This is a genomic window from Pantoea sp. sgz302252, assembly GCF_047713085.1.
Taxonomy (GTDB): Bacteria; Pseudomonadota; Gammaproteobacteria; order Enterobacterales; family Enterobacteriaceae; genus Scandinavium.
In genome coordinates this window covers 1-57,671 of the sequence record NZ_JBLFJW010000017.1, presented here as the reverse complement: position 1 = coordinate 57,671, position 57,671 = coordinate 1, and the positions used below count along the sequence as shown (strand labels likewise).

The 57,671-nt window shown below is 53.5% G+C and carries 55 protein-coding genes and 3 tRNA genes (1 of these 58 running past the window's edge); 42 read left to right on the top strand and 16 right to left on the bottom strand.

The window, feature by feature from the left end:
• Together tcyN and sdiA are read left to right on the top strand one after the other, a co-directional pair.
• A protein-coding gene (tcyN, locus tag ACLW56_RS14160) for an L-cystine ABC transporter ATP-binding protein TcyN (RefSeq protein ID WP_330984407.1) crosses the window boundary here: on the top strand, positions 1–649 show its 3' portion. 104 nt of this gene lie to the left of the window's left edge; the window shows 649 of its 753 coding nt (coding positions 105–753); its start codon lies off the left edge, out of view; it ends in the stop codon at positions 647–649.
• Positions 650–926: 277 nt separating this feature from the next.
• The gene (sdiA, locus tag ACLW56_RS14155) at positions 927–1,649 is read left to right on the top strand and encodes a transcriptional regulator SdiA (RefSeq protein ID WP_330984406.1); all 723 of its coding nucleotides are present in this window, start codon (positions 927–929) and stop codon (positions 1,647–1,649) included.
• Between the two features lie 61 nt (positions 1,650–1,710).
• Here sdiA and ACLW56_RS14150 read toward each other — a convergent pair whose 3' ends face one another.
• A complete protein-coding gene (locus tag ACLW56_RS14150; RefSeq protein WP_330984405.1) occupies positions 1,711–1,935 on the bottom strand; it encodes a DUF2594 family protein in 225 nt (74 codons plus the stop codon).
• A 459-nt stretch (positions 1,936–2,394) separates the two neighbouring features.
• Here ACLW56_RS14150 and uvrY point away from each other — a divergent pair, with 459 nt between their 5' ends.
• From uvrY to ACLW56_RS14115, 7 genes are all read left to right on the top strand, one after another.
• The gene (gene uvrY, locus ACLW56_RS14145; protein WP_330984404.1) at positions 2,395–3,051 is read left to right on the top strand and encodes a UvrY/SirA/GacA family response regulator transcription factor; all 657 of its coding nucleotides are present in this window, start codon (positions 2,395–2,397) and stop codon (positions 3,049–3,051) included.
• Positions 3,048–4,880: an excinuclease ABC subunit UvrC gene (gene uvrC / locus ACLW56_RS14140; protein WP_330984403.1), complete on the top strand. Its 1,833-nt coding sequence runs from the start codon at positions 3,048–3,050 to the stop codon at positions 4,878–4,880. Before uvrY ends, uvrC begins: the two co-directional genes overlap by 4 nt.
• A gap of 55 nt (positions 4,881–4,935) precedes the next feature.
• Positions 4,936–5,484: a CDP-diacylglycerol--glycerol-3-phosphate 3-phosphatidyltransferase gene (gene pgsA, locus ACLW56_RS14135; RefSeq protein ID WP_330984402.1), complete on the top strand. Its 549-nt coding sequence runs from the start codon at positions 4,936–4,938 to the stop codon at positions 5,482–5,484.
• A 148-nt stretch (positions 5,485–5,632) separates the two neighbouring features.
• Positions 5,633–5,708: transfer RNA gene (locus tag ACLW56_RS14130), tRNA-Gly, on the top strand.
• Between the two features lie 38 nt (positions 5,709–5,746).
• Positions 5,747–5,820 (top strand) — tRNA-Cys (locus ACLW56_RS14125).
• A 13-nt stretch (positions 5,821–5,833) separates the two neighbouring features.
• A tRNA-Leu gene (locus ACLW56_RS14120) sits at positions 5,834–5,920 on the top strand.
• A 125-nt stretch (positions 5,921–6,045) separates the two neighbouring features.
• Positions 6,046–6,711 carry a YecA family protein gene (locus tag ACLW56_RS14115; RefSeq protein WP_330984401.1) on the top strand — a complete coding sequence of 222 codons (666 nt, stop codon included), beginning with the start codon at positions 6,046–6,048 and terminating at the stop codon, positions 6,709–6,711.
• Positions 6,712–6,866: 155 nt separating this feature from the next.
• Here ACLW56_RS14115 and ACLW56_RS14110 read toward each other — a convergent pair whose 3' ends face one another.
• From ACLW56_RS14110 to ACLW56_RS14085, 6 genes are all read right to left on the bottom strand, one after another.
• The gene (locus ACLW56_RS14110) at positions 6,867–7,226 is read right to left on the bottom strand and encodes a DUF4156 domain-containing protein (protein ID WP_330984400.1); all 360 of its coding nucleotides are present in this window, start codon (positions 7,224–7,226) and stop codon (positions 6,867–6,869) included.
• A 219-nt stretch (positions 7,227–7,445) separates the two neighbouring features.
• A complete protein-coding gene (tyrP, locus tag ACLW56_RS14105; protein ID WP_330984399.1) occupies positions 7,446–8,657 on the bottom strand; it encodes a tyrosine transporter TyrP in 1,212 nt (403 codons plus the stop codon).
• 159 nt (positions 8,658–8,816) lie between these two features.
• Positions 8,817–9,314, bottom strand: a complete 498-nt coding sequence (gene ftnA / locus ACLW56_RS14100) for a non-heme ferritin (protein ID WP_330984398.1) — start codon at positions 9,312–9,314, stop codon at positions 8,817–8,819.
• Between the two features lie 191 nt (positions 9,315–9,505).
• Complete coding sequence (yecR, locus tag ACLW56_RS14095; protein ID WP_330984397.1) at positions 9,506–9,844, bottom strand: YecR family lipoprotein; 339 nt, start codon at positions 9,842–9,844, stop codon at positions 9,506–9,508.
• 105 nt (positions 9,845–9,949) lie between these two features.
• Complete coding sequence (locus ACLW56_RS14090; RefSeq protein WP_415377836.1) at positions 9,950–10,120, bottom strand: hypothetical protein; 171 nt, start codon at positions 10,118–10,120, stop codon at positions 9,950–9,952.
• Positions 10,121–10,145: 25 nt separating this feature from the next.
• Positions 10,146–10,532: a hypothetical protein gene (locus ACLW56_RS14085; RefSeq protein ID WP_330984396.1), complete on the bottom strand. Its 387-nt coding sequence runs from the start codon at positions 10,530–10,532 to the stop codon at positions 10,146–10,148.
• Between the two features lie 294 nt (positions 10,533–10,826).
• Between ACLW56_RS14085 and ACLW56_RS14080 the strand changes: the two genes are divergently transcribed.
• Positions 10,827–11,465, top strand: coding sequence for an RpiB/LacA/LacB family sugar-phosphate isomerase (locus ACLW56_RS14080; protein WP_330984395.1), 639 nt, complete (start codon positions 10,827–10,829; stop codon positions 11,463–11,465).
• A 37-nt stretch (positions 11,466–11,502) separates the two neighbouring features.
• Here ACLW56_RS14080 and ACLW56_RS14075 read toward each other — a convergent pair whose 3' ends face one another.
• A complete protein-coding gene (locus ACLW56_RS14075) occupies positions 11,503–12,924 on the bottom strand; it encodes an MFS transporter (RefSeq protein WP_330984394.1) in 1,422 nt (473 codons plus the stop codon).
• Positions 12,925–13,055: 131 nt separating this feature from the next.
• Between ACLW56_RS14075 and ACLW56_RS14070 the strand changes: the two genes are divergently transcribed.
• Complete coding sequence (locus tag ACLW56_RS14070) at positions 13,056–13,304, top strand: DUF2766 family protein (RefSeq protein WP_330984393.1); 249 nt, start codon at positions 13,056–13,058, stop codon at positions 13,302–13,304.
• 41 nt (positions 13,305–13,345) lie between these two features.
• Here the strand turns inward: ACLW56_RS14070 and ACLW56_RS14065 are convergent, their stop codons facing one another.
• Both ACLW56_RS14065 and ACLW56_RS14060 read right to left on the bottom strand, forming a co-directional pair.
• Positions 13,346–14,689, bottom strand: coding sequence for an anaerobic C4-dicarboxylate transporter (locus ACLW56_RS14065; RefSeq protein ID WP_330984392.1), 1,344 nt, complete (start codon positions 14,687–14,689; stop codon positions 13,346–13,348).
• Positions 14,690–14,843: 154 nt separating this feature from the next.
• Positions 14,844–15,347 (bottom strand): non-heme ferritin-like protein, encoded by a 504-nt coding sequence (locus tag ACLW56_RS14060; RefSeq protein ID WP_330984391.1) that lies wholly within the window; start codon positions 15,345–15,347, stop codon positions 14,844–14,846.
• Between the two features lie 469 nt (positions 15,348–15,816).
• Between ACLW56_RS14060 and ACLW56_RS14055 the strand changes: the two genes are divergently transcribed.
• The 6 genes from ACLW56_RS14055 to otsA all read left to right on the top strand — a co-directional run bounded on the left by ACLW56_RS14055 (position 15,817) and on the right by otsA (position 22,652).
• Positions 15,817–16,374 (top strand): DJ-1/PfpI family protein, encoded by a 558-nt coding sequence (locus tag ACLW56_RS14055; protein WP_330984390.1) that lies wholly within the window; start codon positions 15,817–15,819, stop codon positions 16,372–16,374.
• Between the two features lie 284 nt (positions 16,375–16,658).
• Positions 16,659–17,639: an arabinose ABC transporter substrate-binding protein gene (locus ACLW56_RS14050; protein ID WP_330984389.1), complete on the top strand. Its 981-nt coding sequence runs from the start codon at positions 16,659–16,661 to the stop codon at positions 17,637–17,639.
• Positions 17,640–17,776: 137 nt separating this feature from the next.
• A complete protein-coding gene (gene araG, locus ACLW56_RS14045) occupies positions 17,777–19,291 on the top strand; it encodes an L-arabinose ABC transporter ATP-binding protein AraG (protein WP_330984388.1) in 1,515 nt (504 codons plus the stop codon).
• A gap of 21 nt (positions 19,292–19,312) precedes the next feature.
• Positions 19,313–20,293, top strand: coding sequence for an L-arabinose ABC transporter permease AraH (gene araH, locus ACLW56_RS14040; RefSeq protein ID WP_330984387.1), 981 nt, complete (start codon positions 19,313–19,315; stop codon positions 20,291–20,293).
• Positions 20,294–20,455: 162 nt separating this feature from the next.
• Positions 20,456–21,253, top strand: a complete 798-nt coding sequence (otsB, locus tag ACLW56_RS14035; RefSeq protein ID WP_330984386.1) for a trehalose-phosphatase — start codon at positions 20,456–20,458, stop codon at positions 21,251–21,253.
• Positions 21,228–22,652, top strand: coding sequence for an alpha,alpha-trehalose-phosphate synthase (otsA, locus tag ACLW56_RS14030; protein WP_330984385.1), 1,425 nt, complete (start codon positions 21,228–21,230; stop codon positions 22,650–22,652). Before otsB ends, otsA begins: the two co-directional genes overlap by 26 nt.
• A 49-nt stretch (positions 22,653–22,701) precedes the next feature.
• On the opposite strand, the gene uspC is transcribed toward otsA, so the two are convergent.
• Entirely contained in the window at positions 22,702–23,130 is a 429-nt protein-coding gene (gene uspC, locus ACLW56_RS14025; protein WP_330984384.1) for a universal stress protein UspC, read from the bottom strand.
• Between the two features lie 799 nt (positions 23,131–23,929).
• On the opposite strand from uspC, the gene flhD reads away from it, so the two are divergent.
• The 17 genes from flhD (at position 23,930) to cheZ (ending at position 41,283) form a co-directional block, all read left to right on the top strand.
• Positions 23,930–24,280, top strand: coding sequence for a flagellar transcriptional regulator FlhD (flhD, locus tag ACLW56_RS14020; protein ID WP_217992672.1), 351 nt, complete (start codon positions 23,930–23,932; stop codon positions 24,278–24,280).
• Entirely contained in the window at positions 24,277–24,861 is a 585-nt protein-coding gene (gene flhC, locus ACLW56_RS14015) for a flagellar transcriptional regulator FlhC (RefSeq protein WP_330984459.1), read from the top strand. The genes flhD and flhC overlap by 4 nt, the downstream gene beginning before the upstream one ends.
• 125 nt (positions 24,862–24,986) lie before the next feature.
• Positions 24,987–25,877 (top strand): flagellar motor stator protein MotA, encoded by an 891-nt coding sequence (gene motA / locus ACLW56_RS14010; protein ID WP_330984383.1) that lies wholly within the window; start codon positions 24,987–24,989, stop codon positions 25,875–25,877.
• Entirely contained in the window at positions 25,874–26,803 is a 930-nt protein-coding gene (gene motB, locus ACLW56_RS14005; RefSeq protein ID WP_330984382.1) for a flagellar motor protein MotB, read from the top strand. Before motA ends, motB begins: the two co-directional genes overlap by 4 nt.
• 10 nt (positions 26,804–26,813) lie before the next feature.
• Positions 26,814–28,823: a chemotaxis protein CheA gene (cheA, locus tag ACLW56_RS14000; RefSeq protein ID WP_330984458.1), complete on the top strand. Its 2,010-nt coding sequence runs from the start codon at positions 26,814–26,816 to the stop codon at positions 28,821–28,823.
• A gap of 21 nt (positions 28,824–28,844) precedes the next feature.
• Positions 28,845–29,348: a chemotaxis protein CheW gene (cheW, locus tag ACLW56_RS13995; protein WP_330984381.1), complete on the top strand. Its 504-nt coding sequence runs from the start codon at positions 28,845–28,847 to the stop codon at positions 29,346–29,348.
• Positions 29,349–29,691: 343 nt separating this feature from the next.
• The gene (locus ACLW56_RS13990; protein ID WP_330984380.1) at positions 29,692–30,261 is read left to right on the top strand and encodes a spore coat U domain-containing protein; all 570 of its coding nucleotides are present in this window, start codon (positions 29,692–29,694) and stop codon (positions 30,259–30,261) included.
• An 8-nt stretch (positions 30,262–30,269) separates the two neighbouring features.
• Positions 30,270–30,818 (top strand): spore coat U domain-containing protein, encoded by a 549-nt coding sequence (locus tag ACLW56_RS13985; protein WP_330984379.1) that lies wholly within the window; start codon positions 30,270–30,272, stop codon positions 30,816–30,818.
• A 16-nt stretch (positions 30,819–30,834) separates the two neighbouring features.
• On the top strand, positions 30,835–31,584 hold the full coding sequence (locus ACLW56_RS13980) for a molecular chaperone (RefSeq protein ID WP_330984378.1): 750 nt from the start codon (positions 30,835–30,837) through the stop codon (positions 31,582–31,584).
• The gene (locus ACLW56_RS13975) at positions 31,560–33,947 is read left to right on the top strand and encodes a fimbria/pilus outer membrane usher protein (RefSeq protein ID WP_330984377.1); all 2,388 of its coding nucleotides are present in this window, start codon (positions 31,560–31,562) and stop codon (positions 33,945–33,947) included. The genes ACLW56_RS13980 and ACLW56_RS13975 overlap by 25 nt, the downstream gene beginning before the upstream one ends.
• Before the next feature lie 2 nt (positions 33,948–33,949).
• A complete protein-coding gene (locus tag ACLW56_RS13970) occupies positions 33,950–34,918 on the top strand; it encodes a spore coat U domain-containing protein (RefSeq protein WP_415377853.1) in 969 nt (322 codons plus the stop codon).
• 76 nt (positions 34,919–34,994) lie between these two features.
• Complete coding sequence (tar, locus tag ACLW56_RS13965) at positions 34,995–36,656, top strand: methyl-accepting chemotaxis protein II (RefSeq protein ID WP_330984375.1); 1,662 nt, start codon at positions 34,995–34,997, stop codon at positions 36,654–36,656.
• A 36-nt stretch (positions 36,657–36,692) separates the two neighbouring features.
• Positions 36,693–38,294, top strand: coding sequence for a methyl-accepting chemotaxis protein (locus ACLW56_RS13960; protein ID WP_330984374.1), 1,602 nt, complete (start codon positions 36,693–36,695; stop codon positions 38,292–38,294).
• An 18-nt stretch (positions 38,295–38,312) separates the two neighbouring features.
• Entirely contained in the window at positions 38,313–39,179 is an 867-nt protein-coding gene (gene cheR / locus ACLW56_RS13955; RefSeq protein ID WP_330984373.1) for a protein-glutamate O-methyltransferase CheR, read from the top strand.
• Entirely contained in the window at positions 39,176–40,225 is a 1,050-nt protein-coding gene (locus ACLW56_RS13950; protein ID WP_330984372.1) for a chemotaxis response regulator protein-glutamate methylesterase, read from the top strand. The genes cheR and ACLW56_RS13950 overlap by 4 nt, the downstream gene beginning before the upstream one ends.
• 13 nt (positions 40,226–40,238) lie before the next feature.
• A complete protein-coding gene (cheY, locus tag ACLW56_RS13945; RefSeq protein ID WP_330984371.1) occupies positions 40,239–40,628 on the top strand; it encodes a chemotaxis response regulator CheY in 390 nt (129 codons plus the stop codon).
• A 10-nt stretch (positions 40,629–40,638) separates the two neighbouring features.
• Entirely contained in the window at positions 40,639–41,283 is a 645-nt protein-coding gene (cheZ, locus tag ACLW56_RS13940; protein ID WP_330984370.1) for a protein phosphatase CheZ, read from the top strand.
• Between the two features lie 38 nt (positions 41,284–41,321).
• Here the strand turns inward: cheZ and ACLW56_RS13935 are convergent, their stop codons facing one another.
• The 4 genes from ACLW56_RS13935 to ACLW56_RS13920 form a co-directional block, all read right to left on the bottom strand.
• Positions 41,322–42,461 carry a fimbrial protein gene (locus ACLW56_RS13935; protein WP_330984369.1) on the bottom strand — a complete coding sequence of 380 codons (1,140 nt, stop codon included), beginning with the start codon at positions 42,459–42,461 and terminating at the stop codon, positions 41,322–41,324.
• Positions 42,461–45,001 carry a fimbria/pilus outer membrane usher protein gene (locus ACLW56_RS13930; RefSeq protein WP_330984368.1) on the bottom strand — a complete coding sequence of 847 codons (2,541 nt, stop codon included), beginning with the start codon at positions 44,999–45,001 and terminating at the stop codon, positions 42,461–42,463. The genes ACLW56_RS13935 and ACLW56_RS13930 overlap by 1 nt, the downstream gene beginning before the upstream one ends.
• Positions 45,001–45,711, bottom strand: coding sequence for a molecular chaperone (locus ACLW56_RS13925; protein ID WP_330984367.1), 711 nt, complete (start codon positions 45,709–45,711; stop codon positions 45,001–45,003). The genes ACLW56_RS13930 and ACLW56_RS13925 overlap by 1 nt, the downstream gene beginning before the upstream one ends.
• 123 nt (positions 45,712–45,834) lie before the next feature.
• Positions 45,835–46,413: a fimbrial protein gene (locus ACLW56_RS13920; protein ID WP_330984366.1), complete on the bottom strand. Its 579-nt coding sequence runs from the start codon at positions 46,411–46,413 to the stop codon at positions 45,835–45,837.
• A 472-nt stretch (positions 46,414–46,885) separates the two neighbouring features.
• Between ACLW56_RS13920 and flhB the strand changes: the two genes are divergently transcribed.
• The 5 genes from flhB (at position 46,886) to ACLW56_RS13895 (ending at position 53,486) form a co-directional block, all read left to right on the top strand.
• A complete protein-coding gene (gene flhB, locus ACLW56_RS13915) occupies positions 46,886–48,040 on the top strand; it encodes a flagellar biosynthesis protein FlhB (RefSeq protein ID WP_330984365.1) in 1,155 nt (384 codons plus the stop codon).
• Entirely contained in the window at positions 48,033–50,111 is a 2,079-nt protein-coding gene (gene flhA, locus ACLW56_RS13910; protein ID WP_330984364.1) for a flagellar biosynthesis protein FlhA, read from the top strand. The genes flhB and flhA overlap by 8 nt, the downstream gene beginning before the upstream one ends.
• Positions 50,111–50,503 carry a flagellar protein FlhE gene (flhE, locus tag ACLW56_RS13905; protein WP_330984363.1) on the top strand — a complete coding sequence of 131 codons (393 nt, stop codon included), beginning with the start codon at positions 50,111–50,113 and terminating at the stop codon, positions 50,501–50,503. The genes flhA and flhE overlap by 1 nt, the downstream gene beginning before the upstream one ends.
• A gap of 255 nt (positions 50,504–50,758) precedes the next feature.
• Entirely contained in the window at positions 50,759–52,342 is a 1,584-nt protein-coding gene (locus ACLW56_RS13900) for an MFS transporter (RefSeq protein ID WP_330984362.1), read from the top strand.
• Between the two features lie 4 nt (positions 52,343–52,346).
• Positions 52,347–53,486: a glycoside hydrolase family 105 protein gene (locus tag ACLW56_RS13895; protein ID WP_330984361.1), complete on the top strand. Its 1,140-nt coding sequence runs from the start codon at positions 52,347–52,349 to the stop codon at positions 53,484–53,486.
• A 99-nt stretch (positions 53,487–53,585) separates the two neighbouring features.
• Here the strand turns inward: ACLW56_RS13895 and argS are convergent, their stop codons facing one another.
• The gene (gene argS, locus ACLW56_RS13890) at positions 53,586–55,319 is read right to left on the bottom strand and encodes an arginine--tRNA ligase (RefSeq protein ID WP_330984360.1); all 1,734 of its coding nucleotides are present in this window, start codon (positions 55,317–55,319) and stop codon (positions 53,586–53,588) included.
• Between the two features lie 180 nt (positions 55,320–55,499).
• Between argS and ACLW56_RS13885 the strand changes: the two genes are divergently transcribed.
• The 3 genes from ACLW56_RS13885 to tnpA all read left to right on the top strand — a co-directional run bounded on the left by ACLW56_RS13885 (position 55,500) and on the right by tnpA (position 57,563).
• Positions 55,500–56,072 (top strand): VOC family protein, encoded by a 573-nt coding sequence (locus tag ACLW56_RS13885; RefSeq protein ID WP_330984359.1) that lies wholly within the window; start codon positions 55,500–55,502, stop codon positions 56,070–56,072.
• A gap of 66 nt (positions 56,073–56,138) precedes the next feature.
• Positions 56,139–56,882, top strand: a complete 744-nt coding sequence (gene cutC / locus ACLW56_RS13880) for a copper homeostasis protein CutC (RefSeq protein ID WP_330984358.1) — start codon at positions 56,139–56,141, stop codon at positions 56,880–56,882.
• A gap of 222 nt (positions 56,883–57,104) precedes the next feature.
• Positions 57,105–57,563, top strand: a complete 459-nt coding sequence (tnpA, locus tag ACLW56_RS13875; RefSeq protein WP_330981770.1) for an IS200/IS605 family transposase — start codon at positions 57,105–57,107, stop codon at positions 57,561–57,563.
• Positions 57,564–57,671 lie beyond the last annotated feature (108 nt).

The following is a 57,671-nucleotide window of genomic DNA, read 5'->3' as shown; positions in this document are numbered from 1 at the left end:
CGGGCCAAGCGGCTCGGGGAAAACCACGCTTTTACGTAGCATTAACCTGCTGGAACAACCTGAAAGCGGCACGATTCGGGTAGGCGATATCACCATTGATACCGCTCGTCCGCTGAGTCAGCAAAAGGGGCTGATCCGTACGCTTCGTCAACACGTGGGCTTTGTGTTCCAGAACTTCAACTTGTTCCCGCATCGTACGGTGCTGGAGAACATCATTGAAGGGCCGGTGATCGTCAAAGGCGAGAACAAAACCGAAGCAACGACACGAGCGCGTGAGCTACTGGCGAAAGTAGGGCTGTCGGGCAAAGAGACCAGCTATCCTCGCCGTCTTTCCGGCGGGCAGCAGCAACGTGTGGCGATAGCTCGTGCGTTAGCGATGCGCCCGGATGTTATTTTATTCGACGAACCTACCTCGGCGCTGGATCCTGAGCTGGTGGGCGAAGTGCTCAACACTATTCGCCAACTGGCGCAAGAGAAGCGCACCATGGTGATTGTGACCCATGAAATGAGCTTCGCCCGCGATGTGGCCGATCGGGCCATTTTCATGGACCAGGGGCGTATTGTTGAACAAGGCGAGGCCAAATCGCTGTTCGCCAATCCTCAACAACCGCGCACGCGTCAGTTCCTCGAAAAATTCCTCATGCAGTAAAACTCTCCCTATGCAGCAAAACCTGGCGGTCTGATTATCAGGCCGCTTTCATCCTGAATCATTCAATTTGATTTAAGGAATGAGATAGCCTTTATAACAGTGGGCTTATTGCTCAGGCCGCATCGCACAACGGTTTTATCCACGAGTTTGTTTGGGGTCAGACAATCATTTCAGATTATTTTTCACGACTGCGATATTTTATACATATAAATAATGATTATATGTTAGCCTTATGTATTCATAATAATGATTATTAATCAGGGGTTTTCTCGTTGGTATGAGGGACATCGATTTTTTCCAGTGGCGGAAGGATATCTCGCAGCAATTTCAGATTGCCGCGACAAACGAACAGGTCTATACGATATTGCAGCAGCAGGCACACGCGCTGGAATATGACTGGTTCGCACTTTGTGTACGACATCCTGTGCCTTTTACTCGCCCCAAACTTTCGCTGCAAACGACCTATCCCAAAGACTGGATGGCGCATTATCACGCCGAAAACTATTTTGCCATCGACCCGGTATTAAAAGCGGAGAATTACCAGAATGGGCATTTGCCGTGGAACGACCGCTTATTCCGCGACGCGCCGGATTTATGGGATGCAGCTCGCGACCATGGCCTGCGCAAGGGGATGACTCAGTCATTAATGCTACCTAATCGTGCGCTGGGTTTTTTATCGGTTTCGCGGGAAAGCAACCAGGAAAATCCCTATTCGGATGCGGAGACAGAGCTGCGTCTGCAGGCGTTAATGGCGATGAGCCTTGGGGCGTTGGTGCGTCAGGAAGATACGACGGTGATGGCGCCGGAAATGAAATTCAGCAAGCGTGAACTGGAAATTTTGAAGTGGACTGCCGAAGGGAAAACGTCAGCGGAAATCTCAATCATCCTGTCGATTTCTGAGAATACCGTGAACTTTCATCAAAAGAATATGCAGAAGAAATTTAACGCGCCGAACAAAACCCAGATTGCCTGCTATGCTGCGGCGATCGGCATCATCTGATCGCCACCGACGTTCTGCGTGCCAGACGCAGAACCGGCTGCCCTGAGCAGCCGGTGCACCATTACTGACGGTAAGCTTGTTTAATTTGCTTAACGGTGCTGGAAAATACGGCCGCCTGTGCTTCATCTTCCATCTGCGCGATTTGCTTCTCCATCTTAATAATCACACGCCCGGCGTCTGCCTGGCCCATCGCCTGCAGCATCAGCGTCAGCAACGCTTTCATGCAGGAGACTTCCTGGGACAGTTGTTGATTATTTTCAGCAGTGGAAAAATCAGGAGTGCTCATCTATTTCCTCGTTGGATTTCTGCGCGTTTACGCGGGATGTAACGGTAAAGGGCGCGCAGTATACCACAGGCTTTGCATAAAGCGGGAGTGCTTGAGTTTTGTTCTCTGATCAGAGGTGTTTACACACAATATTTTGATGGTTACGCAGCGGGAATGGGCTTATTTGTAGAAATCAGGTTCCTGTCCGGTTAATTATTGTTACATATTTCTCATCGTATTTATCATCTATGCAAAATGTTGCGTTTTCAGAAAATTTTTGAAGAAAAGTGTTTAAAAAAAATGATGGTTGTATCTCTCTGTTTTGTGGTCGTTTCCAGTCTTTGTACCGTCTAATTTCCAGAAAGATGAGTCAAATCCTAAATGGAACATTTTTTTGCGTTTCCCCCGCAGGTTAAAACCCGTTAATATGGTGACGAATTTAGAAACAGTAGCGTTATCCCTATTCTGGAGATTATTCCTTTGATCAACGTCCTTCTTGTTGATGACCACGAGCTAGTGCGCGCAGGGATACGACGCATTCTGGAAGATATAAAGGGTATTAAAGTTGTCGGTGAAGTTAACTGTGGTGAAGATGCGGTGAAATGGTGCCGTAGCAACCCGGTTGATGTGGTGTTAATGGATATGAACATGCCCGGCATCGGTGGGCTTGAAGCGACGCGTAAAATCGCACGCTCCACGGCCGATACTCGAGTCATCATGCTAACCGTTCATACGGAAAACCCGCTCCCGGCGAAAGTCATGCAGGCAGGAGCCGCTGGCTATCTGAGCAAAGGCGCAGCACCACAAGAAGTGGTGAATGCAATTCGTTCAGTGTTTGCCGGTCAGCGTTACATCGCGTCTGACATTGCTCAGCAAATGGCGCTTAGCCAGATTGAGCCTGAAAAAACAGAATCGCCGTTCGCCAGTTTGTCTGAACGTGAATTGCAGATTATGCTGATGATCACCAAAGGCCAGAAGGTCAATGAGATCTCAGAACAGCTGAATCTCAGCCCTAAAACGGTGAACAGTTATCGCTATCGTATGTTTAGCAAATTAAACATTCATGGCGATGTCGAACTGACGCACCTGGCAATTCGCCATGGTCTGTGCAATGCGGAGTCGTTAGCAAGTCAGTGAGTGATGTTTTTGATTCAAAAGCCTTTCTGAAAACCGTGACCAGTCAGCCTGGCGTCTATCGTATGTACGATGCCGGCGGCACGGTTATTTATGTGGGTAAAGCCAAAGATCTGAAAAAACGCCTGTCCAGCTACTTCCGCAGCAATCTTGCCTCGCGCAAAACGGAAGCTCTGGTGGCGCAGATTGCCCAGATAGACGTCACTGTCACCCACACCGAAACTGAAGCGCTGCTGCTTGAACATAACTACATCAAGCTGTATCAGCCGCGCTATAACGTGTTGTTGCGTGACGACAAATCCTATCCGTTTATTTTCCTGAGCGGTGATACCCACCCGCGGCTGGCGATGCACCGTGGCGCCAAACACGCCAAAGGTGAATATTTCGGCCCGTTCCCGAATGGCTACGCTGTGCGTGAAACGCTTGCGCTGCTGCAAAAAATCTTCCCCATTCGCCAGTGCGAGAACAGCGTCTATCGCAACCGCTCGCGCCCCTGCCTGCAATATCAGATTGGCCGCTGCCTGGGGCCGTGCGTTGCTGGGTTGGTGAGCGAAGAAGAGTACGCGCAGCAGGTGGACTACGTGCGCTTATTCCTTGCGGGTAAAGATGAGCAAGTGGTGAATCAGCTGGTGGCGCGTATGGAAAAGGCCAGCCAGGCGTTAGCGTTCGAAGAAGCAGCGCGAATTCGTGACCAGATCCAGGCGGTGCGTCGGGTAACCGAAAAACAATTCGTCTCGAATGAAGGTGATGATCTCGACGTTATCGGCGTGGCCTTTAATGGCGGAATGGCCTGTGTCCACGTGCTCTTTATCCGTCAGGGGAAAGTGCTGGGTAGCCGCAGCTACTTCCCGAAAGTGCCGGGCGGAACCGAACCAGCGGAAGTGGTTGAAACTTTCGTGGGGCAATTCTATTTGCAAGGTAGCCAGGCACGTACGCTGCCGAGCGAGATCCTGCTCGACTTTAATTTAGGCGATAAAACGCTGCTGGCGGATTCCCTGACGGAACTTGCCGGGAGACGCATCAATATTCAAACCAAGCCGCGTGGCGATCGTGCTCGTTATCTGAAACTGGCACGGACGAATGCCGCCACGGCGTTGGTGACTAAACTTGCGCAACAGTCCACGATCACTCAACGCTTGCAGGCGCTGGCAACAACCCTGAAGCTGCCGGAAGTGAAGCGTATGGAATGCTTTGATATCAGCCATACAATGGGCGAACAAACGGTCGCCTCCTGCGTGGTCTTTGACAGTAATGGCCCGCTGCGGGCTGAATACCGGCGCTATAACATCACCGGGATAACGCCGGGCGATGATTACGCGGCGATGAATCAGGTGTTGCGTCGTCGTTATGGCAAAGCCATTGAAGAAAGCAAAATTCCCGACGTGATTCTGATTGATGGCGGCAAAGGTCAGTTGGGGCAAGCGAAGCAGGTTTTCGCGGAGCTGGACGTGACCTGGGATAAGCATCATCCGCTGTTGTTAGGCGTGGCGAAGGGCAGTGACCGTAAAGCGGGGCTGGAAACGCTGTTCTTCGAGCCGGAAGGTGAGGGCTTCAATTTGCCGTCTGACTCCCCGGCGCTGCATGTTATCCAGCATATCCGGGATGAGTCGCACGATCATGCCATCAGCGGACACCGTAAAAAACGGGCGAAAGTGAAAAGCACCAGTTCGCTTGAGACGATTGAAGGCGTGGGGCCGAAGCGCCGCCAGATGTTGTTGAAATATATGGGCGGGCTGCAAGGTTTACAAAATGCGAGCGTCGAAGATATTGCCAAAGTGCCGGGCATTTCGCACGGTCTGGCAGAAAAGATCTTCTACTCGTTGAAACATTAGGGGCTCTGTAGCAACATAGGGCTAATTTTACTGACAACAGATAGTTACCGTCGCCATGCAATTTAATATCCCTACGTTGCTCACCCTGTTCCGTGTTGTGCTGATCCCATTTTTTGTGTTGGCGTTCTATCTGCCTTTCACCTGGGCTCCTTTCCTGTGCGCACTGATTTTCTTCGTTGCCGCTATCACCGACTGGTTTGACGGCTACCTGGCTCGTCGCTGGAATCAGAGTACCCGTTTTGGCGCGTTTCTTGATCCGGTGGCGGACAAGGTGATGGTTGCCATTGCGATGGTGCTGGTGGCGGAGCATTACCACGCATGGTGGGTCACATTGCCCGCCGCGACCATGATCGCCCGTGAAATCATCATTTCTGCTCTGCGCGAATGGATGGCGGAATTGGGTAAGCGTAGCAACGTGGCGGTATCGTGGATTGGCAAAGTGAAAACGACTGCTCAAATGGCTGCGCTGGTGTGGATGTTGTGGCGTCCGAATGAGTGGGTAGAGTGGGCGGGGATAGGCCTGTTTATGGTCGCTGCGGTCCTGACGCTGTGGTCGATGTTCCAGTATCTGAATGCCGCGCGTGGGGATTTGCTTGATCAGTGATCGTTTCGACGTAAATTTCAGCAAACGATCCGGTGCGTTGAAAAATATCGTTGACTCATTGCGTCATGTCAGTAGAATGCAACGCATCGAACGGCAGCACAGCTTGCCAGACGGTAACAAAATCAAATGATTAACTTCGGTTGATTCTGCGGGAATAGCTCAGTTGGTAGAGCACGACCTTGCCAAGGTCGGGGTCGCGAGTTCGAGTCTCGTTTCCCGCTCCAGTTTAAAAACATCGGCAGTTGCGGGTGTTAGCACTATCGGCGCGTTAGCAAAGCGGTTATGTAGCGGATTGCAAATCCGTCTAGTCCGGTTCGACTCCGGAACGCGCCTCCACTTTATTTCCCGAGGCCGGATGGTGGAATCGGTAGACACAAGGGATTTAAAATCCCTCGGCGTTCGCGCTGTGTGGGTTCAAGTCCCACTCCGGCTACCATGGGAAAGACAAGAATAAAATCAATGATAAGCAGTGTCGTGAAACCACCTTCGGGTGGTTTTTTTGTATTTGCGATTCTGATGTTTTATCTTCCTTCTTAAACGTTTCCCAGTGAGAGCTCAGTAATGAAAACCGGACCGCTAAACGAAAGCGAACTTGAATGGCTGGACGATGTTCTGGCCCGTTATGGCAATGAACATGCGGTAATGGACGTCTCTGAGCTCGACGGTATGCTGACGGCTATTCTGTCTGCTCCTGTGGAGATTGAACCCGCAGAGTGGATGCTGGCGGTGTGGGGCGGGGCGGATTATGTGCCGCGCTGGGCTAACGACCGTGAGCGCGATCGTTTTGTGAATCTGACTCTGCAGCATAGGGATGATGTCGCCGAACGTTTAGGCGATTATCCGGACCAGTATGAGCCACTGTTTGGCACACGTGATGAAGAAGGTCAGGAAATCACCATTGTTGAAGAGTGGTGTTTTGGCTATCTGCGTGGGGTGAGTTTAAGCGATTGGTCTGCGCTGCCTGCTGAATTACAGCCGCATTTCGATACCATCGCGCTGCACGGTAAAGAAGAGAATTTCGAACGTCTCGATACGCTTTCTGCTGAAGAATATGTGGCAAGCGTGGATGCCATCAAACCGGCTGCTTTAGCGTTGTGCCATTATTGGCTGGAGAACCCTCAGTCCGCGCCAGTGAAGCAGCCTGTTAAGAATGAAAATAAAACGGGTCGCAACGATCCTTGCCCATGTGGTAGTGGCGAAAAATATAAAAACTGCTGCATGAAATAACCTGTGAAAAAGGCCCTTAACGGTAACGCCGTTCACTTAAGCCAATGAATTAGGGGAAACACCGGGATTTGGTTCCCGGAGGGAGGCCAAACCCGGTGGTCGCCCCGGATATCTCGGTCTTAAACTAACGGTGTTATCCTTAACGGGCCTTTTTGTTATTCAGGGCAACGATAGACATTGCCTGTGAGCGTGACGTTGGTCTGCTCTAACCCACCTGAACCATAATATGAACTGCCCGTCTGGCCTGCGCGTTGGGTGATAATGGATACCACATTTCCCCCCATGTTGGCCGCCTGGTTTTTCAGGTCATTGCGGGCGCCAGTTTCCAGATTGCTGTTCGACGTCCAGCCGCCGGTGAAGAAATTCCCCTGGCTACCCGTAATATCACCCAGGAATTTACACTCTTTGCCCGGTTCATTGTTGGTCACTCGAACATGGTTGGCATTGGTATTAACGCTGGTCGCACTGCAACCGGCGAGCGTCATCATTACTAAAATAAGAGAGAGCTTTTTCATATATAACTTTTTGTCTGGTGGAAAAAACAGCGCAAGGTTACGTCAGATAAAAACAGGCTGTACAGGAAAAGTCTTAATACGCGGCAGCGAATGAGGGAGTGATTCGGGAATCGTTTAGGTATGTTGAAAACATTCACCAAATCAATGGTTTATTGTGATGTGTTTGTTAATTTTTAGAGGGTAATCCAGTGCAGCTACGCCAGATTACCCTTACAGGGTTTAGCCCACTGACGGCAGCAGACCCGTCGCGATCAGAGCCTGAACCAGAATCACTGCGATGCCGCAAGCGAATACCAGCCACAAAGCGGGCATGCCTCCAGCAACGCGGTATGGCGCATCTGGATGCTGCTGACGGCTTTTCATTGTCAGCAGTGAAGGGATGATCAGCGCCAGCACTGCAAGCGCCACACCGGCGTAGCCCAGCGCCATGACAAAGCCTTTTGGATAAAACAGCGCAAAAGCTAACGGTGGCACGAAGGTGATCACGCCGGTTTGCAGACGTCCGCCGGTGGTATTTTTGCGTTGGAACAGATCCGCCAGATAGTCAAACAAGCCAAGTGCAACGCCAAGGAAAGAGGTCGCCAGAGCCAGATCGGCAAACAGATGTACAGCCAACTCTACATGCGGTGAGGCGACCACTTCGCGAATGGCCTGCAGCAATCCGTTCAGCCCTGCGTGGTTAGCCAGCAGCGCGCTAAATACCGGGGATTCAATGCTGCCAAGCGTCGCCAGCTGCCAGAAGATATAGGCCACCAGCGGAATGAAGCTGCCGATAATGAAGATGCGGCGCAGCTTACGCACATCACCTTGCATGTAGCTGACAATGCTCGGCACGCTGCCATGAAAACCAAACGACGTGAAGATTACCGGGATCGCGGAAAGCGCCAGGCCCTGCTGCAGCGGGAGCGTCAGCAGGTTGATCTGGTGAATATGTGGCATCAGCAGCGCCAGCATGATAACCAAAAAGATGATTTTGGCGCTGAACAGGAAGCGGTTAAAGAGATCGACCAGCGCGGTGCCGACACAAATGACGCCGCCACCAACAAGGGTAAACAGCAGCACGCCAGCAGAAGGCGGCAGATCGAGGTTAAACCAATCGCTGAAGCTCGATGCAAGAAGTTCTCCCGCGCCACTGATATAAGCCGCTGTCAGGGCATACATCAAGAACAGCATGCTGAATCCTGTCACCCATTGGCCGTAGCGGCCAAGATAGCGCAGCGCTAATGAGCCCAGACCGGTATCGGCAGGAACGTGCTGATACACCTCCAGCAGCAGTAAAGCGGTGTAGCACATCAGCGCCCACAGGCTCAGCAGTAACACCAGTGTGATGCCAAAGCCCACACCCGCAGACGCCAGCGGCATCGCCAGCATTCCTGCGCCGATAGTGGTGCCAGCGACGATTAAAATACTCCCTACGGTGCGGTTCTTCACGCTTTCCTCTGCTATTCAGGATTCATACGGCAAAATATGCCGCGCAGGGTAGGGGAAAAGCGTCAGCTCGTCAAATCTGAATTACAGCGGGTGTAACGTGATGTTTACGGCATGCAAGGCAGGAGAGAAGGGCAGCGAGAGCCGCTGCCCTTTGAGGGATTAATTCTGTGCGTCGAGCGTGGCCAGTTCTTTATCAACAAAGTACAGACCTTCACCGCTTTTACCGACCAGAGACAGTTTATCGATAACGGATTTAAACAGTTTCTCTTCTTCGTGCTGTTCAGCCACATACCATTGCAGGAAATTAAAGGTTGGATAATCCTGATTGGTCATGGCCGCGTGAGCCAGCTCATTTATTTTCTGGGTGATCAGTTGCTCATGTTCGTAAGTGGAACGGAACAGTTCATCCAGTGAGTTATATTCGGCGAACGGTGATTCAATGGTATTAATGCGCGGCAGGCTTCCTGTATCGGTCAGATAATCGAACAGGCGCTGCATGTGAGTCATCTCTTCCTGAGCGTGGCGGCGCAGAAACGCGGCGGCCCCTTCAAAGCTGTGGTAGCTGCACCAGGCACTCATCTGCTGATAGAGCAGAGAGGAGTACAGTTCCAGATTCATTTGCTCATTCAGTTTGTCGATCATTTCCGTTTTCAGCATGGTTTGCTCCGTGATATTAAGCTCAGGTGACGATGCGGAAAGTCTAAGTTGTAATTAAACTATTTGCAAAAGGTAAAATAAAAAATATTTATTGTTAAATGCAAATGGGAATAACACGCATTGCGGCTATTAAATAATAGAATGAGAATAATTATTCTTACCGCCGGATGTTTCCGGCGGAATAAAAAGCATTACCAATAATTTGCGTTTGGGGTAGAGGAAACGGCAATACCACGACATTGATATTGCAACGTCACGCTGGAGTTGATGCAGAGTGAGCCGCTGGTCACGGTACAGGTTGTCACCGGTTGGCCAAAAGGCACCGCTGTAGCATAGCCCATTTGCTGGCACTGTTTTGTCGCGTTGCCGTTCGCCACAGAGTTGTCGGTGATCGCCGACTGCAACATTGCCTGACCATAGGTAAGACGCACGATGCCGCTGGTGGCATCCACGTCGGTGACGTTAGCCTGACGATGAACCGTACAGGCGGAAAGCACTATCGCCGCAGCGACAGGGATGAGTTTCTTCATAGCTCACTCTGCGTAAATGTCCGATCGCGTTATCTTATCGGCTCAGCAAACCCGCAATGCGCTGAATAACCCACAGATCCCGCTTTAGTTTTCGCCACCGTCCGTTTAGTCAGCCCGGTTGTCATAGATGGCCTGGAATTTGGGGTGCAGTTGTCTGAAGCGATGAATCAGTTCCGGATCGAAATGTTTTCCGGCCCCGGCGAAAATCAGCGAACAGGCGTGCTCGTGTGTGTAGCTGGGCTTATAAACTCGCTTTTGGCGCAAAGCATCGTACACATCCGCGAGAGCCAGGATACGCGCTTCAATCTAAATCGCCGAGGATAAAATCAATTTTGCGCTGTTCAATGGCGCTTACCAGGGCTTCGACAGAACTTGCGGGCATGATGGCAACATCATCACCAAAACGCTGATGCAGGTAGAGTGCTGAAAACGAGCCTTTAATAATGCCCACGCGCTTATAGCGAACCTGTTCTTCATCCCATAAAAACGGCTGTTCACTGCGATTGTAATAGGCATTATGCCAGGAGAGCGCCGGGCCAATAATCCCTTCAGCCTGCGACTCATCCCGACTTTCGACGATATTCACCAGACGAACAGGCCAGTTCTCCTGGCGCAAATGGCTGATGTAATCCTCGGTGTATTTCACATCGATGTTGACATGCAGCAGGTCGCGCATGTCATTGATCATATCCAGCACGCTGCCGTGATTAACCTGAAGGTGAGTGGCGTCGTCGCGACGGAAAATAACGCGGGTATCGTTCAGATCTTCGGGTACCGATGCCGTCCGGCTGAGGCTTGCGGCAAGTATTGATTTTGTGAATAGTCATGCATTTTACTGATGACCCGTAAAAATTGTGAACTCATCGGTGATTAATGAAACAATATTTCATTAAGTTTGAAAATGCGTTTAATGAGCGCTAAGGTGATACTCACATATCGGTTCACTGCGGAGCTTTCCGCGTAGATCTCAGGAGAGGCATGAATGAAAATTGCACTGATGATGGAAAACAGCCAGGCGGCGAAAAACGCCATTATTCATCGTGAGCTAAAAGCGGTCGCGGATGAGAAAGGGTATCCGGTTTACAACGTAGGCATGAGCGATGAGCAAGATCATCACCTGACCTATATCCATCTCGGGATCATGGCCAGCATTCTGCTGAATGCCAAAGCGGTGGATTTTGTGATCACCGGCTGCGGCACCGGGCAGGGCGCGCTGATGTCACTGAACATTCACCCGGGCGTGGTGTGCGGATATTGCATCGACCCGGCGGATGCTTTCCTGTTCGCGCAAATCAACAACGGCAACGCGCTTTCACTGCCGTTTGCCAAAGGCTTTGGCTGGGGCGCAGAGCTGAATGTGCGTTTCATCTTTGAGAAAGCCTTCACCGGGCGTAATGGCGAAGGGTATCCGCCAGAACGTAAAGAGCCGCAGGTGCGCAACGCGGGCATTCTGAACCAGGTGAAAGCGGCGGTGGTGAAAGAGAACTATCTCGATACCTTACGCGCCATCGATCCTGAACTGGTTAAAACAGCCGTTTCCGGTCAGCGTTTCCAGCAGTGCTTCTTCGAAAACTGCCAGGATAAAGAGATTGAAGCGTTTGTTCGTCAGCTGATTGCGTAATCAGTCTGGTCTCCGGCGGCGTTCTGCCGCCGGAACACTATCCTTTCTTTTTCGACACCGAACTGCCTGCATCTCGCGTCAGTTGTAGCGTATCAACCATCCCGACCAGGCAAATCAGCGCAATAAACACGAAAGCTAAGCGGAAACTGACGCCCGGCAGCGTCGTCATATCGAGCCAGATACTGACTTTTTCCCCAAGCCGAATGCCTATAGCACCAAGCGTGATGCCAAGCCCAACGGCCAGCTGCGTGGCAGTACTGAACAGCGTGTTGGCGTAACTCATTTGCGCGGAAGGCACGTCGGCAAAGGCCAGCGTGCTGACACCAGTGAACTGAATCGAGCGGAACACGCCGCCAAGATACAGAATCAACAGCGTGACCCACAGCGGCGTCTGTGGCGTGAGAAAGGCGCAGGCCAGCAGCGCCAGCACGTTTAGCGCACCGTTGATCAGCAGTAAATTGCGAAAACCTAAATGACGAATCAGCGGAGTGGTGACGGGTTTGATGGTCAGGTTACCAACAAAGACCGCCAGCACCAGTAAACCGGCATGGAAGGGATCCATCCCGAATCCGACCTGAAACAGCAACGGCAGCAGGAATGGCACCGCGCTTATCGAGGCACGGAACAGCGAGCCACCGTACATTGTCACCCGGAATGTCGGCACCTGAAGCGCATCCAGGCGGATCATCGGCCACTCGACTCGTTTAAAATGACGCAGGGCGAAGATAAACGTAGCAGCACCCGCGGCAAGTAAAGCGAAAGGTAACCAGCCGCGACCGTGTTCTGCGCCGAAGGCTTCCATGGCATAAACCAGGCTGACCATGGCGACGGCGGTGGCGATAAATCCGGGCATATCGAAGGGGCGACGCCCGTCATCACGGATATCCGGAATAATGCGCAACGCGAGAACAATCGCCAGGATGCCCAGCGGCACATTGATAAAGAAAATCCAGCGCCAACTGGCAAAGTTGGTAATGAATCCGCCCAACGGCGGGCCGATAATTGGCGCGACAAGTGCCGGCCATGTCAGCGTCGCAATGGCGGTAATCAGTTGATGTTTGGGCGTTGTTCTCAGTACCGCTAGCCGTCCAACCGGCACCATCAACGCACCGCCAACGCCTTGCAAAATACGCATCGCAACAAAGCTGTTAACGCTGGTGGCTAAGCCGCAAAAAACGGAAGCCAAAGTAAAAATGGCTAACGCCAGCGCGAAGACTTTACGCGCACCAAAGCGATCGGCAATCCAGCCGCTGGCAGGGATAAGCACCGCTAAGGTGATGAGATAAGCGCTGATGCCAATGTTGAGGGCGACGGCTTCGACATCAAAGCTCTTTGCCATGTCTGGCAATGCAGTCGCAATGACGGTGCCGTCCAGAAACTCCATAAAAAACGCGCCTGCTACCAATAACGCGGCGGGCGAAAGACCACGGCTCTCCTTTGCGGAGATGTTTTCACTCATGATAAGGCTGCCATTTCCCAATTCGTTCACTGAACGCACATCGCCTGATAGTAACGGGAAAAGCGCGGGATTGTTTTCTGTTTATGGCCCTAAATCAGGTACTATTGCGGCCTGGAAAACAGGAGTAAATCATGTCCCAAAATCTGACTGAAAACGATGAGCTGGTCTCCGACGTTGTCGCTTGCCAGCTCGTTATTAAGCAAATCCTTGATGTTATTGATGTTATCGCCCCGGTTGAAGTCCGTGAAAAAATGGCGAATCAACTGCGTGCTATCGATTTCAGCGCCGCGGGTGCCGATCCGGTGACCATGCGTGCAGTGCAAAAAGCCATCGCGCTGATTGAACTGAAGTTCACTCCGCAGGAAGGCGGTACACATTAATAAAAAACGGCGCATTTAGCGCCGTTTTGCATTTCATGGATTCAGAAGAACGCTTCAACCAGCAGATAGCTGGCGACACAGGCGCAGCTCACGCCAATCAACCCAGGAATAATAAAGCTGTGGTTGATGATGAATTTGCCGATACGCGTGGTGCCGGAGCGATCAAAGCCAATGCACGCTAAATCGCTGGGGTAGGTTGGCAACACAAAATAGCCATAAGCCGCAGGGAAGAAGGCTATCAGCATCTTCGGCTCTACGCCCAACATCAGGCCCATCGGCGCAACGGCGGTGAGCGCAGCGGCCTGGCTGTTGACCAGCTTTGAAACCAAAAACAGCACAATGGCATACGTCCACGGATGGCTTTTTACCACGCCTTCCAGTGCCATTTTGAGCTCAGGCAAGTGCGACTGGAAAAAGGTATCGCTCATCCACGCCACGCCGAACACAGAGAAGATAGCCACCATCCCGGCTTTAAACACCGCACCACTGGAAATGCTGGCGGCATTGACCTTACAGGCGACCAGCATCACTGCCCCGGCAATCAGCATCATCATCTGAATCACCAGGTTCATCGAAAGCGGCGCGAGTTTGCCTTTCACCTCAAAGGCCGGGCGTAACCCCGGGAAGGCGCCCAGCACCACCACGAATAAGATCCCGGCGAAGAAAATCCAGGTCGACCAATACGCTTCTTTATTAAAACGCTGGTCGAGCAGGGTTTCGCTGCTGCCGTAGATAAATTCCTTCTGCTTAGGGTCACTGATTTTTGCCTGAAACTCCGGGTCATCCGCCAGATCTTTACCGCGACGTAAACTCCACAGTGCGGCAATGGCAACACCAAACAATGAAGCGGGCACGGAAATGGCGAGGATCTCCAGAATGCTCCACGCGTGTCCGATGCCATGCTGAGCACCCAAAATCGACACCAGCGACACCACCGCAACGGAAACAGGCGAAGCGGTAATCGCCATTTGAGAAGCAATGGAAGCCACGGCCATCGGGCGTTCCGGGCGAATGCCTTTTTTCAGCGCGATATCGGCGATGATCGGAAACATGGTGTACACCACATGCCCGGTGCCGCACAGAAACGTCAGCGTCCAGGTGGTAAAAGGGGCGAGCAGCGTGATGTGCTGAGGATGTTTGCGCAGCAGTTTTTCAGCACATTGCATCATCACGTTCAGGCCACCGGCTGTTTGCAGCGTGGCCGCACAGCCGATCACCGCCAGAATGGTCAGCATGACGTCTACCGGCGGTTTTCCGGGCTCCAGCCCGAAAACAAAACAGAGAATAAATAAACCGATACCGCTGATAAGCCCAAGACCCATCCCGCCAAACCGGGTTCCTGCCAGCAGGCACAAAATAATGACAACAAACTCAAGCGTAATCATGACTCACCTGTCTCATCCATACAGAAAGGCAAATCATTACATTTAGTAACGATATTCACTGAGAGGCAGATCGGATTTACAAAAAGCTGTAAAAACAATCTGTTGTGTACATTTTTTTAACAATTTGACGGCGACGCTCGCCGCCCTGAGGAGGTTAGTGCTGTTGCTGGTTAATGACGTTGAACAGATGCTGATCGGTCTGATGCATACACAGCCCGGCTTTATGGGCGCTGCGGACTTCATCAAGGATGGTTTGCAGCAGAATGCCGTCCTGCAGTTGCTCTTTTTCCAGGGCGTTTAAAAAATGCAGGGTCGTGTCGTCCTGCATCGCTTTCGCTTCGAGGGTTAATGCCGAAAGGGTACTGCTGCGCTGGTGATGTTCTTCCAGCGTTTGCAGAAACAGATCTTCAAGGGTGGCGCAGCGTTCATCATTCGGCTGCGAGGCTTTTACCACCGGATAAGCCCCTGCTTTTTTCATGAAATCAAACATGCGCATCATATGGGTGACGTTAGCTTGCGCCTGGGCGCGCAGAAACGTGGCGGTCCCCGTCAGTTTATGTTCGGAACACCACTCGCTCAGACGCAGGTACAAATTGGAGGCACAGAACTCAAGATTCATCTGGGTGTTGAGCTTTTGAACCATTCCTAGAACGGTCATAGTCATATCCTTATATCCTGAAGAAACGAACTCTGCTGATTACCGCAGAACAGCCGTTCACACGACGACAGAAGCTTGCGCTATTCAGCATTCACACTTATGGAGGGTCACTACGATATTCACTGTCCTGACCGTTTCAAGAATACGCCTGGATTTTCTATAAGAAAACGCCTGGCTGTTATTATTTACGGTTCGTTACATGAAAGCTGAATTAACTCGAATTTAGGGAAGGTTTCACCAGGAAAAACCGTTTCAACAGTATGATGTTTAAGTGAATTGCATTACTCTTTGATGGGTGAAAGTGAGATCTGGCTAACATTCAATAATGTTCAGACATGAAAGGTTTATTTATCGATAGTATCAATGCTATTACCGGTAACGTTAATTTTTACTGAACTTGTTGTGGATCATATTCATCGTAATACCCTGAAAAGGGTATGCACAAAAAATTGATATTAAGGAGTCATAAATGAAAAAGGTCGCGGTGCTGTTGGCACCTGGATTTGAAGAAGGGGAAGCCATTGTCACTATCGACATTCTGCGCCGCCTGAATCTGGAAGTGGAGACGCTCTCCTGCGCGGATTCGCGTGGTGTCACCAGCTATCACAATATTCCCATGGTAGCGGATTGCACCCTCGCGGAACGCCGCGGCGCACTGTATGACGCAGTTGTCCTGCCCGGCGGACCACAAGGCAGCGTCAATCTTGCTGCTGATCCCGCAGTCATCGATTTTATTGCTACCCACGATGCTGCGGGAAAATTGATTTGTCCTATCTGTTCTGCTGCTGCACGCGTATTGGGCGGCAATGATTTGCTGAAAGGACGCCGTTATGTCTGCTCAGGCGATCTCTGGCAGGACGTTCGCAATGGTGAGTATGTGGATGCGCCGGTCGTTGAAGATGGCAATTTGATCAGCGGTAAAGGGTTTGGTCATGTGTTTGATTTCGCCTTCACCGTTGCCGCAAGATTGCTGGGTGATGAAGCTCCAGTGAGTGAACACGCTGACCATATTTATTATCGCTGGTGAGATAAGGATTCACTGGCTGTTGATATAGAGTATTCTGCTAACCCCTGGGCGAATTGTCTGACAATTCGCCCTTTCTTTATGTCATTTCCCGCTAAATATATGCACGCGATCACTGTAATTCTGCGGTGTGATGGCGCTCTCCTATGGATAATTAATTTCCCGCTATTAATGTCTCAGCGTAACAGCTCTCCAAAGCGAAACCGCTAATGCATTGTTTTACTGCTGATAAATAGAATGAGTTTGAATTTCCCCTACGAAAAAGAACATTAAAGCTGGAGTTAACCATGCACAAATTCACTAAAGCGCTGGCGGCCATCGGGCTGGCCGCGGTTATGTCACAATCAGCTATCGCTGAGACGATGAAACTGGGTTTTCTGGTCAAGCAGCCAGAAGAACCGTGGTTCCAGACTGAATGGCGTTTCGCCGATAAAGCAGGCAAAGATCTCGGGTTTGACGTCATTAAAATCGCCGTGCCGGATGGCGAGAAAACCCTGAATGCCATCGACAGCCTGGCGGCAAACGGGGCCAAAGGTTTCGTTATCTGCACGCCCGATCCGAAACTCGGGCCCGCCATCATGGCCAAAGCCCACAGCTATGACATGAAAGTCATCACCGTGGACGATCAGTTCGTCAATGCCAAAGGCAAGCCAATGGACACCGTGCCGTTGGTGATGATGGCGGCCAGCGAAATTGGTGCGCGCCAGGGTGATGAGCTGTACAAAGAGATGCAAAAACGCGGCTGGGATGTGAAAGATACCGGCGTCATGGCGATCACTGCGGATGAACTTGATACCGCACGCCGCCGCACCACCGGCTCCATGGACGCACTGAAAAAAGCGGGCTTCCCTGAAGCACAAATCTATAAAGTACCGACCAAATCCAACGATATTCCGGGCGCGTTTGATGCCGGTAACTCGCTGCTGGTGCAGCATCCAGGTGTAAAACACTGGCTGGTGCTGGGTATGAATGACAACACCGTGCTCGGTGGAGTCCGTGCCACCGAAGGGCAGGGCTTCAAAGCGGCTGATGTTATCGGTATTGGTATCAACGGCGTGGATGCGGTGAATGAGCTTTCTAAAGCCCAGGCGACCGGTTTCTACGGCTCACTGCTGCCGAGCCCGGACGTTCACGGGTATAAAACCAGTGAAATGCTCTACAACTGGGTACAGAAAGACGCTGAGCCACCGAAGTTCACCGCGGTGACCGATGTGGTGCTGATTACCCGCGATAACTTTAAAGCCGAGCTGGCGAAGAAAGGTCTGTGATTTGAATTGCCCGGTGGCGCTGACGCTTACCGGGCCTACGGACTGGCGCCATCTTTTGACTTAGTCGGTCGGGTAAGCGAAGCGCCACCCGACAAAAAAAGACGTGCAGAAGTGAATTCGCGTTTTCTGGAGTGCCTATGCAACAGTCACAACCTTATCTCTCATTTCGCGGCATCAGCAAAACCTTTCCCGGCGTGAAAGCCCTGACCGACATCAGCTTCGACTGTTATGCCGGGCAGGTGCATGCGCTGATGGGGGAAAACGGTGCCGGGAAATCCACACTGCTGAAAATCCTTAGCGGTAATTACGCCCCAACCGGCGGCACGTTGGTGCTGCGCGGCGAAGAAGTAAGTTTTCCGGATACGACGGCCGCTCTTAACGCTGGCGTTGCCATCATTTATCAGGAACTGCATCTGGTGCCGGAAATGACGGTGGCAGAAAACATCTATCTCGGCCAGTTGCCGCATAAAGGGGGGATCGTCAATCGCTCGCTGCTCAACTATGAAGCCGGGTTACAGCTTCAGCACCTTGGGCTGGATATCGATCCGCAAACGCCGCTGAAGTATCTCTCCATTGGGCAATGGCAGATGGTGGAAATCGCCAAAGCGCTGGCCCGTAATGCCAAAGTGATTGCGTTTGACGAGCCGACCAGTTCGCTGTCGGCGCGTGAAATAGAAAATCTGTTCCGTGTCATCCGTGAACTGCGTAAAGAAGGGCGCGTCATCATTTATGTCTCGCACCGCATGGAGGAAATTTTTGCGCTTAGCGATGCGATCACCGTGTTCAAAGATGGTCGCTACGTCTGCACGTTCGACGATATGCAGCAGGTCAATCACGACCAGCTGGTGCAGGCGATGGTGGGGCGTGAGATTGGCGATATATACGGCTGGCAGCCTCGTGAATACGGGGCCGAAAGGTTACGCCTGAATAACGTCAAAGCGCCAGGCGTTCGCCAGCCTGTCAGCCTGAGCGTCAAGAGCGGTGAAATCGTTGGCCTGTTCGGTCTGGTGGGGGCAGGGCGCAGTGAATTAATGAAAGGCTTATTCGGCGGCACAAGGATTTCCGAGGGTGAAGTGTTTATCGACGGGCAGCAGGTGAACATTCAGAAACCCGCACACGCCATTCGCGCAGGCATGATGCTGTGCCCGGAAGACCGCAAAGCCGATGGCATCATTCCGGTTCACTCGGTGCGAGACAACATCAACATCAGCGCTCGGCGCAAACACATTCATGCCGGGTGGCTTATCAATAAAGAGTGGGAAGCCCGCAATGCGGAGCACCACATTCAGTCGCTGAATATCAAAACGCCTGGGGCGGAACAGCTGATCATGAATCTCTCCGGCGGCAACCAGCAGAAGGCAATTCTCGGGCGCTGGCTGTCTGAGGAGATGAAAGTCATTTTGCTGGACGAACCGACACGCGGCATTGATGTCGGCGCTAAGCACGAAATCTATAACGTCATTTATGCGCTCGCCGCGTCCGGTGTGGCGGTGTTGTTTGCCTCCAGCGATTTACCCGAAGTGCTCGGTGTGGCTGACCGCATCCTGGTGATGCGCGAAGGCGAAATCGCCGGGGAACTGATGCACCAGACCGCAAATGAACAGCAGGCGTTAAGCCTGGCGATGCCGAAAACAACCCAGGCCGTCGCCTGATTGCCTGAGAAGGAGAGAACCATGTCATCTGTCACAACGCCCGGCGTGCGCCGGAATTCGTTCAGTCCGGGACGCATCTGGGATCAGTACGGCATGCTGGTGGTGTTTGCCGTCTTGTTTATTGTCTGCGCCATTTTCGTGCCTAACTTTGCCAGCTTTATCAATATGAAGGGGCTGGGCCTCGCCATTTCAATGTCAGGGATGGTGGCGTGCGGCATGCTATTTTGCCTCGCTTCTGGCGATTTTGACTTGTCCGTCGCCTCGGTGATTGCCTGTGCTGGCGTGACCACGGCAGTGGTGATTAACGTCTCCGAAAGCCTGTGGTTAGGCGTTTTTGCCGGGCTGCTGCTTGGCACGGTAAGCGGGTTAATCAACGGATTCGTCATCGCCCGTTTGAAAATTAACGCGCTCATTACTACGCTTGCGACGATGCAAATTGTGCGTGGGCTGGCGTATATCATTTCTGACGGTAAAGCGGTCGGGATTGAAGATGAGCGTTTCTTCACTCTGGGCTACGCCAACTGGCTGGGTTTGCCAGCGCCTATCTGGCTGACGGTTGGCTGTTTAATCCTCTTCGGCCTGCTGCTCAACAAAACCACTTTTGGGCGTAATACGCTGGCAATTGGTGGCAACGAAGAAGCGGCAAGGCTGGCGGGTGTGCCGGTGGTGCGGACCAAAATCATTATCTTCGTGCTGTCGGGACTGGTGTCGGCGGCGGCAGGGATAATTCTGGCTTCGCGTATGACCAGCGGCCAGCCGATGACGTCGATTGGCTATGAGCTGATTGTGATTTCGGCCTGTGTGCTCGGTGGCGTGTCGCTCAAGGGCGGTATTGGCAAAATTTCCTACGTGGTGGCGGGCATCTTGATCCTCGGCACAGTAGAAAATGCCATGAACCTGCTGAACATCTCGCCGTTCTCGCAATATGTGGTGCGTGGTTTGATATTACTCGCAGCGGTTATCTTCGACCGTTACAAACAAAAAGCGAAGCGCGTGGCCTGATTTATCCCCAACTTTTAAGTGTAATCCTAACCCAGCACCAGCGGCGAATTCCGCTGGTGCTTTCCGTTTAAAATGGCGAGCCCGGTCACACTGTCTATACTTATACTGCTAACGTTTGATTAACATTAGCCGAAATTGAGTCAATCTCAGGAGGTAGACAGGGTGACAGACCCGTTAACCGCTCCGCCGGTTTTGTGCGGAAATTACGCCTTTTTCTTTGATTTGGATGGCACGCTTGCCGAGCTAAAACCCCGTCCCGATCAGGTATCCATCCCCGAACCTACTCGCGTGGCGCTACACCAGTTAGCGCAGCAGCAGAGTGGGGCGCTGGCCTTGATCTCAGGGCGCTCAATGGCTGAACTTGACGCGCTCGCCGCTCCGTACCGTTTCCCGCTAGCGGGAGTCCACGGAGCTGAACGCCGTGATATCAAGGGTCAGGATCATATCGTCACATTGCCTGAAACGCTCGCCGAGGCGCTCCATCAATGGCTGGTTGAGTCAATGTCAGGCATGACGGGCTGCGAGCTGGAAAACAAGGGCATGGCCTTTGCGCTGCATTATCGCCAGGCCCCTCAGCATCAGCAGGCTATCGAACAGCTGGCCGAACAGGCTGTTGCTCGTTTCGAAGGGCTGGCCGTGCAGCCGGGTAAATGTGTGGTAGAGATAAAACCGGCCGGAATTCATAAAGGCGCAGCCATCGCGGCCTTTCTGCAAGAAGAGCCCTTCCGTGGGCGAACCCCTGTATTTGTCGGCGATGATCTGACGGACGAAGCCGGTTTTGAGGTAGTGAATCAGGCTGGTGGCGTTTCAGTCAAAGTCGGGCCAGGGGAAACGCTCGCCCACTGGCGATTAGCTCGCGTGGCGGACACCCATGCGTGGCTGCAACAACTCGTACAACAAGAGAGACCCGCGCTAACAGACAGGAGAGATGGCTATGAGTCGCTTAGTCGTAGTATCTAATCGTATTGCACCGCCGGATGATAAAAAAACCAGCGCAGGTGGGCTGGCCGTCGGTGTACTGGGGGCGCTTAAAGCTGCAGGCGGACTGTGGTTTGGCTGGAGTGGTGAGATTGGCGATCAAGACAAACCGCTGAAGAAGGTGACGAAAGGCAACATCACCTGGGCTTCGTTTAACCTGGAAGAGAAAGATCACGATCTCTACTACAACCAGTTCTCCAACGCCGTATTGTGGCCTGCGTTTCACTACCGTCTGGATCTGGTGAACTTCCAGCGTGAGGCGTGGGAAGGGTATTTACGCGTCAACGCAACACTTGCGGAAAAACTGCTGCCGCTGGTGAAACCCGACGATACGCTTTGGGTGCATGACTACCATTTGCTGCCGTTCGCCAGTGAACTGCGCAAACGCGACGTCAACAATCGCATCGGTTTCTTTTTACATATTCCTTTTCCGACGCCGGAAGTGTTTAACGCACTGCCGACGCATGCTGAACTGCTGGAACAGCTTTGCGATTACGACCTGCTGGGCTTCCAGACCGAGAACGACAGGCTGGCTTTTCTTGATTGCGTGTCCAGCCAGACGCGCCTGACCAGCCGCGGCAGCAAAACGCATAATGCGTGGGGAAGAACCTTCCGCACAGCCGTTTATCCTATCGGCATCGATCCGGACGAAATCGCCCATCAGGCCGAAGGGCCGCTGCCGCCAAAATTGGCGCAGTTGAAAGCTGAGTTGAAAAGCGTGCAGAACATCTTCTCTGTAGAACGCCTGGACTATTCAAAAGGGTTGCCGGAACGGTTTCAGGCTTATGAAGCGCTGCTGGAGAAGTACCCACAGCACCACGGCAAAATTCGCTATACTCAGATTGCGCCGACCTCGCGCGGTGATGTGCAGGCCTATCAGGACATCCGTCATCAACTGGAAAACGCCACAGGCAGGATTAACGGCCAATACGGTCAGCTTGGCTGGACGCCGCTGTATTACCTCAATCAGCACTTTGACCGAAAGCTGCTGATGAAAGTGTTCCGTTACTCTGATGTGGGTCTGGTGACGCCGTTGCGAGACGGGATGAATCTGGTGGCGAAAGAATATGTCGCTGCACAAGATCCGGCGAATCCTGGCGTGCTGGTGTTGTCGCAATTTGCCGGAGCAGCTAATGAACTCACGTCAGCATTAATAGTGAATCCGTATGACCGCGATGAAGTCGCCGTCGCGCTGGACAGGGCGCTAACCATGCCTCTTACCGAGCGGATATCTCGCCATGCGGAGATGCTGGAGGTGATTAAACAGAATGATATCTATCACTGGCAGGCGCGGTTTATTGACGATCTAAAGCAGATAACGCCGCGCAGTGAGGAGAGCCGATTGCAGAATAAAGTCGCGGCTTTTCCAAAACTGGCGTGATAAACAAGAAGTGCGCCCGGTGAGGGATGCCGGGCACTTTTTCAGTCGGTCACTCGTTTTCGAGTGTGACCAGCAGAACATCCACTCCGCTGTTGCCCACCACATTTTTCGCCGCACAGGTTGCGCGTGAGAAAAAGCTTTGGTTGTGATTCCCGCAGATAACCAGGTCGACCTGCTGCTTCTGGCAGAACTCTTTGATGTGCTCGCTTAATTCGCCACAGGCGATGCGTGTGTGGGTGACAGGGTAATCGGCGTGCGCGATTAAGTCATTGAGGAACTGACGGGTTTCTTCCTGCATGACTTCGCGCAGGTTTTCGAGCATGGGTGCAGCGAACTGATTGTATATCTCCGGGTCAGCGGCAGAGGTGATGAGGCTGATACGCGCATTGACAGGACGCGCAATGGACACGGCTTTACTGACCAGCTTTCGACTTTCCGGTGTCGGTGCCACAGCAACCAGCAAATGTGAGTAGGTCATCCAGCCTCCTTCCTGATTCGACGAAAAAATGCCCATGTCCTGGTATTACTCCGTTTCTGCATCGGCTGCAAGAGGGGCCATCAGCCGGAAATGTGAGTTGCTTCGAAGATTCATTAATTATTCTTATATGAAGAATATCCCTTGACAGTCCGTTCCACTGAATTTTTACGAACTTATCTTAAATTGAAAAATTAAATAATAATTTAGCAACCTGGTTCACATTAAAACTAACAAAATTGAAATTATTTCTCTGCGTAATCATCATGAAAAACTGAATGGATAACTGACTGTTTTACAAGGCTAACTTTTCCTCGTGGTTCAGGAGTTTTGGCCGATGTTATATCGCAAAGCGGCAAGTTGTTTTCCCTGAACAAAAAAGAAGCAACAAAATGTGTTCAGGGTGTTTATTCAGAATTCAGGAATAGAAAAGCGGGCGAATTGAGTAAAAAGCCAGCAACTCACAATTGATGCTGATAGATCTGGTGTTGTCATTCATCTGTGTTATGTGATGTCTGTCACAAAATTCCCAAATTTACGGTAGGGCCACGTTGTATGTGTCAGGACTGGCGAGTAGAGTTGCGTCGAATTAGGAAAAATCTTAGTCAATTGTAAAAAATGTTTAAAATTGCAGGGTTATTCTCACACACGTGCAGGTGACCTTGCAGTGCGCAAGGATGCAACGCCTAAGTCAACTATGCATTTGGCCGTTTCTTTTTTTTTACCGGGGTTTTTCCCGGCGACATCACGGGGTGCGGGTGTTACCGCATAAAATAATTGTTGGTTATTCGGGATGGGAAAAATGCATACATCCGAGTTGCTAAAGCATATTTATGACATTAATTTGTCCTATTTATTACTTGCACAGCGTTTGATTAGTCAGGATAAAGCTTCTGCTATGTTCCGTCTCGGCATCAACGAAGAGATGGCCACCACGCTTGGCGAACTGACTCTGCCTCAAATGGTTAAATTAGCGGAGACCAACCAGTTGGTTTGTCAGTTCCGCTTCGACAGCCACCAGACCATCACCCGACTCACGCAGGAGTCGCGGGTTGACGATCTGCAGCAAATTCACACCGGTATTCTGCTCTCGACCCGCTTACTGAAGGAAGCCAGCCTCGCAGACGGTTCTGCACGGAAGAAAAGGGCCTGATCATGAGCGAAAAAAGCATTGTTCAGGAAGCCCGCGACATACAACTGGCAATGGAATTGATAACGCTTGGCGCGCGTCTGCAGATGCTCGAAAGCGAAACGCAACTCAGTCGCGGCCGCCTCATCAAGTTGTACAAAGAGCTTCGCGGCAGCCCACCGCCGAAAGGCATGCTGCCGTTCTCCACCGACTGGTTTATGACCTGGGAACAGAACATTCACTCCTCCATGTTCTGTAATGCCTGGCAGTATCTGCTGAAAACGGGTTTGTGTACGGGCGTTGATGCGGTGATTAAAGCCTACCGTCTGTATCTCGAGCAGTGTCCGCAGCAGGAAGATGGGCCGATTCTGGCGCTGACCCGTGCGTGGACGCTGGTGCGATTTGTCGAGAGCGGCATGCTTGAACTCAGCAGTTGCAACAGCTGTGGCGGCAATTTCATTACCCATGCTCACCAACCCGTGGGGAGCTTTGTGTGCAGTCTTTGCCAGCCGCCATCACGAGCCGTAAAAAGACGTAAACTTATCCCAGAAGGTGCCGATATAACACCACAACTGCTGGATGAACAGATAGAGCAAGCTGTTTAACCGAGAATCAGGTGTGGCAAAACACTCCAGCAGCGGACGCAGGTCCGCTGCTTTTTTTTTGCCGCCGTTTCGGTGAAATGCTCTGTCGTTCGTCCCGGGCTTATCAATAGCGGAAGGATGATGTCGTGCTTATCTTATTAGGTTACCTGGTTGTTCTTGGTACCGTTTTCGGCGGTTATGCAATCACCGGCGGACACCTTGGGGCACTCTATCAGCCTGCTGAACTGATTATCATTGGCGGCGCGGGGATAGGGGCGTTTATCGTTGGTAACAACGGGAAGGCCATCAAGGGCACGCTGAAAGCGCTGCCGTTACTGTTTCGCCGTTCGAAATACACCAAATCGATGTACATGGACCTGCTGGCGCTGCTGTATCGCCTGATGGCCAAGTCACGTCAGCAGGGCATGTTCTCGCTGGAACGTGACATCGAAAACCCGACCGAAAGCGAAATCTTTGCCAGCTACCCGCGCATTCTGGCGGACAAAGTGATGCTGGAGTTTATCGTCGATTATCTGCGTCTTATCATCAGCGGCAACATGAATACCTTCGAAATCGAAGCGCTGATGGACGAAGAGATTGAAACCCACGAAAGCGAATGCGAAGTGCCCGCCAACAGCCTGGCGATGGTCGGTGATTCTCTGCCAGCCTTCGGGATTGTTGCCGCGGTCATGGGGGTTGTTCACGCATTGGGTTCAGCGGATCGTCCAGCCGCAGAACTGGGGGCGATGATTGCCCACGCGATGGTCGGCACGTTCCTCGGTATTCTGCTGGCTTACGGGTTTATTTCTCCGCTGGCGACCGTGTTGCGTCAAAAAAGCGCCGAAACCACCAAGATGATGCAGTGCGTCAAAATCACGCTGTTGTCGAATCTGAACGGCTATGCGCCGCCGATCGCGGTGGAATTTGGTCGTAAAACGCTTTACTCCAGCGAGCGTCCCTCGTTCATCGAACTGGAAGAGCACGTTCGTGCCGTCCGTAACCCAACTGCACAGCAGACGACGACTGAGGACGCATGAAAAATCAGTCTCATCCCATCGTCGTCATCAGACGGCGCAAGCATAAAAGCCACGGCGGGGGCGCACACGGCTCGTGGAAAATTGCTTACGCCGATTTCATGACCGCGATGATGGCCTTCTTTTTGGTGATGTGGCTGATTTCCATCTCCAGCCCGAAAGAGCTTATCCAGATAGCCGAGTACTTCCGCACGCCGCTGGCGACAGCGGTGACCGGAGGCTCGCGTATCGCAGAAAGCGATAGCCCAATTCCTGGTGGGGGCGATGACTACACCCAGCGCCAGGGGGAAGTGAAAAAAGAACCGAACATCGATGAGCTGAAAAAACGCATGGAGCAGAACCGCCTGAAGAAAGTGCGCGGTGACCTGGATCAGCTGATTGAATCCGACCCGAAATTAAAAGCCCTGCGTCAGTATCTGAAAATCGACCTGGTGCAGGAAGGGCTGCGTATTCAGATTATCGATAGCCAGAACCGGCCGATGTTCAAAACCGGCAGCGCGGAAGTGGAGTCGTACATGCGCGATATCCTGCGCGCCATTGCCCCGATTCTGAACGAAGTCCCGAACAAAATTAGCCTGTCCGGGCACACCGACGACTACCCGTACGCCAACGGCGACAAAGGGTACAGCAACTGGGAGCTTTCCGCCGATCGCGCCAACGCCTCGCGCCGGGAACTGGTTGCCGGTGGGCTTGATGACGGGAAAGTGATCCGCGTGGTGGGCATGGCAAACACCATGAAACTCCAGGCGCACGGCGGCGATGATGCCATCAACCGCCGGATTAGTTTGCTGGTGCTCAATCACCAGTCCGAAGCGGCGATCCTCAACGAGAACGCCGAAAGTCAGAACGAACCTTTAAGCGTATTACAGCAGCCGGGCGCACTGCCGAACCCGGTCAGTACTGGATCGCCACAATCCGATCAGAGGTGATAGCGTGAGTATGGATATCAGCGATTTTTATCAGACGTTTTTTGATGAAGCCGACGAATTGTTGGCGGATATGGAGCAGCACCTGCTGGATCTGGTACCGGAAGCCCCTGACTCAGAGCAACTGAACGCCATCTTTCGTGCCGCTCACTCGATCAAAGGCGGCGCAGGCACCTTTGGCTTCAGCGTTTTGCAGGAAACCACGCACCTGATGGAAAACCTGCTGGACGAAGCGCGGCGCGGTGAGATGCAGCTCAATACCGACATTATTAACCTGTTTTTGGAAACGAAAGACATTATGCAGGAACAGCTCGATGCTTATAAAAGCTCGCAGGAGCCGGATGCTGCCAGCTTTGAATACATCTGTAACGCTCTGCGTCAGCTGGCGCTGGAAGCGAAAGGCGAAGCACTGACTCCCGCTGCGGCTGGGGCAAAACTGACGGTGGTCGAAAGCGATGAAGCGGAAGACGACGCCGTCGCACCTGTTGCCGCAGAAGGGCAACTGCGCATTGTGCTCTCAAGGCTGAAAGCCGGTGAGCCGGACATGCTGCAGGAAGAATTGAGCAACCTGGCGCAAATCAGCCAGGTGGTGAAAACCGCGGATTCACTGAGCGCCAACCTTGACGGTGCCGTCTCGCAGGACGATATCGTGGCGGTGCTGTGCTTTGTCATCGAAGCCGATCAAATCGCGTTTGAAACCGCGTCAACGGCAGTCGCCGAAACAGCGGCATCGCCTGCGGTAGTAGAAACACCAGCGGCACCGGTGCTCAAAGCCGTGCCAAAAGAAACCGTTGCTTCGCCACGCGTTGAACGTGAAAAGCCGGCGAAGGTGAGTGAATCCACCAGTATTCGTGTCGCCGTTGAGAAGGTCGATCAACTGATCAATCTGGTCGGCGAACTGGTGATCACTCAGTCAATGCTGGCGCAGCGTTCTAACGAGCTCGACCCGGTGCAGCACGGCGATTTGATCACCAGCATGGGCCAGCTTCAGCGTAACGCGCGTGACCTGCAAGAGTCGGTGATGTCGATTCGTATGATGCCGATGGAATACGTGTTCAGCCGTTTCCCTCGTCTGGTGCGCGACCTGGCGGGCAAGCTCAACAAACAGGTCGAACTGACGCTAATGGGCAGCTCCACCGAGCTGGATAAGAGCCTGATTGAACGCATCATCGACCCGTTAACGCACCTGGTGCGTAACAGTCTCGACCACGGTATTGAGTCGCCAGAAAACCGTCTGGCCGCCGGGAAGTCTGCGGTTGGCAACCTTATCCTTTCCGCTGAGCATCAGGGCGGCAATATTTGCATTGAAGTCACCGACGATGGCGCAGGCCTCAATCGCGATCGCATTCTGGCGAAGGCGATTTCGCAGGGCATGGCGGTCAATGAAAACATGACCGATGAAGAAGTCGGGATGCTAATTTTCGCGCCTGGCTTCTCCACAGCAGAACAAGTGACTGATGTTTCCGGACGCGGTGTCGGCATGGACGTGGTGAAACGTAACATCCAGGAGATGGGCGGCCACGTCGAAATTAAATCGAAGCAGGGCGCAGGCACCACCATTCGTATTCTGCTGCCGCTGACGCTGGCGATCCTGGATGGTATGTCCGTGAAGGTAAGTGGCGAAGTGTTCATTCTGCCGCTGAATGCGGTGATGGAATCGCTGCAACCGCGCGAAGAAGATTTGCATCCTCTGGCGGGGGGCGAGCGCGTGCTGGAAGTGCGTGGCGAATACCTGCCGCTGGTGGAGCTGTGGAAAGTGTTTGATGTTCAGGGGGCGAAAACGGAAGCCACTCAGGGCATCGTGGTTATCCTGCAAAGCGCAGGTCGACGTTACGCGCTGCTGGTGGATCAACTGATCGGCCAGCATCAGGTCGTCGTCAAAAATCTGGAAAGCAACTACCGCAAAGTGCCGGGCATCTCTGCCGCGACCATCCTCGGGGATGGCAGCGTCGCGCTGATTGTCGATGTCCAGGCGTTGCAGGGTTTGAATCGTGAACAACGTGTGGCGCACACCGCCGCCTGATTGCAAGAAGAAGGGAAAAAAATGACCGGTATGACGAATGTAGCAAAACTGGCGGGCGAACCCTCGGGCCAGGAGTTTCTGGTCTTCACGTTGGGGAATGAAGAGTACGGCATTGATATCCTGAAAGTGCAGGAAATCCGCGGTTATGACCAGGTGACTCGCATCGCCAACACGCCGTCATTCATCAAGGGTGTGACCAACCTGCGCGGCGTGATCGTGCCGATTGTCGACCTGCGCGTGAAGTTCAGCCAGCAAGACGTCGAGTATAATGACAACACCGTGGTTATCGTGCTGAACCTCAGCCAGCGCGTCGTGGGCATTGTGGTTGATGGCGTTTCTGATGTGCTTTCACTGGCCGCCGAACAGATTCGCCCGGCACCTGAATTTGCGGTCACGCTGTCCACCGAATACCTGACCGGCCTGGGTGCGCTCGGCGAACGTATGCTGATTCTGGTGAACATCGAAAAACTGCTCAACAGCGAAGAAATGTCGCTGCTCGACAGCGCGGCTGTAAGCGCGGCGTAACGGATTTCCCCCTGTGAGTGCAGGGGGACTCTCCCCTCAAATTTACCCTTCCTTAATTACTGATTAGCCCCGCTAATATGTCACTTCTGACGTTATGTGATGAATATCACAATGAGAGCAATATATTCTTTGCAGTGTGTCATTTTAGCCTGCCGCTTTGCTTCCAATTTGCTGATAAATCATCACTTTTATGTAAATAGTGAAAAAGGCTTAATTTATCGTCCTGAGTTGGTTGAATGAAATCCCCTGAACTAGATTTCAGATAAGGCACCCGTTTCGGGGCCTGATAACCTTCTGACGCAAAACAATAAAGCGCCAGGACATCTGACTCTGGAGACGACCGATGAACAGACTACGTCTTCTTATCGCGACAGGAAGTTTGCTGGCCCTGGTGTCATCAGGCGCGCAGGCGGTGACCAGCAGCGGGACGATTGCTGCGACCCTCACGCTCACCAACGGGTGCTTGATCAACGGTCAGCCAACCCAAAGTGGGATCAACTTCGGTACTCTGGATTTTGGTACTCACCCCGCGACCTTCTCACAGCTGACCACCCAGCTTACCGGCGCCAGTGGCGGCAACAGTTTTAGCGTGCAATGTACAACCAGCAGCTACACGGTACAGATAACCGGTAACGCCAACAGCACCGCGCCCGGCACGGTGACAGGCACGCCGGGCACGCCTGCTCGCTATCTGATCAACACCACTAACGCAGCGCAAGGGGTGGCGTACAGCCTTTACAGCGACAGCGGCTACAGCAATGTGGTGGCCAACGGTGCGCCACTGCCGATTGCCTCGACCACGGGGGGCGTAGATAACTATACGCTTTATGGCCGAATTCAGGGCGGTGGCAACAGCGTGACCGTGGTGCCGGGCACGTATACCGACACAATCAACGTCAGCGTCACGTACTAACACCCCTTATGACTCCGGGTGTATCAGGCTTCCTGCGGGAAGCCCGGGGCTGGCTACGCCTTTTGCTCCCCGTTGCGTTGCTGTTCAGCCCAACGGTGCAGGCGCTGACGGTCACCACCCAGTCATTCAAGGTGAATGCCACCATAACGCCCGGCTGTTCGGTGGCTACCGGCAGCGGCGGGGCGATGGGGTCGCTGAATTTTGGCAGCTACAGCGGGGTAAAAACAGGGCAGGTGAGCACCCAGTTTGTGCCGAATGCGTCGCTCTTGTTGGCTTGTACGCCCGGCGTGGCGCTGAGCATGAGCATCAACGGCGGGCAGAATTACACCACGGTACGCAATATGCAGCGTTCAGGTGGCACGGACAGAGTGCCGTATCGCCTGTACAGCAGCAGTTCGCTGGCGGCGAACAGTGAAATAGGCGTCAACCAGAGCGTCTCCGTGGCTTACAGCAACAGTAACAATATCGCGCTGACGATTTTTGGCGCAGCGCAATTGACCGGGTTCAGCCCGGCGGGAACCTATAGCGATCAACTCACTGTGACGTTGTCATGGTAAGACAGGGAGAAACAGCATGAATGTACGGTGGCTGCCTCAGACTTTATTCTGCGCAATCTGTTTTGCCCAGCAGGCTCACAGCGCCGCAACGGTGCTTATCTGGCCTATTGACCCCATTTTGACAGCCGACAAAAACGCCACCGAACTGTGGATTGAAAATCAGGGAACCACCGCCACCACCATGCAGGTTCGCATCGTGCGCTGGCAGCAGGAAAGCGGTTTTGAGCGCTATCAGCAACAGCAGGACGTGGTGGCCAGCCCGCCGATCCTGAGGATTGATAAAGGTGGGAAACAGCTTATCCGCTTGATTAAGCAGGCGGCTGTGCCACAGGGCAAAGAGCAGGCTTACCGCATCATTGTTGATGAAATTCCCCAGCCGACCGACACCAGCAAACCGCAAATCGGGCTGAAGTTGCAGATGCGCTACTCCATCCCGCTGTTCGTTTACGGGCAGGGCATGCCGGTGGTGACGGAAGGCGAAAACCATGTGCTGGTGAGTCCGAACAATCTCAGCTGGCGTGTCACTTCTCTCGATGGAAAACCGGCGATTGAAGTGCGTAATCGCGACCTGGTTCATGTCCGCCTGAGTAACGTGTCGGTTCGACAGGGCAGCAGCGAGCGGGAAGTCGCGCCGGGGTTGCTCGGCTATGTGCTGCCGGGGCAAACCCGAATCTGGGCGCTCCCGGCGGGCGTGACGCACCCCACTGAGCTTAGCGCCACCGTCAATGCACAGGACGCGAAATGGCAGTCCGCCGCGGGCAACTAACGAAAATTGCCATGTGCCTGCTGCTTTCCACTTCAGGGCTTTGTCATGCAGAGCCAGGGGACGATCTTCTGCCGCCGCCACCGGATGCGAACGCGATTCAGAAACAGTCGGTGTACCAGCTTGGGTTGGTTATCAACCATTACGATACGCAGAAGGTGGTGCCCGTGACTCAGCGCGAAGGCCGCTGGTATATCGCCAGTGCAGATTTGCAAAGTGCGGGGCTGCCTGCGGCAAAGCTGCCTGTCGGGGAAGTGGATCTTTCCTCGATTGAGGCGATGAAAACCGAGTATGACGGCAACGGGCAGCGCTTATTGCTGACGGTACCATCGGACTGGTTTGCCTCCAAAGAAGCCATGTTCCAGAACGGAACCCAACGTGCCGTTCCGCAGGCAGGCAGCGGTGCGTTGTTCAACTACGATTTCTACACCAGTCAGACGGAGCACGGTGCAGGGCAGGCGGCGCTCTGGCATGAGCTTCGCTTTTTCAGTGGCAAGAATTCGCTCTCCTCTACAGGTTACGTGCGCCAAAGTCTTAGCGGCGGCGATCAGTTAGATGACGGCTATATTCGCTATGACACCACGCTGAGCTACACCGATGACGACTCGGCGACAGAGTGGAATGTCGGCGACACCATCAGTGATGCGCTGAGCTGGAGCAACAGCGTCCGGGTCGGCGGGGTGCGATTCGGGCGTGATTTTTCGGTGAGGCCGGATTTAGTGACCTGGCCGCTGCCGACCTTTTCCGGCGATGCGGCAGTGCCCACGTCGGTGGATTTGTTTATTGATGGCTATCGCGCGGGGTCCACGCAGCTTCAGCCCGGCCCGTTCACGCTGACCAATTTGCCGTACATCAACGGTGCCGGAAACGCGGTGCTGGTGACCACCGATGCGCTCGGGCGGCAGGTCAGTACCACGCTGCCTTTTTATGTCGCCAGTGAAATGCTGAAACCGGGGCTCAGTGACGGTGCAGCAACGTTTGGCGCACTTCGTCGTAATTACGGTATTGAGAATTTTGACTACGGCCCGGCGGTGGGTAGCGGCACTTACCGCTACGGCGTCAATGACTATCTGACGCTGGAAGGGCATGCGGAAGGCGCTGAGTCGCTGGCGCTTGGCGGCGCGGGGGCGCTGGTGAAGCTCGGGCAATTCGGTATCGTCAACGGCAGTTACACCCACAGCCAGATGGACGGCGAGGGCGGGCAGCAGATCAACTGGGGCTATCAATACAGCACCGGCATCTTCAGCTTTGTGACCCAGCATACTCATCGTGACAAAACCTTCGGCAACCTGGCGCTGTACGATCAGCCGAGTCTGTACGACGACCAAAATAACCCTATTGCCAGCCTGAGTCAGAGCAGTGACCAGTATTCGCTGTCGCTGAACATGGGCGACTACGGCAACCTCGGGGCGGCGTGGATTGGGGTTAAAAGCTTCGACAGCCAGAAAACCGAGTTGCTGAACCTGTCGTGGAGCCGCAGTTTATGGGGGGCCAGCAGTGTTTATCTTGCCGCCAGTCGCGATCAGCAACGCGGTGACTGGACGGTGGCGCTGTCGCTGCAAATCCCGATTGGCGATCGCGACAGCGTGGCGGTCACCACCGAAAATACGCCGGATTTGGGCAGCACTCAGCGGATTAACTACAACCACAGCATGCCATCCGACGGCGGTTTCAGCTGGAATATGGCGTGGGCGCGTCAGTCTCAGAGCAGTAACTACCAGCAGGCCACACTCGGTTGGCGCAATAACAATATTGAATTGCAGGGCGGTGGTTATGGTGAACAGGATGCGATGACCTGGTGGGGTGAAGCGATGGGCTCGCTGGTGTTGATGGACGGGCAACTTTTTGCGGCCAACAAAATCAACGATGCCTTTGTGGTGGTCAGCACCGACGGGCAGCCTGAAGTGCCGGTCAGCTATGAACATCAGCCGATTGGCAGCACCAATGACAAAGGCTATTTGCTGATAAGCGGGGTGTCGGCCTGGTATCCGGCCAATTACAGCATCAATGCGCTGGATTTGCCTGCCGACACTCAACTTAAACAGACCGAACAGCGGGTGGCGTTACGGCGTAACAGCGGCTATCTGCTTGAATTTCCGATGGAACAGGAGCGCGTGGCCAGCGTTGTCCTGCATGATGAACAAGACAAACCGTTGCCGGTGGCAAGCGTGGTGTCTCGTCAAGGGCTGCCCGATTCACCTGTCGGCTATGACGGTATTGCGTGGCTTGAAAATCTCTCCAGCGTGAACCCGCTGACGGTTATCACCCCTGACGGAAAACGGTGTCGCACTACGCTAACGATCCGCGCCAATCCAAATCATAAGTTGCAGACTTATGGGCCGTTGCTGTGTCGGGAGGTGAAATAATGATCCGGCGTTTAGGGTTGCTGCTGGCGTTGTGGCTTGTCAGTTTGCCGTTGCAGGCGGTTTGTACCGTGACCATCGCTAACGGCGGGTTTGGCTCGCTCTCCTCTTTTACCGTCAACAGCACTGAGCAACAGACCTCCGTGAATCTGGTGGTCACCTGCGATGCCATCTTGAATCTGCTGACCAGCGACACAATCTCAATGAACGTGCAAAGTGCCAGCGCGACGGTTGGCACGCGTCCGGCAATGAAACGCACTGACAACTTAACGGTAACGGATGCCATTCCTGTTCGTGTGTGTGGCACGTCCTCCTGCTCTAACAGCACCGAAACGCCTATCAGCCAAAGCTATACCTGGAGTGGAAGCACGCTGCTCAGTTTGTTAGGTTCCAAGAGTTATACCCTGCCGGTCTATTTCCGTACGGTGGCCGGGCAGAGCGTTAGCGCCGGGTCGTATCAGGTGTCCGTCACTATGAATGTGAGCTACAGCGTTTGTCCCACAGGACTTGTCGGGATTTGTTTAGGCACCCCGCAAACAGGCACCACGGCCGTCACCACCATATTAACCATGACGGTGACCAACGACTGCATCACTATCAGCGCGCCGGACGTCAATTTCGGCAGCGCACCGCTGGTCAGCAATTTCCCCACCGTTTCGCAGTCCGTCGCCATTACCTGCACCAAAGGCAGCGTGTATACCGTTGGCATCAATAACGGGGTGAATGCGGGCAGCGGCTCGGTGCGCAATATGGTCAGCGGCAGCAATGTGATGAGCTATGACATCTACAAAGGCAGTACGTCCGCACGTTGGGGGCCAACCGGCACCGATCGCTGGGCCAGCAGTGCTGCCAGTTCAGTCAGTGCCGATGGCACGGTCAATACTTACAACTACACAGCCAAAGTGCTGACAGGGCAGAACACGCCGCCCGCCGGGAGCTATACCGATACGCTGATTGTCGATATCGCCTTCTGATGAAAAGGTGACTTAACGTAAAGTTCCCCGCCAACGTGCCGATAACACCGCTATCACGTTAATGAAAAGGTGTTGTATGTTGAACCGTCTGCGCGTTGTCACCCTGTTGATGTTAGTGCTGGTCGTTTTCGCACTGCTTCAGCTGCTGTCCGGTGGCTTTCTTTTCTCGTCGTTAAAACAAAACCAGCAAAGTTTCGCCCTCTCTAATGAGCTGCGCACCCAGCAGACCGAGCTGAGCAAAACCTGGGAGCTGATGCTGCAAACGCGCATCAACCTCAGCCGTTCATCTGCCCGCATGATGATGGATGCCAGCAACCAACAAAGCAGCGCCAAAGTGGATCTGCTGAACAATGCCAAACTCTCTCTGGCAGAAGCCGCGAAGCACTACGCCGCGTTTTCTCAAATGCAAACGCCACCGGAATTAAGCGCGGTGAGCGAGAGCGTTGATGCCAGCTACCAGAAATACTTCGCCGGGTTAACGGAGCTGATTGGCTTCCTGCAAAGCGGCAACATGGACGCCTATTTCGCCCAGGCGACGCAGGGCATGCAAAACGGGCTGGGTGAGGCGCTGACTCGCTATGCAGAAGAGAGCGAGAAGCTCTATCAGCACGCCTTCGTGACCAGTACTCACGATTATCGTTTTGCGCAGTGGCAGCTTGGGGTGATTGCCGTGGTGCTGGTGCTGATCCTCGCCGCTGCGTGGTACGGCATTCGCCAAATCCTGCTTAATCCTCTGGCTAAAGTGATGGCGCATCTGCGTCAAATTGCCGACGGGGATTTGACCCAGACGATGAACGTGTCCGGGCGCAACGAAATTGCGGAACTGGCTGGCACCGTAGGCCACATGCAGCAGTCGCTGATCGATACTGTCACGCGTGTCCGTCTTGGCTCGGATGCTATTTACTCTGGCACCAGTGAAATCGCCATTGGGAATAACGATCTCTCATCTCGCACTGAGGAGCAGGCTTCTGCGCTGGAACAAACTGCTGCCAGCATGGAACAGCTCACCGCCACGGTGAAACAGAACGCCGAAAACGCTCGTCAGGCTTCACAGCTGGCGTTAAGCGCTTCAGAAACCGCACAGCGCGGCGGCAAAGTGGTGGACGGCGTGGTGAAAACCATGCACGACATTGCCGCCAGTTCGCAGAAGATCTCTGACATTACCGGCGTTATCGACGGCATTGCCTTCCAGACCAATATTCTGGCGCTGAACGCGGCAGTCGAAGCTGCTCGTGCAGGGGAACAAGGCCGTGGTTTTGCGGTAGTCGCCGGGGAAGTGCGTAATCTTGCCAGCCGCAGCGCGCAGGCCGCAAAAGAGATCAAAGGTCTGATTGAAGACTCGGTGGCGAAAGTCGACACCGGCTCGGTGCTGGTGGAAAGCGCAGGCGAAACCATGAGCGATATCGTCAACGCGGTGACCCGCGTGACCGACATCATGGGCGAGATTTCTTCCGCTTCTGATGAGCAAAGTCGCGGGATCGATCAGGTTGCGCTGGCCGTTTCCGAAATGGATCGCGTCACCCAGCAAAACGCCGCTTTGGTACAGCAGTCCGCCGCCGCTGCCGCGGCACTGGAAGAACAATCCAGCAGCCTGACCCGTGCCGTCTCGACGTTCCGTATTGCGACCGTAAACAACTCTGTTGTGACCAAAAAAACCAGCGTTCATGAAGCCAGCGCCGCGCCGTTGCGCCCGCGTGCTGCCGCTGTCGGAACGGATGATAACTGGGAAACCTTTTAACTTTACGCGGCACGTTGCCGCATGACGGGAGTGGTGATGTTCAATCGTATTCGTATCTCGACCACCTTATGTCTGATTCTGGTGGTGTGTGGCCTGTTACAAATTGGCAGTAACGGTTTGTCCTTTATGGCCTTTCGCGATGGACAGCAAACTCTGGGTCAGGTAGAGCAAGGAAATCTGCTGCTGAACAGCCTCGGCGACGCTCGCGTGGTGTTGCTGCAGGCCAGCAGTTCACTGAATAAAGCCGGGACGCTGACGGCGCTGAGCTATCCGCCGGAAGAGATTAAAGCGCTGTTAACCACGGCGCACCAAAGCCTGAAGCAGGCGGACAAAGAGTTCGCCGAGTTTGTCGCCTTCCCGGTGGTGGACAGCACCGCGCAGGCACTGAAAGAGCAAACACAGAAACGCTATGCCGACTGGCACGGGGCGCTGAAACACCAGATGACCTGGCTTGAAAGCAATCAGCTTTCTGACTTTATGACCGCGCCGGTGCAGCAGGCACAGGACAATTTTGACGGCAGTTGGCGCAGTTGGATCCAGTACATCGGATCTCATGTGGAAGCCGCTCGTCAGGCAGGAGACAGCAATTATCATCGCTCGGCAGCCATCTTCATTGTGATGGTGGTTCTGGCGGTGGTGCTGGTGGGCGGCGCATTGCTGTGGACTCGCCGGATGATTGTCCAGCCGCTGGGCATCATCAGCAGCCATTTCGAAAGCATTGCGAAAGGCAATCTCGCTCGCCCGATATCGGTGTTTGGGCGCAACGAAATTTCGGCCATTTTCGCCGGGCTGAAGAATATGCAAAGCGCACTGCGCGACACGGTGACTCAGGTTCGTCAGGGAAGCTACGCCATGCATACCGGTATCTCTGAAATCGCGGCGGGGAATAACGATCTCTCTTCGCGCACCGAACAGCAGGCGGCTTCGCTGGCGGAAACGGCAGCAAGTATGGAACAGCTGACCGCCACCGTTGGGCAGAACGCCGATAACGCACGTCAGGCTTCCGGGCTTGCCAGCAGCGCGGCGGAAACCGCTAAACGCGGCGGGCAGCAGGCTTCGCACGTCGCTGACACCATGCACGACATCGCCAGCAGCTCGCAGAAAATCGGCGACATCATTAGCGTTATCGACGGCATTGCGTTCCAGACCAACATTCTGGCGCTGAATGCCGCGGTGGAAGCCGCGCGTGCCGGTGAGCAGGGGCGTGGTTTTGCGGTGGTGGCGGGTGAAGTGCGTAACCTCGCCAGCCGAAGCGCTCAGGCGGCGAAAGAGATAAAAGGCCTGATTGAAGAGTCCGTTTCCCGCGTACAGGAAGGCTCCGCGCTGGTGGATACCGCTGCGCAGACCATGAACGAAATCGTCCGCTCCGTTTCGCAGGTTAACGACATCATGGGCGAAATCGCCTCGGCGTCCGATGAACAACGTCGCGGTATCGAACAGGTCGCGCTGGCGGTCAGCCAGATGGACCAGGTCACGCAGCAGAACGCCTCGCTGGTGGAAGAAGCGGCGGCGGCCACAGAACAACTGGCAGGGCAGGCCGATAACCTGACCACGCTGGTGGCGCAGTTTGCGCTGGAAGAGAAAAGAGTACCGAAGCAAGAAGGGGTGCCGCCGGTGGCGGTAGCCGTGGTTTCCTGATTGACGTAAGAAGGCGCTATGACTGCAACGCTGCCCACTGGGCAATCGTCATTATTAACGCAGATGACACAGCGCCTGGCGCTGTCCGATGCGCAGTTTCGTCGGATATGCCAGCTTATCTACCAGCGCGCGGGGATTGTGCTGGCCGATCATAAGCGCGACATGGTTTACAACCGACTGGTGCGCCGTCTGCGCCAGCTCGGTCTGGATGATTTTGGTCGTTACCTGGCGATGCTGGAGGCGAATCAGGATAACGCCGAGTGGCAGGCGTTTATTAACTCGCTGACCACTAACCTGACGGCGTTTTTCCGCGAGGCGCATCACTTCCCGACGCTGGCAGAACACGCCCGTCATCGGCAGGGTGAATATCGCGTGTGGAGTGCGGCGGCATCGACGGGAGAAGAACCCTATTCGATAGCCATCACGCTTGCCGACACGTTAGGTACCGCGCCGGGGCGCTGGAAGGTGTTTGCCAGCGATATCGACACGGAAGTGCTGAACAAAGCGCAAAGCGGCATCTATCGACAGGATGAACTGAAAACCCTGTCGCAGCAGCAGCTTTCGCACTATTTCATGCGCGGAACCGGGCCACACAATGGGCTGGTGCGCGTGCGGCAGGAACTGGCGAATTATGTGGATTTTGCGCCAGTCAATCTGCTCGACAGGCAGTACAACGTGCCGGGGCCGTTTGACGCGATTTTTTGTCGCAACGTGATGATCTATTTCGACAAAACGACCCAGCAGGACATTCTGCGCCGTTTCGTTCCCCTGCTTAAGCCCGACGGATTGTTGTTTGCCGGGCACTCAGAGAACTTCAGCAATCTCGTGCGCGAGTTCAGTCTGCGGGGGCAGACGGTGTACGCGCTGAGTAAGGATAAAGCATGAGTAAAATCAGGGTGTTGTCTGTGGATGATTCGGCGTTGATGCGCCAGATCATGACAGAAATCGTCAACAGCCACAGTGATATGGAAATGGTCGCCACCGCGCCTGATCCGCTGGTCGCCCGGGATCTGATTAAAAAGTACAACCCGGATGTGCTGACGCTGGACGTTGAGATGCCGCGCATGGATGGCCTCGATTTTCTGGAAAAGCTGATGCGGCTGCGCCCGATGCCGGTGGTAATGGTGTCTTCACTGACCGGCAAAGGATCTGAAGTGACCCTCCGGGCGCTGGAATTAGGCGCGGTGGATTTTGTCACCAAACCGCAGATTGGCATCCGTGAAGGGATGCTGGCCTACAGCGAAATGATTGCCGACAAAGTGCGTGCGGCTGCCAGAGCACAAGTCAGTGCGCACAAGCCGCTGGTTGCGCCAAAGGCGTTGAAAGCAGGCCCGATGCTCAGCTCGGAAAAACTGTTAGTGATTGGCGCGTCAACGGGCGGTACCGAGGCCATTCGCCACGTATTGCAGCCGCTGCCGCTGACCAGCCCGGCCATTTTGATTACCCAGCATATGCCACCGGGCTTTACCCGTTCGTTTGCCGAACGGCTGAACAAGCTGTGTCAGATAGCGGTGAAAGAGGCCGAGGACGGAGAACGTGTGTTGCCGGGCCATGCGTACATTGCGCCGGGTGATAAGCATATGGAGCTGGCGCGAAGCGGGGCTAACTATCAAATCAAAATTCATGACGGGCCGCCGGTGAATCGCCATCGCCCGTCGGTGGACGTGCTGTTTCACTCGGTTGCCAAAAACGCGGGGCGAAATGCGGTGGGGGTGATCCTCACCGGCATGGGCAACGACGGCGCGGCCGGGATGCTGGCAATGCACCAGGCAGGCGCCTGGACGATTGCCCAGAATGAAGCAAGTTGTGTGGTGTTCGGCATGCCGCGTGAAGCCATCAATATAGGTGGCGTCAGCGAAGTGGTCGATCTCAGCCAGGTAAGTCAGCAGATGCTGGCAAAAATCAGTGCCGGACAGGCAATACGTATTTAAGAGGAGTAGTGAAATGGCGGATAAAGAGCTTAAGTTTCTGGTTGTGGATGACTTTTCCACCATGCGTCGCATCGTGCGTAACCTGCTAAAAGAGCTGGGATTCAATAACGTAGAAGAAGCGGAAGATGGCGTGGATGCGCTGAACAAATTACAGGCAGGCGGGTTTGGCTTTGTGATTTCTGACTGGAACATGCCGAACATGGACGGCCTGGATCTGCTGAAAACCATTCGTGCCGATGGCGCAATGGGCGCGCTACCGGTGCTGATGGTGACCGCAGAAGCGAAGAAAGAGAACATTATTGCCGCCGCGCAGGCCGGTGCCAGTGGCTATGTCGTGAAACCATTTACCGCCGCCATTCTCGAAGAGAAGCTGAACAAAATCTTCGAGAAATTGGGCATGTAAGGGAGAGACGATGATGCAATCCCCCATGAAACCTGCTGATGAACATTCAGCCGCGGATATCATTGCCCGCATCGGCAGCCTGACCCGTATGCTGCGCGACAGCCTGCGTGAGCTCGGCCTCGATCAAGCCATTGCCGAAGCGGCGGAAGCGATTCCGGATGCCCGTGACCGTCTCGATTACGTGGTGCAGATGACCGCGCAAGCGGCTGAGCGCGCGCTGAACTGCGTCGAGCTGTCGCAGCCGCATCAGAACCAGATGGAAAAAGAAGCCAAAGCGCTGTCTGGCCGCTGGGATGCGTGGTTTGAAGATCCGATTGAGCTCTCCGATGCCCGTGAACTGGTGACTGACACCCGCAGCTATTTAGCGGATGTGCCAAAACACACCAGTTTCACCAATGCGCAGTTGCTGGAAATCATGATGGCGCAGGACTTCCAGGATCTGACCGGGCAGGTTATCAAGCGGATGATGGATGTTATCCAGGAGATTGAACGCCAGTTGCTGATGGTGCTGCTGGAAAATATGCCGGACCAGAGCGCACGGCCAAAACGTGAAAATGAAAGCCTGCTCAATGGCCCGCAAATGGACACCAGCAAAGCGGGCGTGGTCGCAAGCCAGGACCAGGTCGACGATTTGCTGGACAGTTTGGGGTTCTAATTTGCTATGGCCCATGATGGGCCATTCTTTTATGAGCGCTAGCGCAGGTCCATTTTAATGGTCACATTCCCTTCAAATTTGCCCGGTTCGGGTCTGCTTTCTTTTGTCGATACGGGGGCTGCGGTCATGTGGATTGAGCCGTTTCCTTGCTCATCAAGGCTGATGGGAAATTCGCTGTTGCCGTCAAGACGCACGTTGCTGCTATTAGCGTCATAGACTCTCACTCCGATATCGTCCCGGCCGGTCATTTTGCCAATGAGTCCACTTTCCGTATCCTCCACACCCTCATCAGCAGAAAGCGTGAGCTTGATTTTTTCCGTATTGCTGACCGCTGCATTATCGCAGTGAAAAGAGATATCAACGTTTCTCAGCGTGTAACCTTTCGGGGGTTGTCCTCTGGCTATAAAATCCGAACTCGCCACAGCGCCAAAACCGACTTCAATAACGCTCCCCGCGTTGATGGTGCAACTCAGTGGGGCACTGAGGATCCCTGAAAACCAAATATTAGAAACGGGGCGTGAATCAGACAGCATGCACATACCGCTGCCATAATAAAGGCAAGCTGAAGTTTGCTGAACGAGGGTTGAGGGAATAATTTCCTCTCCGAGGATGGGGGATTTAACATACAGACGAGCGAAAATGATGTTCCACTTGAACTGCCGCTGCGGTACACCTGCGACCGGACGTGTATCATCGCTACAGACGGTTTCGGTGCTTTCGATGGAGGTGAGTTTTTCGGCTTGTCCGCCAGGGGAGAGCGTTGGATAGGTGCTAATGGTGTTCGCATAGAGCCCATTCCCATCGGGTGAGTCGATGGCATCATTATAGCCATCAACATGGATATCCAGTTTCTCGGTAAGATAGCCCGTTCCGCTTGTCGACCCAGCCATCAAAGGGCTGCTAGCAAAGCTGTATCCCTTTACCTGAGCGGAGGATGAAATAGTTTTTGGGCAATTGCATTGGGCATAGATGGTGGGGCCACTGCCCACCAGGTGAGCATCCGCAGTAATGATGCTCCCTTGGCTATTTTCATCAGGGGAAAGTGGCCGACTGTATTGCGTTTCATAGCTGCCGGGAGAAGGAAAACAGCCTTTCAGAACAGTGGCGTAAGCTGAGTGAGAGTGGATTAAAAGTAGCAGGAAGATGTACCCGCCACAGCGCAATGAAGAGTAACGCATCAGTGTCCTTCCTGACGGCAGAGAGCCGTAACGTGTTTGATCCCGGTTGGATTCGTATCGGGAATAGAGGAGGCTGCGGGGAGACTCGCAGCACAGTGCTGGTTGGGGTCGTTGCCCCATTTCACCAGCAACTCAATAGCATTCTGAAGTCCCGAGAGATAGAGCACCCCGCGGTCTGCCACAATACCGTTAATTTTCCCGTCGTCGGCGCTAGCTATCGCCCCAAACGGCACAACGTCGCCGTTCGGCAACGACAGCTGAACCAGTGCGCGGTAGCCCACTTTGGCGCTGAAATGGGCTTCTACTGCCGCATTACGGGTAGGCACTACGGTTACTGCAGTGCCTTCACTGTCAATGTTGTCCGGCAGTTGGGTTGTGTCCATGCCAATGCGGTTTTCCTGATAGGGGGTCAGCGACGGGATGATGGCATTACCAAACCAGTCGGTACGGATCCCTTGTTGGTTCTGGAACGCGATACCCGACGCGCCGTCGGCATTAATAATGGCGAACTGATCACCGAGTGGCTGCGAGAGGGTCAGACCATGTGGATGGAGGACCAATCCCCCGCTGGCCCCGTAACTGGTTTGCCGTTGGCCTGCGGAATCAGAAGAATAACCCACGTTTAGATTTGCGTACTGTGTACGCCAACTGCTGTAAATGCTGCTACTGTCGGCTGGTTGTTGATTGCTGTGGCTCTGCTGCAGCGAATAGCTCAGGCTGTTGTCGTCCAGTAAGGTTCCGCCGACCCCGACATTTTGGACGGTAGCGCCCTGATTATTGTCGCTGATGTTATAACTGGCCCAGCTATTTGGCAGCCAACGGCTCAACGGAATACTGAACCCGAAGGAGATGATGCGGTCATTATCTTCTCTGTCGCTGTCCCTGTTTTCGGACAAGGCAAGGTGAAAGTTGATGCCTTTGATCTGATAATCCAGCCCTGCGGAGAAACTCCTTTCGGTGCGCTCGTCACCCCAATAATTTTGCTGATAGCCGTTGAGATAGAGGCTGCCATCGCCCACAGGCTGGCTGATGCTGATTTGTATCCGGTTACGCTTGTGGTAGCCACGATAGTCCTCATCATCGTGGTCGACATGATGGTTGGCATCGGCAAACGAGTAGTAGCCTTGGGTGGAGTAACGGTAGCTTGCCAGCGTAAAGTGTGTCTGCGTATAGGGCAGTTCTGAGGAGTACAACGCCCGCCAGGACTGACCGTTACTGACAGAACCATCATCAAGCTGGGTACGCGCCGCCGTTACATCGAGTGAAACTGCGCCAAACTTGCCGAGGCTCAAACCGATGCCGGTTGCCAACGCATTATAGTCTGCGGATCCGGTGATGCCGCCATATAGCGTCAGCCGGTTGTTCAGGCCATAAATGGCGCTTGCCTGAATAAATTCAGGCTCATCATCGTTGCTGCCCTGATCGGCACGAAAGCGTCCTACAGTGGCTTCAAAACGCAGATGAGATGGGCGTTGCATCAACGCCACGCTGGAGAATGCCTGGGTGAAACTGTGCTCACTGCCATCGGCCTCTTTTACCGTGACATCCAGATTGCCGCTGTTGGTTGAGGCATAGAGGTCGTGAATTTCAAAGGGGCCGGGGGACAGATTCTGCTGATAGATGAGGAAGCCGTTTTGTTTGACAGTCACCGTGGCGTTGGAGTTGGCGGTCCCGCGAATCGTTGGCGCAAATCCACGTTCGCTCACGGGTAGCATGTCGTCATCAGAGGCAATATTCACACCGCTGAACTGAATACTGTCGAATACCTCTCCGTGAGTGCTACTTTGCCCGGCAATAAACTGGGCTTTGAGTACACGGATGTCGTGTTGAACCCAGCTCCCGACATTTTGCCAGGCGTTGCTATCCTCATTTTTGGACCATATGCCGTAGTTACGAAACCGCCAGCCGCCGAGATTAGCGCCGCTTCTGAGGTTCAAATATTGGCTGTGATCGCGCCCGGATGCGCTGCCCTGATTATCATTGTCGCTGAATGAATAGTCGGCAAACATCATCGGGACCCCGGTTTCCCAACGTGATTGAGGAACTGAGCCCACGCTGAGGGCATCAAGTGAGGCCTGAGGAATACTGACCTCAAGCGTCTGGCGGTTAAAATCAAAGCGGGTGCTGGCAGCCGGAATGTAGTCGCCAAGCTGTTTTTCGAGCGGGTCGCCCGGCGGACGTGACGCAATGGCAGGAAAATCATCCACTTTCACCCCCCATTCTCTTAGCATCATCGGAGTCAGACGTGGCACCAGGTGCCCATCGTTGGCACTGGTGTAACTGAGCATCCGTTCCTGCACTTTCAGGTGATTAACGATGACCTGAGTTTTGTATTCGCCGGGAAGCTGTGCATTTGGGTTGGAAAATAACGACAAATCAGTGGTTTGCTGAGAACCGCTCCCTCGCTCAAGAGAATCGGGCGAAAAGTAAAATTCTCTCGCCTGGGCACTATCAACCAACAGCAACAAGCCGCTCAATCCGGCCAGGAGTGAGTGGGGGAGTTTTAGCCCGCAGGAAGAGCGACAGAGTATCCTCACCATCATGGCGTTCCGCTGCCTTGCTCAACGAGAGCGGTGTATTTCGGTGAGGCATTACCGTAATCGGTGATGCAGCGCCAGTTTACCTGTTGACTGCTGTCTGAAGCAGCAAGTGTGGCGGTACTTTTTGGTGCGACGATGTCCGCTTTGCGTTGCTGGCTATGGCCCAGATACAGGGAGTCGAAAACGAGATGGTAACCGCTATCATTCTTTATCTGCAGTTGGCTGCCAGAACGCGAAAAATGAAGGTTCTGACAGGCTTCATCCGGGGTTCCCTTAAGCCCTTCCGGGCGATAAAAAAGTTTCAGCTGTGTTTTGTAGATGATTCGTAATACGTTCTGGTTTTCATTCTTTTTATCACTGCCAGGTATGGTACGTACGATTAAGTAGAACAGGGATTCTTTGTCTGATGGTGCGCTAGCCCCAGACCAGATGATCCTCAGACTTTGTTCTTTTTGCGGGTCGAGACGAAAAAGAGGTGGCGTGACAATAAACGGTGCTGCTGTTTTCTTATCTTCCTGAGTCACCCAGGATTGAATGAGCCACGGCAGTTCTTTATCCTGATTGATTAACGGCAGCGCGGTCTCTTTCTTACTGGCATCATAAATAACCCGCGTTCTGCCAATTTGAATTCCTTCGGCATGGGAGGAATTAAATAGCATTGTCGCTAAGAATGATATTAATAACCATAGTCCAGATGCGTATATTTTCATAATAAATTATGGTCATGGTAAAACATAGCCAGCCCAGGAGGTGACTATGTTCTACAGAGTGAATTAAACGTTCGCTGACATTAAATTTAACGATAGTGAATTAAACGTTCGCTGACATTAAATTTAACGATAGAGAATGTTTACCGTCATATCTGCATCAGCCGGACCCGCAGTCACGGGGATTGCATAAGCCTTGTAGCGTGCAAAGAAACTGGCCCTTATGTTGTCAGTGGTTGGTCTTAAAGCAATCACAATCTGATCTTCGGCTCCGTCAAGCGTCAAAAGCGACGTTGGCGTTTCTTGCAGGCTTACTGCAATGCCGACATTGGTCGCTGCAGTGGTCCCTTGTGTCGTAATCGAACTGACAGTGAGGAGTTCTGAGTTACTGCTGGCAACGGTGGTCCCTTCGAAGGTCAACTGTACGCTACTAAGTCCATCGGTTTGCACCGGGCAGTCTTTAAGTGAGATATCGAAGGGTTGAAGCGTAGACTGGTCTCCGACTTCGGCAAATAAAGAGGTCGGATAACTTCCCAAGGGGACATTATTGTCCTTGCCATCATTTCCATCAATGACACAGCTTGGTTCAATAATTTCACCCGTAAAATGTACTGTGCCGGCATTCATCCCGTCAGCAACAGCATTATAGGAGGAAAACATAAGTGAAAACATAATGAAAGCGAGATGTTTATTTTTCTGTTTCATAGCGAGATTCCCTTAGTGTAACGATTAATCCGTAAAACGATGCTAACAACCGGTCTGTGAAAATAATGTTGATATCCGCCGTAGTATACACAGATGCAACTCTCTTTAAATACCGGTACAGATAATAACGTGTTTGTTATCAGACATAAATACTGTTTTTGTCTGTTTGATATATATTTTATTTATATTGTCGTGGGTTGTATTAATAGAACAGATCATTCACGGTGATTAATTGTCTCTTTTGAGACATCTATTTAACCGTGGTGTGCTAAGGCTGCCTATAAATTAGGGCAGGTAGTTGTTTACGAAGTGAGGGCGAGACCTTTGCCGTAAGTGCTACACGTTAAATCCATGCGCATTTTCTCGAGTTGAAACACCCTAAAAGCAATCCTTTATACCCCCTTTTCCAGCCATTGGTGCAATCTGGCTCTGGCATGATTAGGGTCAGGAAACCCATCCTTGAGCATGCGAAGTGGCTGAAGAAAGCGACAACGAAGACAAAACAGAAGCCCCCACACCCCAACGGCTGGAAAAGGCACGTGAAGAAGGGCAGATCCCGCGTTCGCGCGAGCTGACCTCACTGCTGATTTTGCTGGTGGGCGTTGGCGTGCTCTGGCTTGGCGGCGAGGCGATGGCGCGCAGGCTGGCGAGTCTGCTTTCCTCCGGGCTGCACTTCGACCACAGCATTATCAATGACCCGAATCTGATCCTTGGGCAAATCATCCTGCTGATTAAACAGGCCATGCTGGCGCTGACGCCGTTGATTGTGGGTGTGGTGGTGATGGCACTGCTGGGGCCGGTGATGTTGGGTGGCCTGGTGTTCAGCCCAAAATCGCTGGCCTTTAAGTTCGATAAGCTCAATCCCTTGCCGGGCATTGCTCGTATGTTTTCGGCCCAGTCCGCCGCTGAATTGCTGAAAGCCATTCTCAAATCTGTGCTGGTCGGCTGCGTGGCGGGCGTGTTTGTCTGGCTTCACTGGCCTGACATGATGCGGCTTATCAGTGAGTCACCGCTCACGGCGATGGGCAATGCGCTGAACATGGTCGGGCTGTGCGCGTTATTGGTCGTGATCGGTGTGGTGCCGATGGTTGGCTTCGACGTGTTTTTCCAGATTTTCAGCCACATCAAGAAGCTGCGTATGTCCCGCCAGGACATTCGCGATGAGTTTAAACAGAGCGAAGGCGACCCGCATGTGAAAGGGCGTATTCGCCAGATGCAGCGTGCTGCAGCCCGTCGCCGCATGATGGCCGACGTGCCAAAAGCCGACGTTATTGTCACGAACCCGACACACTATTCGGTGGCGTTGCAGTACGAAGAAAACAAAATGAGCGCGCCAAAAGTGGTGGCGAAAGGCGCGGGCCTTGTCGCGCTGCGTATTCGCGAACTGGGTGAAGAACATAAGATCCCGGTGTTGCAGGCTCCGCCGTTGGCGCGTGCGCTTTATCGTCACGCCGAAATCGGTCAGCAAATTCCCGGCACGCTGTATGCCGCCGTGGCAGAAGTACTGGCGTGGGTGTGGCAACTGAAGCGCTGGAAACTGGCAGGTGGCACGCCTCCGAAGAAACCTGAGCATTTACCGGTGCCTGAAGCACTGGATTTTTTGAACGAGAAGGACACTGATGGCTAATCTGGTCGCAATGCTGCGTCTGCCCGGCAACTTTAAATCCACCCAATGGCAGGTGCTTGCCGGACCGGTGCTGATCCTGCTTATCCTGTCGATGATGGTGCTGCCGCTGCCCGCCTTCGTCCTCGATTTGCTGTTTACCTTCAACATTGCGCTGTCGATTATGGTGCTGCTGGTGGCGATGTTCACTCAGCGCACACTCGAATTTGCGGCTTTCCCGACCATTCTGCTGTTTACCACTTTGTTGCGCCTGGCGCTGAACGTAGCCTCCACCCGTATTATTTTGATGGAAGGACATACCGGGGCGGCGGCGGCGGGGAAGGTTGTTGAAGCCTTCGGTCACTTCCTTGTCGGGGGCAATTTTGCCATCGGTATCGTGGTGTTCGTGATCCTCGTTATCATCAACTTTATGGTTATCACCAAGGGTGCCGGGCGTATCGCCGAAGTGGGCGCGCGCTTTGTGCTTGATGGGATGCCTGGTAAACAGATGGCGATCGACGCCGACCTGAACGCCGGGTTGATTGGTGAAGAGGATGCCAAACGCCGCCGCGCAGAAGTGACCCAAGAGGCCGATTTCTACGGTTCGATGGACGGTGCGAGTAAATTCGTTCGCGGGGATGCCGTCGCCGGTATTCTGATTATGGTGATAAACGTCATCGGCGGTTTGCTGGTTGGGGTTTTGCAACACGGCATGGATTTAGGCCACGCGGCGGAGAGCTATACGCTGCTGACTATCGGCGATGGTCTGGTGGCGCAGATCCCGGCACTGGTTATCTCCACCGCAGCAGGCGTCATCGTGACTCGCGTGGCAACCGATCAGGATGTCGGCGAGCAGATGGTTGGTCAGCTGTTCAGCAACCCACGCGTGATGATGCTGAGTGCCGCGGTGCTCGGCTTGCTCGGCATGGTGCCTGGCATGCCGAACTTTGTGTTCCTGCTGTTTACAGCGGCGTTGCTGGGCCTTGCCTGGTGGCTACGTGGACGTGAGCAAAAGGCTCCGGCACAAGCGGCACCCGTTCGCCCACAGGAAAGTCCGCAGGCCATCGAGGCCACCTGGAATGACGTGCAACTGGAAGATACGCTCGGGATGGAAGTCGGCTATCGCCTGATCCCAATGGTGGATTCACAACAGGACGGTGAACTGCTGGGGCGCATCCGTTCTATTCGTAAGAAATTCGCTCAGGAGATGGGCTTCCTGCCGCCGGTGGTGCATATCCGCGACAATATGGATTTGCCGCCCGCTCGTTATCGCATTCTGCTTAAAGGCGTGGATATCGGCAGCGGTGATGCTTATCCGGGGCGCTGGCTGGCGATCAACCCAGGTACTGCTGCGGGTACGCTGCCTGGTGAGCCAACAGTCGATCCGGCGTTTGGTCTGGCGGCTATCTGGATTGAAAGTGCGCTGAAAGAACAGGCTCAGATTCAGGGCTTTACGGTGGTTGAAGCCAGCACTGTCGTCGCGACGCACCTCAACCATTTAATAAGCCTCCATTCGGCCGAGCTGTTTGGCCGTCAGGAAGCGCAGCAACTGCTGGATCGCGTGACGCAGGAAATGCCGAAGCTGACCGAAGATCTGGTGCCGGGTGTGGTCACGCTAACCACCCTGCACAAAGTCCTGCAAAACCTGCTGGATGAGAAAGTGCCGATTCGCGATATGCGTACCATTCTGGAAACGCTGGCGGAACATGCGCCTGTGCAGACCGATCCGCATGAGCTGACCAACGTGGTGCGTGTGGCACTGGGTCGGGCGATCACTCAACAGTGGTTCCCGGGCAATGGCGAAGTGCAGGTCATTGGGCTTGATACCCCGCTGGAGCGCTTGCTGCTGCAAGCCTTACAAAATGGTGGCGGTCTGGAGCCGGGGCTGGCTGACCGACTGCTGGCACAAACTCAGGAAGCGCTGTCACGTCAGGAGATGCTCGGTGCGCCGCCAGTGCTGTTGGTTAACCATGCGCTGCGTCCGTTGCTGTCCAGATTTCTGCGCCGTAATCTGCCGCAACTGGTGGTGCTGTCAAATCTGGAGCTGTCAGACAACCGTCAGATTCGTATGACCGCTACCATCGGAGGGAAATAATGCGTGTATTACTGGCGCTGATGATGTTGCCACTGCTGGCGCAAGCTGCCGGAGAAGGAAGCTGGCAGGCTAGCGGCAGGGGCGTGGTAGTAAATCACCGCGGGGAATCTGCATCTTCGCCGCCGTTGATGTCGTCACAACCGGCCAGTGGCCTGGTCACGGTGATTGCCTGGCGTTATACGCTGATTGGCCCCACGCCCGCAGGTTTACGTGTGCGCTTGTGTTCACAAACACGCTGCGTGGAACTGGACGGGCAAAGTGGCACCACCTGGGGATTACAAAATAGTTCTGCCGCTGAACCGCTACGCTTTGTCTGGGAAGTGCCGGGAGGAGGGCGTTTGATCCCGGCACTCACTGTGCAAAGTAACCAGGTGATTGTTAACTACCGCTAATCCTTTTCCCTACCCGCCAGCCAGATTTTGCTAACGGGTTCTCAAAACTGACCCTGCCTTTCGATTTAATCAAAACGTTATTTTATAAATAGGTGAGGCGTGTGCTCCGACTCTTTGTTTTTTTGCCAATCCGGAAAAGGGGGTGGCAAAAATGGAAAGGTTTAACCCAACACATCATTCTACTGTAACCGTGTAAGGGCTGCTTCAGCATTGGATGAGGCTTGCTCTCCTGATAAAAACACGGGATTTACGGCAATGAAAACACGTAAAATCGGATTAGCGAATTACCTTGCCTACGGTTCGGGCGATTTTTTGGGCGCAGGGACAACCGCGCTCACCGCCGCATGGCTTTTATACTTCTACACCACCTTCTGTGGACTTTCTCCCATTGAGGCAACCTTTATCTTTGCCACCGCAAGGGTGCTGGATGCTGTCGTCAGCCCATTGATGGGCTTCTTAACGGATAACTTCGGTTCCACCTGGCTTGGCAAACGCTTTGGCCGGCGTAAGTTTTTCATCATGCTCGGGATCCCTTGCGTGTTCAGCTACTCCTTTATGTGGGTCGGCGACATGGGATTCTGGTACTACCTGCTGACCTATCTGATTTTCGATATCGTCTACACCATGATTCTGGTGCCGTATGAAACGTTGGTGCCGGAAATGACCGACGACTTCAAACAGAAGACCAAGTTCTCTGGCGCTCGCATTGCGATGGCTCAGATGTCTGCCATTCTGGCGTCGTTCCTGCCGGGCATCCTGCTGACGCACTTTGGTAAAGACAACGCGGTTTCCTTCTTCTATGCAAGCCTGGTGTTCGCGGTACTGTGCGCATTGATGCTGACCTTCGTCTGGTTCTTTACCTGGGAACGTGCACGTGAGGACTGGAGTGAAGCGGCACTGAGAGCAGAAGAAGAGAAGAAGCAGCTGACGCTGGGGCAAAGCCTCAACCGTTTGATTATCGAACTGGCCTCAACGCTGCGTATCCGCATTTTCCGTCAGCACCTTGGCATGTACCTTGGCGGCTATATTGCACAAGACGTGTTTAACGCCGTGTTCACTTACTACGTGGTGTTCGTGCTGATGCAGGAAGCGTCGTTTGCTTCCAACCTGATGGGCACGATGGCTATTTTCCAGTTCATCGCCGTGATTGCCATGATGCCACTGTGCATTCGCTTTGGGCCTGCGCCGTCATACCGTTTGGTGGTGGTGTTGTTCGGGCTGAGTTCCATCTCCTATGCCGTGCTCTACTACGCAGGTCTGAGCGATATCTGGTCGCTGATGCTGTTGCTTTCTGCGGTCGCGGGTCTGGGTCGTGGCGGTATCAACTATGTGCCGTGGAACACTTACACCTACATCGCTGATGTGGATGAGGTGATCACCGGGCAACGCCGCGAAGGGATTTTTGCCGGGATCATGACCCTGACCCGCAAAGCCTCTCAGGCAGGTGCCATCATGCTGGTGGGGATCATCATGCAAGCCTCAGGCTTTGTGTCCGGACAGAAAGTCCAGCCTGCGGAAGTCAGCCACACCATTCTGTTGATCTTAAGCGTGGGCACGGTTGTCGTGCTGGCCTGCGGCTTCCTGGTCTCACTGCGCTTCAAACTGAACCTGCAAACCCACAGTATTTTGCGCGACGAAACCGCCAAAATGCGCCAGTCCGGCCGTGCGATGCATGAAGCCGCAACGCCCGAAGCTCAGGCGACCGTCGAAATGCTCGCAGGTATGCCGTTCGATTCCCTGTGGGGGAACAACAATATTGGTTATCTGAATCGCAATAAGCCTGCTGCGCCATCGCTCAAGCAGAATGCTCCACTGAATTCGACATTTAACAGAGGTTAATTACATGAAAGTCTGGCCTGTCAAACATAGCCCATTACTTTGTCAGCCTGAGCGCTTTATTACTCAGGGTGAACTTAAAGCCCTGATCCAGAAGGTGACGCACAATCTGGTCAACATCAAGGATGAGAGCGGCGAGTTTTTACTGCGGCTTGATGACGGGCGCGTTATCGACACCAAGGGATGGGCAGGTTGGGAGTGGACTCACGGTGTTGGGCTGTACGGTATTCATCAGTATTACCAGCAGACCGGTGATGAGCAGATGCGAGACATCATCGACGGCTGGTTTGCAGACCGTTTTGCCGAAGGCGCGACCACCAAAAACGTCAACACCATGGCGCCGTTTCTGACGCTGGCTTACCGTTTTGAGGAGACTAAAAATCCTCAGTATCTGCCGTGGCTGGAAAGCTGGGCGGAATGGGCGATGAATGACATGCCGCGCACCGAACACGGCGGCATGCAGCACATTACGCTGGCAGAAGAGAATCACCAGCAGATGTGGGATGACACGCTGATGATGACGGTCATGCCGCTGGCGAAAATCGGCAAGTTGCTCAATCGTCCTGAGTATGTCGAAGAGGCGGTGTATCAGTTCCTGCTGCATGTGCAGAACCTGATGGACAGGCAGACCGGGCTGTGGTTCCACGGCTGGAGTTACGAAGGCAACCATAACTTTGCCAACGCCCGCTGGGCGCGCGGTAACAGCTGGTTGACCATCGTGATCCCGGATTTCCTTGAGTTGGTTGATCTGCCGGAAAACAACGCGGTTCGTCGTTATCTGGTTCAGGTGCTGAATGCACAGATTGCCGCATTGGCGAAGTGTCAGGATGACAGTGGTCTTTGGCACACGCTGCTCGACGATCCGCATGCTTATCTCGAAGCTTCCGCTACGGCAGGTTTTGCCTACGGCATCCTGAAATCTGTGCGTAAGCGCTATGTCTCTGCGGAGTATGCAGAAGTGGCAGAGAAAGCGATTCGTGGAATCATCGCCAACATTTCGCCAGAAGGGGAGTTACTGCAAACGTCCTTTGGGACCGGCATGGGGAGCAATCTGGAGTTCTATCGCCAGATCCCGCTGACCTCGATGCCTTATGGGCAGGCGATGGCGATCCTTTGTCTGACGGAATATTTGCGGAAGTATTTCTGAGAACAAAAAAACCGGCAATGATTGCCGGTTTTTTTATGGCTGGCGTTGTAGGCCTGATAAGCGTAGCGCCATCAGGCATTTTCCCCGTTGACGCGAGGATTACATACGTTCGATGGTTTCAATACCCAGCGTATCCAGACCCAGTTTCAGGGTCTTCGCAGTCAGCAGCGCCAGCTTCAGGCGGCTGTTACGAATTTCTTCGTTTTCTGCGCTCAGAATTGGGCAGTGCTCGTAGAAGCCAGAGAACAGTCCCGCCAGATCGTACAGGTAAGAACACATCACATGTGGCGTGCCTTCACGGGCAACCACATTCAGCGTTTCTTCAAACTGCAGCAGACGTGCAGCCAGTTGAGCTTCACGTTCTTCATTAATGACCACTGGCGCATTGATGATTGCTGCTTCTTCCAGACCTGCTTTACGGAACACCGACAGTACGCGGGTGTAGGCATACTGCATATATGGCGCAGTGTTGCCTTCAAACGCCAGCATGTTGTCCCAGTCAAACACGTAGTCAGTGGTACGGTTTTTGGAGAGATCCGCATATTTCACCGCACCGATACCGACCGCGTTTGCCAGTTTTTCCAGCTCGTCAGCAGGCATGTCCGGGTTTTTCTCTGCCACCAGACGACGTGCGCGTTCCAGCGCTTCATCCAGCAAATCAGAGAGCTTCACGGTGCCCCCCGCGCGGGTTTTGAACGGCTTGCCATCTTTGCCAAGCATCATGCCGAACATATGGTGTTCCAGTGGCACGGCGTCTGGCACGTAACCGGCTTTGCGCACGATGGTCCACGCTTGCATCAGGTGCTGGTGCTGACGGGAATCGATGTAGTACAGCACGCGATCGGCATGCAGCGTTTCGTAACGGTATTTTGCACAGGCAATATCGGTGGTGGTGTACAGATAGCCGCCATCCTTTTTCTGGATGATCACGCCCATCGGTTCGCCTTCCTTGTTTTTGTACTCATCAAGGAACACGACCGTAGCGCCTTCGCTTTCCGTTGCCAGACCTTTAGCTTTCAGGTCTGCCACGATGCCTGGCAGCATTGGGTTGTAGAGGCTTTCACCCATCACGTCGTCGCGGGTCAGAGTGACGTTAAGACGATCGTAGGTAATCTGGTTTTGGGTCATGGTGATGTCGACCAGCTTGCGCCACATCTCAAGGAAGTACGCATCGCCACCCTGCAGTTTCACCACGTAGTTACGTGCGCGCTCGGCAAAGACTTCGTCTTCGTCGTAGTGCTTTTTGGCTTCACGGTAGAAACCTTCGAGGTCAGACAGCGCCATTTCACCGGCGTTTTCCTGCTGCTGCTTTTCAAGATAAGCAATCAGCATACCGAACTGAGTGCCCCAGTCGCCGACGTGGTTTGCGCGGATAACCTTATGGCCGAGGAATTCCAGAGTACGGACAGCGGCATCACCGATGATGGTGGAACGCAGGTGACCCACATGCATCTCTTTTGCCACGTTTGGCGCGGAGTAGTCGATAACCACGGTCTGCGCTTCAGGCTGAGCCACGCCCAGGCGATCGGATTTCAGCGCATCGCTTACGCCCTGAGCCAGAAATGCCGGGTCAAGGAAGATATTGATGAAGCCTGGACCCGCGATTTCGACCTTATTGGCGATGCCGTTGAGATCCAGATGAGTCAGAACCTGCTCTGCGAGTTGTCGTGGCGCCATGCCCAGTTTTTTCGCAACTGCCATCACGCCATTGGCCTGATAGTCGCCAAACTGTACTTTTGCAGACTGACGAACCTGGGGTTCGCAATCGGCAGGCGCACCTGCCGCAATCAGGGCCTGACTGACTTTTTCTGAGAGAAGAGCCTGAATATTCACCGGAATACCTTACGTTTTCGACTCAGGCAAAAAATACCTGTGTCAGTTGAAGAAATGAGGGCAGAAGTATACTGCATTTGCACTAAGCCGTCAGCCCTGGAGCGGCGCGTTAATCAGCAGTTGGATGCGCTCTTTCAACAAGGTAAATTAGCGGCCTGCTAAAAAGAACTGAGGTAAAGAATGGGCTGGCAAACAATCGAAGCGTTACAGGATATTCAGGCGGATTTGCCACGGTTTACTCAGGCGTTAACGGCGTTGGCTGAACGTCTCGGCCTGGAGATTGCCTCGCTGGAGGCAGACCATATTTCTTTGCGCTGCCATCAAAACGCTACCGCGGAACGCTGGCGTCAGGGCTTTGAACAGTGCGGTGAACTGTTATCAGAAAACATCATTAACGGGCGTCCAATCTGCTTATTCAAATTGCATGAGCCTGTCTGCGTTGAGCACTGGCGTTTTACGGTGGTGGAATTGCCTTGGCCTGGCGAGAAACGCTATCCGCACGAAGGCTGGGAGCATATCGAAATTGTGCTGCCGGGCGCGCCTGAAGAGTTGAATGCGCGTGCACTGGCGTTACTGTCGGACGAAGGGCTGAGTCAGCCGGGGATTTTCGTCAAAACCAGCTCACCGAAAGGCGAGCATGAACGGCTGCCCAATCCGACGCTGGCGGTCACTGATGGTAAGGTCACGATTAAATTTCACCCGTGGTCGATTGAAGAGATTGTGGCGAGTGAAGCGGGCGATACAACAATGTGAGCTTACGCGAGATCTGCCGTTTGAGAACGTGTCATGATGACGCATTAGCATGAACAGGAGAAGGTAATGGCTTTGCTGGAAGTGTGCTGTTACAGCATGGAATGTGCGCGTGAGGCGCAGGAAAAAGGCGCCGATCGCATCGAGCTTTGCGCAGCGCCGCTGGAAGGGGGCTTAACCCCGTCTCTCGGCGTGCTGAAAACAGCGCGTCAGCAGGTGAGCATCCCGGTGCACCCGATTGTGCGCCCGCGCGGTGGCGATTTTTGTTACACCGACGGTGAGTTTGCCGCGATGCTGGAAGACATTCGCACGATTCGCGAACTCGGTTTCCCGGGGCTGGTGACTGGCATTCTGGATGCCGATGGCAATGTGGATATGCCACGTATGCGTCAGGTGATGGAAGCAGCAGGGCCGCTGGCGGTCACTTTCCATCGGGCCTTTGATATGTGTGCCAATCCTGTGCAGGCGTTTGAAAATTTGAGAGAACTTGGTGTGGCACGAGTGCTTACTTCTGGTCAGCAGCCGACGGCGGAGAAAGGACTTTCATTAATTGGGGAACTTATTGCCCAGGGTGATGCTCCAATGATTATGGCCGGTGCTGGCGTACGAGCGAACAACATCCCGTTGTTCCTCGAAGCTGGCGTGAAAGAAGTGCACAGTTCAGCCGGGCAGTGGGTTCCGTCAGTAATGCGTTATCGCAACCCGGGGCTGTCGATGTCCACGGACCCGACGGCAGATGAATATTCACGATACGCCGTCAACGGCGAATCGGTAGCGGAGATGAAGGCGATCGTTGACCGTTACAAGCACTAGCGATTTCTACCGCGCATCATGTCGCCCAATGTGATGCATATTTGTACCAGGCCCCTGCCATTAACAGGGGCCTTTTTTTGTGCACAGAAAACCCCCAGCTAGGCTGGGGGTTCAGTAAAGCTTTCAGCTTTGAGTCGGTTCTAAAAACCCCTTTTGATTTGTTAAAACAGGTTGCGGTCTGGCAACTGCAAACATTCAACAAGAAATCAAAAGGGGGTCCCAATGAGGGACGAAAAGAGCTTAGCGCACACCCGATGGAACTGTAAATATCACATAGTTTTTGCGCCGAAGTACCGAAGACAGGTGTTCTACGGTGAAAAACGCAAAGCGATAGGCAGTATCTTAAGAAAGCTGTGCGAATGGAAAAACGTGAATATTCTTGAAGCGGAATGTTGTGTGGATCACATCCACATGCTTCTGGAGATCCCGCCGAAAATGAGTGTATCGGCTTTTATGGGGTACCTGAAGGGCAAGAGTAGCCTGATGCTTTATGAGCAATTTGGGGATTTGAAGTTCAAATACCGTAACAGGGAGTTTTGGTGCCGAGGGTATTACGTTGATACGGTTGGAAAAAATACGACCAGGATACAGGAATACATAAAGCACCAACTGGAAGAGGATAAAATGGGTGAGCAGTTGTCGATCCCCTATCCGGGTAGCCCGTTTACGGGCCGTAAGTAATCCATAGATGCAAATGTCAGATCGTGATGCGCCTGTTAGGGCGCTGCTGGTGACAGAGCCTTATAGGCGCATATGAAAAACCTCCGGCTATGCCGGAGGATATTTATT

Bases quoted from the DNA above. Each gene is read 5' to 3' on its own strand.
- sdiA (WP_330984406.1), top strand. From the start codon at position 927: ATGAGGGACATCGATTTTTTCCAGTGGCGGAAGGATATCTCGCAGCAA.
- ACLW56_RS14150 (WP_330984405.1), bottom strand. From the start codon at position 1,935: ATGAGCACTCCTGATTTTTCCACTGCTGAAAATAATCAACAACTGTCC.
- pgsA (WP_330984402.1), top strand. From the start codon at position 4,936: ATGCAATTTAATATCCCTACGTTGCTCACCCTGTTCCGTGTTGTGCTG.
- ACLW56_RS14115 (WP_330984401.1), top strand. From the start codon at position 6,046: ATGAAAACCGGACCGCTAAACGAAAGCGAACTTGAATGGCTGGACGAT.
- ACLW56_RS14110 (WP_330984400.1), bottom strand. From the start codon at position 7,226: ATGAAAAAGCTCTCTCTTATTTTAGTAATGATGACGCTCGCCGGTTGC.
- ftnA (WP_330984398.1), bottom strand. From the start codon at position 9,314: ATGCTGAAAACGGAAATGATCGACAAACTGAATGAGCAAATGAATCTG.
- yecR (WP_330984397.1), bottom strand. From the start codon at position 9,844: ATGAAGAAACTCATCCCTGTCGCTGCGGCGATAGTGCTTTCCGCCTGT.
- ACLW56_RS14085 (WP_330984396.1), bottom strand. From the start codon at position 10,532: ATGATCAATGACATGCGCGACCTGCTGCATGTCAACATCGATGTGAAA.
- ACLW56_RS14080 (WP_330984395.1), top strand. From the start codon at position 10,827: ATGAAAATTGCACTGATGATGGAAAACAGCCAGGCGGCGAAAAACGCC.
- ACLW56_RS14075 (WP_330984394.1), bottom strand. From the start codon at position 12,924: ATGAGTGAAAACATCTCCGCAAAGGAGAGCCGTGGTCTTTCGCCCGCC.
- ACLW56_RS14070 (WP_330984393.1), top strand. From the start codon at position 13,056: ATGTCCCAAAATCTGACTGAAAACGATGAGCTGGTCTCCGACGTTGTC.
- ACLW56_RS14065 (WP_330984392.1), bottom strand. From the start codon at position 14,689: ATGATTACGCTTGAGTTTGTTGTCATTATTTTGTGCCTGCTGGCAGGA.
- ACLW56_RS14060 (WP_330984391.1), bottom strand. From the start codon at position 15,347: ATGACCGTTCTAGGAATGGTTCAAAAGCTCAACACCCAGATGAATCTT.
- ACLW56_RS14055 (WP_330984390.1), top strand. From the start codon at position 15,817: ATGAAAAAGGTCGCGGTGCTGTTGGCACCTGGATTTGAAGAAGGGGAA.
- ACLW56_RS14050 (WP_330984389.1), top strand. From the start codon at position 16,659: ATGCACAAATTCACTAAAGCGCTGGCGGCCATCGGGCTGGCCGCGGTT.
- araG (WP_330984388.1), top strand. From the start codon at position 17,777: ATGCAACAGTCACAACCTTATCTCTCATTTCGCGGCATCAGCAAAACC.
- araH (WP_330984387.1), top strand. From the start codon at position 19,313: ATGTCATCTGTCACAACGCCCGGCGTGCGCCGGAATTCGTTCAGTCCG.
- otsA (WP_330984385.1), top strand. From the start codon at position 21,228: ATGAGTCGCTTAGTCGTAGTATCTAATCGTATTGCACCGCCGGATGAT.
- uspC (WP_330984384.1), bottom strand. From the start codon at position 23,130: ATGACCTACTCACATTTGCTGGTTGCTGTGGCACCGACACCGGAAAGT.
- flhD (WP_217992672.1), top strand. From the start codon at position 23,930: ATGCATACATCCGAGTTGCTAAAGCATATTTATGACATTAATTTGTCC.
- motB (WP_330984382.1), top strand. From the start codon at position 25,874: ATGAAAAATCAGTCTCATCCCATCGTCGTCATCAGACGGCGCAAGCAT.
- cheA (WP_330984458.1), top strand. From the start codon at position 26,814: ATGGATATCAGCGATTTTTATCAGACGTTTTTTGATGAAGCCGACGAA.
- cheW (WP_330984381.1), top strand. From the start codon at position 28,845: ATGACCGGTATGACGAATGTAGCAAAACTGGCGGGCGAACCCTCGGGC.
- ACLW56_RS13990 (WP_330984380.1), top strand. From the start codon at position 29,692: ATGAACAGACTACGTCTTCTTATCGCGACAGGAAGTTTGCTGGCCCTG.
- ACLW56_RS13985 (WP_330984379.1), top strand. From the start codon at position 30,270: ATGACTCCGGGTGTATCAGGCTTCCTGCGGGAAGCCCGGGGCTGGCTA.
- ACLW56_RS13980 (WP_330984378.1), top strand. From the start codon at position 30,835: ATGAATGTACGGTGGCTGCCTCAGACTTTATTCTGCGCAATCTGTTTT.
- ACLW56_RS13975 (WP_330984377.1), top strand. From the start codon at position 31,560: ATGGCAGTCCGCCGCGGGCAACTAACGAAAATTGCCATGTGCCTGCTG.
- tar (WP_330984375.1), top strand. From the start codon at position 34,995: ATGTTGAACCGTCTGCGCGTTGTCACCCTGTTGATGTTAGTGCTGGTC.
- ACLW56_RS13960 (WP_330984374.1), top strand. From the start codon at position 36,693: ATGTTCAATCGTATTCGTATCTCGACCACCTTATGTCTGATTCTGGTG.
- cheR (WP_330984373.1), top strand. From the start codon at position 38,313: ATGACTGCAACGCTGCCCACTGGGCAATCGTCATTATTAACGCAGATG.
- ACLW56_RS13950 (WP_330984372.1), top strand. From the start codon at position 39,176: ATGAGTAAAATCAGGGTGTTGTCTGTGGATGATTCGGCGTTGATGCGC.
- cheY (WP_330984371.1), top strand. From the start codon at position 40,239: ATGGCGGATAAAGAGCTTAAGTTTCTGGTTGTGGATGACTTTTCCACC.
- cheZ (WP_330984370.1), top strand. From the start codon at position 40,639: ATGATGCAATCCCCCATGAAACCTGCTGATGAACATTCAGCCGCGGAT.
- ACLW56_RS13935 (WP_330984369.1), bottom strand. From the start codon at position 42,461: ATGCGTTACTCTTCATTGCGCTGTGGCGGGTACATCTTCCTGCTACTT.
- ACLW56_RS13930 (WP_330984368.1), bottom strand. From the start codon at position 45,001: ATGGTGAGGATACTCTGTCGCTCTTCCTGCGGGCTAAAACTCCCCCAC.
- ACLW56_RS13925 (WP_330984367.1), bottom strand. From the start codon at position 45,711: ATGAAAATATACGCATCTGGACTATGGTTATTAATATCATTCTTAGCG.
- ACLW56_RS13920 (WP_330984366.1), bottom strand. From the start codon at position 46,413: ATGAAACAGAAAAATAAACATCTCGCTTTCATTATGTTTTCACTTATG.
- flhA (WP_330984364.1), top strand. From the start codon at position 48,033: ATGGCTAATCTGGTCGCAATGCTGCGTCTGCCCGGCAACTTTAAATCC.
- flhE (WP_330984363.1), top strand. From the start codon at position 50,111: ATGCGTGTATTACTGGCGCTGATGATGTTGCCACTGCTGGCGCAAGCT.
- ACLW56_RS13900 (WP_330984362.1), top strand. From the start codon at position 50,759: ATGAAAACACGTAAAATCGGATTAGCGAATTACCTTGCCTACGGTTCG.
- ACLW56_RS13895 (WP_330984361.1), top strand. From the start codon at position 52,347: ATGAAAGTCTGGCCTGTCAAACATAGCCCATTACTTTGTCAGCCTGAG.
- ACLW56_RS13885 (WP_330984359.1), top strand. From the start codon at position 55,500: ATGGGCTGGCAAACAATCGAAGCGTTACAGGATATTCAGGCGGATTTG.
- cutC (WP_330984358.1), top strand. From the start codon at position 56,139: ATGGCTTTGCTGGAAGTGTGCTGTTACAGCATGGAATGTGCGCGTGAG.
- tnpA (WP_330981770.1), top strand. From the start codon at position 57,105: ATGAGGGACGAAAAGAGCTTAGCGCACACCCGATGGAACTGTAAATAT.